Genomic DNA, 54,630 nt, shown 5'->3' with positions numbered 1-54,630 from the left:
ATTGTGATCCCGGCTTTCGCCCGGTTCCGTATCACCCCGATCATCGGCTTCATTCTGGTCGGCCTTGCGGTTGGCCCTTATGGCCTTGGCGCGCTCGTGCCGCAGTTCCCGTGGCTCTACTATTTCACGATATCCGATACCGCCGCGATCACGCCCTTTGCCGAATTCGGCATCATCCTGCTGCTGTTCGAAATCGGTCTGGAACTGTCGTTCAACCGTCTTTGGGATATGCGCAGGTTGGTCTTCGGGCTTGGCGCGATGGAGCTTGGCGTTTCGGCCTTCCTGCTTGCAATGGTGCTTATGGCCACCGGTTTGCAAGTGTCCGGAGCATTCGGCCTTGGGCTCGCTTTGGCCCTTTCATCCACCGCATTGGTCCTGCCGATTGCAGGCACGAACGGGCCGGTCGGGCGCGCGGCGCTATCGATGCTGCTGTTCGAAGATATCGCGCTGGTTCCGATCATCTTCATTCTGGGTGCCTTTGCGCCCTATGCCGCGCATTCAGCAGGGCCAAGCCTTGGCGAAACGCTGGTCTATGGCGGTATCGTGGTGGCGGTTCTGCTAATTGGCGGACGCTTGCTGCTACCCCGTCTTTTCGCACAGGCGGCACAAACCAAAAGCCCCGAACTGTTCCTCGCGGCCACGATGCTGGTGGTCATTGCCTCAGCCCTTTCCACCTCGCTCGTCGGCCTTTCCCCCATCATGGGGGCCTTGCTGGCCGGCTTGCTGATTGCCGAAACCGAATATCACACCGAGGTCGAATCGATCACCAAACCGTTCAAGGGCCTCGCGCTCGGCGTGTTCCTGATTACCATCGGCATGGGGATCGACCTGCGCGTGGTATGGTCGATGATCGGACCGCTAACGCTCGCCGTGGTCGGAGTGGTGGTGCTGAAGGCGCTGGTCACGATGTTCGCCCTGCGTGCGATGGGCAAGGAACGCGCCACCGCACTGGAAGCCGGCATCCTCATGGCCAGCCCTTCGGAAACGACCCTGATCGTGCTGACCACTGCCGCCGAAGCCTCGCTGATCGACCGCGAAACCGCGCAGTTCTGGCAGATCGTGACCGCCATCGGACTGACTATCACGCCGCTTCTTGCCATGCTGGGCCAGCGCTGGGGCAAAGTGGTGGCGCGTGGTGCCGCCGATGCCGGACAGGCAGAGGATGTGCCCGAACCGCAGGGCGAGCGTATCGTGGTGATGGGCTTTGGCCGTGTCGGGCGTCTGGTGGGTGAAATGCTGACCGTGCACGGCGCAGCGTGGATCGGCATCGATACCGATCCGGGCATCGTCAAGGCCGCGCGTAAGCAGGGCTACCCCGTGCTGTTCGGTAACGTTGACAGCGAAAACGCCATTGCCCGCCTCGGTTTGGAGAACGCGCGATCAATGGTGCTGACGATGGACGAACCGGTGCTGATCATGCGCATCGTCAGGAAATTGCGCGTATCGCACCCCGCCCTGCCGATCATCGTCCGCGCACGCGATGCCGCCCATGCCGCACAGCTCTATCGCCTGGGCGTGACCCATGCCGTGCCGGAAACGCTGGAAAGCTCGCTCCAGCTATCAGAAGCCGTGCTGGTCGATCTCGGCTTCCCGATGGGCCTCGTCATCGCCTCGATCCACGAAAAGCGCGACGAATTCCGTCAACAGATCATGGAAGACGGCGGCTTGGCCGAGATGCCCAAGCTGAAATCATCAACGCTGCGCGAACGCATGAGCTGACGATAAGCCCCCTCCTCTTCAGAGGAGGGGGTTGGGGGTGGTGTTAGCCCGCCAGAACTGCCTTAGCCGCAGCAATCGCGTCTGCCGCCTTGCTGCCATCCGGCCCGCCGCCTTGCGCCATATCCGGGCGGCCACCGCCGCCCTTGCCGCCCAGTGCTTCGACGCCCGCGCGAACCAGATCAACCGCGCTGACCTTGCCGGCGAGATCTTCGGTAACGGCAGCAGCGATGGATGCCTTGCCGTCGTTCACCGCAACGATCACCGCCACACCGGAACCAAGTCGCTGCTTCGCCTGATCCAGCAACCCGCGCAGTTCCTTGGGATCAAGCCCATCCAGCACTTGGCCAGCGAACATCACGCCATTCACGTTCTCGTCGGCGTTCTCGGCCTTGGCCGCGCCGCCACCAAGCGCCAGCGCTTTCTTCGCCTCGGCCAGTTCGCGTTCAAGCTTCTTGCGCTCGTCCATCAGTGCCGCAACGCGCGCCTCAACGTCTTCCGGCGTGGTCCGCAGGATCGACGCGGTGTTCTTCAGCGCATCTTCGCGCGCCACGAACCACTGCCGCGCGCCCTCGCCAGTCAGCGCCTCGATCCGGCGCACGCCAGAAGATACCGCGCTTTCGCTCACGATGCGGAACACGCCGATATCGCCCAACGCACGCACATGCGTACCGCCGCACAGTTCGACCGAATAATGCTTGTCGGTTGCCCGGCCCATCGAAAGCACGCGCACTTCATCGCCATACTTCTCACCGAACAGCGCCATCGCACCAGCTTCGATGGCATCATCGGGACTCATAAGGCGGGTGAAAACCACCTCGTTCGCGCGAATTTCAGCATTCACCTCAGCTTCGATCGCGGCGATGTCCTCGGCCGTCAGCGCGGTAGGCTGCGAGAAATCGAAGCGCAGGCGATCTGCCGCGACTAGCGAACCCTTCTGCGTCACATGCTCACCAAGCCGGTTGCGCAGCGCCGCGTGCAGCAAGTGCGTGGCCGAATGGTTCGCGCGGATCGCATCGCGGCGCGCCACGTCGATATCCAGCTTCACCATATCGCCAACCTTGACCGAACCGCTCGTCACGCTGGCGTTGTGCGCGTGGAGGCGGCCAAGCGGTTTGGCGGTATCGCTCACCGCCAGCACCAGTCCATCGGCACCCGTGATCGTGCCCGCATCGCCAGTCTGGCCACCGCTTTCGCCATAGAACGGCGTCTGGTTGACGATGACGGTCACAGCATCGCCCGCGCCTGCACCATCCACTTCCTTGCCGTCCTTGACCAGCGCAACGATCTGCGCCTCGCCCGTGGTGGCGGTATATCCGGTGAACTCGGTCGCGCCGACACGCTCAGCGATGTCGAACCACACTTCGCTGTCCGCAGCCTGTCCCGAACCCTTCCACGCCGCACGCGCCGCTGCCTTCTGCTGCGCCATTGCCCCATCAAAGCCTTCGCGATCTACGCTGATGCCGCGTGCGCGCAAGGCGTCTTCGGTCAGGTCATAGGGGAAGCCATAGGTATCGTAGAGGCGGAATGCCGTTTCACCGGGCAGCTTATCGCCTTCCCGCAGCGCACCGGTCGCCTCGTCGAGCAGTTTCAGCCCGTTCGACAGCGTGCGACGGAACTGCACCTCCTCGCGCTGGAGCGTTTCCTCGATCAGCGGCTGCGCCCGGCCCAGTTCTGGATAGGCCGCGCCCATTTCTGCCAGCAGCGCGGGCACCAAGCGGTGCATCAGCGGGTCTTTCGCGCCCAGCAAATGCGCATGACGCATCGCGCGGCGCATGATCCGGCGCAGCACATAGCCGCGCCCTTCGTTCGATGGCAGCACGCCATCGGCCAGCAGAAAGCTGGTCGAGCGCAAGTGATCTGCAATGACGCGATGGCTGGCGGTATGCTCGCCCGCTGCCTTGACCCCGGTCAGGCTTTCCGACGCGGCAATCAGCGCCTTGAACGTGTCGGTATCATAGTTGTCGTGCACGCCCTGCAGCACCGCCGCGATGCGCTCCAGCCCCATGCCGGTGTCAATGCTTGGTTTCGGCAAGCTGCCCGTGATCTCACCCGCAGTCTGTTCGAACTGCATGAACACGAGGTTCCATATCTCGATAAAGCGGTCACCATCCTCTTCCGGCGATCCCGGAGGCCCTCCCCAGATGTGATCGCCGTGATCGAAGAAGATTTCCGAGCACGGCCCGCACGGGCCATCATCGCCCATCGCCCAGAAGTTGTCCTTGGTCGCGATGCGGATGATGCGATCTTCGGGTAGGCCCGCGATCTTCTTCCACAGCTCGAACGCCTCGTCATCGGTGTGATAGACGGTAGCGAGGAGCTTGTCCTTGGGCAGCCCCCATTCCTTCGTCAGCAGCGTCCACGCATGGGTGATCGCCTGCTCCTTGAAATAGTCCCCGAACGAGAAATTGCCGAGCATCTCGAAGAATGTGTGGTGCCGCGCAGTGTAGCCCACATTGTCGAGATCGTTGTGCTTGCCCCCGGCGCGCACGCACTTTTGCGATGACGTAGCGCGCGGCACGGCGCGCGTTTCAAGACCCGTGAACACGTTCTTGAAAGGCACCATCCCCGCGTTGACGAACATCAGCGTCGGGTCATTATAGGGCACCAGCGGCGCGGACTGCACAACATCGTGCCCGGCCGAGCCGAAGTATTCGAGAAAGGAGCGGCGGATTTCGTTCGTCGAAGTCATGTTGCGCCGATTAGGCCAGCGTTCGGCGCGCTACAAGCACGTTTCATCCATTACGGTGATCGGATGAAGCTGTTACCAGCCAGGCCGCAGCCGGAAAGACCACCCGCCCCCCTTCCAGATGGGCCTCAACGAGGTCTTGCAACCGGCGTTCCAGCCCGGAACGCTCATTCTGCGGCAAGTCGCGCAACGCCGGTGCCGCCGGTCCGATTCGCCGGAACAGCGCCAAAGCTTCTCCCACCGGATCATCGCCCTGCCCCGCCACGTAACGGAAGTCGACTGGTGTGAACGTGTGATCGCGCCAACCCGCCATGCAACGGCGCACATGATCGGGGTCCGCGAAAGCAAAAGGCCCCGGCGGAAACGGCTGCGCCACAGGGACATCACCCGCTGGCAAAAGCTCTGCAAGGCCTACTACCCACGCATTGTCCACCGCCTTGCGGAAACACGAAAACACAATGCGCGCATGTGGAGCGGCAACCCTCGCCAGATGCGAGAAAGCCTGCGGCGGATCGGGAAAGAACATCACACCGTGGCGCGACACATAAAGGTCAGGGCGCTGCCGGGGCTGCCATTGCGTGGCATCTGCCTGTTCGAAAGTGAGATTGGGAAGATCAGTCCGGGCCGAGGCAGCATCGATCAGGTCGGCAGAAATATCGATACCCACGACAGAAGCATTTGGGCGCGCATCTGCCAACGCGATCGATAGTTCCCCGGCCCCGCAACCCACATCGACAATGCATTCCCCCGGTTGTGTGGCAATCAGGGCGAGCAAGTGCGGCGTCAGTTCGGCAAAGCTCGCATCCGTGCGCCGCCATTCCGCCGCCCAGCTGCGGCCCACCGTGCCCTGCCAGTCTCTTGCGCCCGTCATCGCTTTATCTCACCACTATTGACCAAAATACGCCCCGCCCTTTTCCCGTGCACGTTGCCATGCCGGACGCGCCCGGATCGCCGCGACAAACGCCGCCAATTTGGGAAAGTGTTCCCCCGCCCCCTGCATCACCGCGATTTCCGCCGGGAAGCTGAGCATCACATCCGCACCGGTCCAGTCATCCCCGATAAAGTGCCCGGAGGCGCGCAGAATATGCTCCATATAGCCGAAGTGCGCCGCCAGTTGTTCATTGATGCGGGGCTTCAGCGGCGCAGCAGCATCGCCAAGCCGCGACGTGTAGAGCTGAAGCAGGATCGGTGTCATGGCCGATCCTTCGGCAAAGTGCATCAGTTCGAGATGGCGCAGTGCGTCGTCCGATCCAGCGGCGGGCAGCCACGCGCCATTGCCATAACGCTCGCACAGAACCTGCACGATTGCGCCTGATTCCTCGATCACCCGTCCATCGATCTCCAGCAGTGGCGATTTGCCGAGGGGATGAATGGCCTTCAGTTCCGGTGGAGCAAGGTTTGTCACCGCGTCGCGCTGATAGTGGCGAATCTCGTAATCGACACCCAATTCCTCCAGCAGCCAGAGGATGCGCTGCGAGCGGCTGTTGTTGAGATGATGAATGATAATACTCATGGCGATTCTCCGGGAAGTTTAATCGCAAGGTTAAACTCTAACCCATCGAACGCAAACGAAAAGCCCGCGCGATCCTGCCGGGGAACGCGCGGGCCTTTTGTCTGGCTGGGTCACCGGAATGCCGGATTGCCGCCTTGAAGATCAGGTGTCGTCGTCCGCGTCCGGGCCGACCATCAGACCTTCGGCAACCTGATCGGTGCGGCCACGGATTGCGGCTTCGATGCGGTTACAGATCTCAGGATTATCACGCAGGAAACTCTTGGAGTTTTCACGCCCTTGCCCGATGCGGATCGAGTCATAGCTGAACCAGGCACCGGATTTTTCCACCACGCCGGCCTTCACGCCAAGATCGAGGATTTCGCCAATCTTGGAAATGCCTTCGCCATACATGATGTCGAATTCGACCTGCTTGAACGGCGGGGCCACCTTGTTCTTCACCACCTTCACGCGCGTGGCGTTGCCTACGATCTCGTCACGATCCTTGATCTGGCCGGTGCGGCGGATATCGAGGCGGACCGAAGCGTAGAACTTGAGCGCGTTGCCGCCCGTCGTCGTCTCAGGGTTGCCGTACATCACGCCAATCTTCATGCGCAGCTGGTTGATGAAGATCACCATGCAGCGCGAACGGCTGATCGAACCGGTGAGCTTGCGCAACGACTGGCTCATCAGGCGGGCCTGCAAACCGACGTGACTATCGCCCATCTCGCCTTCGATTTCAGCACGGGGGACCAGCGCGGCAACCGAGTCCACCACCAGCACGTCGATGGCGTTCGAACGCACCAGCGTATCGGTAATTTCCAGCGCCTGCTCACCGGTATCGGGCTGCGATACGATCAGTTCGTCGATATTGACGCCCAGCTTGCGGGCATAGACCGGATCGAGTGCGTGTTCAGCATCAATGAAAGCTGCCGTACCGCCCGTTTTCTGCGCTTCGGCAATGACGTGCAACGCCAGCGTGGTCTTGCCGGAGCTTTCCGGCCCATAGACTTCGATCACACGGCCACGCGGCAATCCGCCCACGCCCAGCGCGATATCCAGCCCCAGCGAACCAGTGGAAATGGCCTCCACCTGCATCGCTTCCTTGGAACCCAGCTTCATAGCCGAGCCTTTGCCGAACGCGCGGTCAATCTGTGCAAGGGCCGCTTCGAGCGCCTTCTGACGATCCATGTCCTTGATCTTACCTTCCTCGATGAGCTTGAGCTGAGCCGCCACGGCTTCGTTCCCCTTGCTAGAGTTGGCTCGCATGAACCGTCAACAAGGGTTGTGTACCCCTTCCGTTCCCATGGAACAAGCGGGGAACGAAAATATTTCTCCGTTATGGAAGCAACTGTGGTCAAGTCTCTATCCGCGAACGCGATTTCCGTCATGCAATTGCGCGCAAGGGCAGTGGAAAACAGCACTTTGCGGCCTACTTCTCCCGACAGAACTGCTTCGAAAATGAAAGAACCGGGCCCCGCGCACGAACGATTCGCCGCAAGGCCCGGTCCCGGATTTCAGGTTTCTTTCAGAACGCGTCAGACCACGCCGAAAGCCAGCATCGCATCGGCCACTTTCTTGAAGCCGCCGATGTTCGCACCCTTCACATAATCGATATAGCCGCCGCCCTGATCGCCATAGGTCAGGCAGGATTTGTGAATGCCCGCCATGATGTCCTTCAGCATCTGCTGCAACTCGTCTTCGCGCCATGAACGACGTTCGGAATTCTGGCTCATTTCGAGGCCCGATACGGCAACACCGCCCGCGTTCGATGCCTTGCCCGGTGCATAGAGAATCCTCGCCGCCTTGAACACGTGCACGCCATCAAGATCGGTCGGCATGTTCGCGCCTTCGGCCACGGCCTTGCAACCATTGGCGATCAGCGTGCGCGCATCATCGCCCAGCAATTCGTTCTGTGTAGCACAAGGCAGCGCCACATCACACGGCACGCCCCAAGGGGTCTTGCCCGCCACGAACGTCGCCTTGGGGAAAGCCTCGACATACTCTTCGATACGGCCTCGGCGATGAGTCTTGTGGCTCTTCACCCAGTTGATCTTTTCCTGATCGATCCCGTCAGGATCATGGATGTAACCACCCGAATCCGAAAGCGTCAGCACCTTGCCACCAAGCTGGACGATCTTTTCCGCAGCGTGCGTCGCCACGTTGCCAGAACCGGAGATGACAGCGGTCTTGCCGATCAGGTCTTCGCTCTTGGTCGCCAGCATATTGGCCAAGAAATAGACCGCGCCATACCCGGTTGCCTCGGTGCGGATCAGCGAACCGCCCCACTCCAGCCCCTTGCCGGTCAGCACGCCGGTAAAGTTGTTGGTGATGCGTTTATACTGGCCGAACATGAAGCCGATTTCGCGCCCGCCCACGCCGATGTCGCCTGCCGGAACGTCAACGTCTGCCCCGATATGGCGATAGAGTTCGGTCATGAAGCTCTGGCAGAAGCGCATGATCTCGCGCACGCTCTTGCCCTTGGGGTTGAAGTTCGATCCGCCCTTGCCGCCGCCCATTGGCAGCCCGGTCAGCGCGTTCTTGAAAGTCTGCTCGAACGCGAGGAACTTGAGCACTGATTCAGTCACGCTGGGGTGAAAGCGGATGCCGCCCTTGTATGGCCCGATTGCGTTGTTGTTCTGCACGCGCCATCCGCGCTGCACGCGGACGTTGCCGTTGTCGTCTTCCCAGCACACGCGGAAAGAAACCACGCGATCCGGCTCGGCAATGCGCCGCAGGATCTGTTGGGCGTGATACTCTTCCTTGTCCTGAATGAACTCAAAGATGTCCTCAGCCACTTCCTGCACGGCTTGGACAAATTCGGGCTGATATGGATTGCGCTTCTTCACGCCTTCCATGAACGTCGGCAAATCGACATGATCGGATACGGCCACGGTGCTTCCCCCTTCCCACGGAGCCTCATCGCTCCTGCTGCGGTATGGTGCGGCCCGCGCGTGCGGCTTCGGCAGCAGATGCCGAGTCGCAATCTTTTGTCACACGAAGACTAGCGTGTTTTGCCGTGGGTGAAAGCGGTGGAACGCCAAATCATCTGCCTGAAGGCGTATCGCCATTCTTTTTCGGAAAAAGCTTGTCCAGCGCGGATTTTACCGACTGCCCGGCGGCTTCCTCGTCCCGCTCTGGGTCGGGAGTATAACTAGCCGCCTCTTCCGCCACCGCCGGCTCAGCGCTGACCGGCTCGGCCGCAATCGCAGGCGCTGCCATTTCGGCTATGGGTTGTGCCGGCCCCAGCAGCTTCACCAACCCATCAAGTTGCCCGGCCAGCACCTTGTCCACCGCGCCCGAAATCATGTCAGGCTTGTAGCGCATGAAGCCGCCGACCACGTATTCCCACAAAATCCGCGTCGCCTTGCCGCCGCTGCCGTCCACAGGCTTGAACGTTATGGTCATGGTCCCGTTCACGGCTTCGGATTGGAGCGGGCCCAATCCGCCAACCATGCGCAAAGCGCGATAGGGTTCTGCATAGACCACGCGCATGTGCATCACCGATCCCGGCTTCTGCCCGGCAGGTGCATCCTTTGGCACGGGCAGCTTTTCGCAAAAGCAGCCGTTTGCATTGGGATCGAGCGTCATGTTCGCCGCATCGCCCGAAAAGGTGTGCTGCGCGTTCCACCACGATGACGGTGTAGTCAGCGCTTTCCACGCCTCAGCTGGCGATGCCGCCACTTCGGCGGTCACGCGCGAAACGAAACCGCTGTCGTTCTTCAGCGTGACTTCGGCAGACGCAGAAGCGGCGGAGCCAGCAAGCCCCGCCGCAAGAAGAATTGCCGTGATGCGCATTACCGGAGTCTCCGCCCGCCCAGAACGGGCGGCTACGTCCGTCTGTTAGCGCGTGCCGAGGATCGCCTCAATGGCCGCTGTAACCTCGTCCATATCGGCCATGCCATCGACCCGCGAGACGATGCCCTGCGTTTCGTAGATCGGCAGGATCGGTGCAGTCTTGGCGCGATATTCAGCCATGCGCGTGCGCACGGTTTCCTCGTTGTCGTCAGGACGGCGCTTGAACTCGTGGCCACCGCACTTGTCGCAGGTGCCCTCAACAACGGGCTTCTCGAACGTGTCGTGATACCCCTTGCCGCACGAAGCACAGGTGTAACGACCGGTAATGCGCTCAACCAGCGCATCCTCGTTCACGTCGAGTTCGATCACATGATCCAGCTTGCGGCCACGGCTTGCGAGGATCGCGTCGAGCGATTCCGCCTGCGGTGCCGTGCGCGGGTAGCCATCGAAGATCGCGCCCTGTCCGGCAGGCATCGCGTCAAGTTCATCACCGATCAGCGCTGAGACGATCTCATCCGAAACAAGCTGCCCCGCTTCCATCACGGCCTTGGCCTTCAGGCCCACCGGCGTTTCGGCCTTCACGGCGGCGCGCAACATGTCGCCGGTCGAAAGCTGCTTCATGCCGTGGCGTTCGACCAGACGCTGTGCCTGGGTGCCCTTGCCCGCGCCCGGAGGGCCCAACAGGATGATGTTCACGCTAACTCTTCCCCTCTTGCGACTGCTGCCTTCAGCGCAGCCTGCCCTTCAGTTTCGCCTTCTTGATCAGATCGCCATACTGGTGCGCCAGCAGATGCGACTGGATCTGGGTGATTGTATCGACCGTCACGTTGACCACGATCAGCAGGCTGGTGCCGCCAAAGAACACCGCGCCCATGCCGGTTTCGGCCATGATGAACTCCGGCACCACGCAAACCACGGTGATATATGCCGCACCCAGCACAGTGATGCGAGTTAGCACATAGTCTAAGTAGTTCATGGTGTTCTTGCCGGGACGGATGCCCGGAATGAACCCGCCGTTCTTCTTCAGGTTTTCGGCCGTTTCCTCCGGGTTGAACACCACGGCGGTGTAGAAGAACGAGAAGAAGATGATGCCCAGCGCATAAAGCAGCATGTACAGCGGCTTGCCGTGCCCAAGGTACTGGTTCAGCGTGACGATCGCCTGGCCCATCGTCGTGTCAGGCGAGATCGAGTTTCCGGCGAACTGCGTGATCGTCAGCGGCAGCAGCAGCAGCGAGCTGGCGAAGATCGGAGGGATCACGCCCGCAGTGTTGAGCTTCAACGGCAAGTGGCTGCTGTCGGCCTGCATCATGCCGCGCTGCGTTGCCCGCTTGGGATACTGGATCAGAAGCCGCCGCGTGGCGCGTTCGAAGAAGCAGATCCCCAGCACCAGACCGATCAGCATGATCACGATGCCAACGATCAGGAACGGCGAGATCGATCCCGTGCGCCCGCCTTCGAACAGGTTGCCGAAGAACTTCGGCAACTGCGCAACGATGCCTGCCATGATGATCAGCGAAACGCCGTTGCCGATCCCGCGCGAGGTGATCTGTTCACCAAGCCACAGCAGGAACATCGTGCCGCCGATCAGCGAGATCACCGCACCGACGCGGAACAGGATGCCGGGGTTTACCACCGCCTGCAGACCGCTCGACGCGCCGTATGCTTCCAGCCCGGAGGCGAGCACCCAGCCCTGAATGGCGGTTAGTAGCACCGCGCCATAGCGGGTGTACTGGTTGAGCTTCTTGCGCCCGCTTTCGCCTTCCTTCTTCATCGCGGCAAGCGCAGGATGAAGCGAGGCGGCAAGCTGCACCACGATCGACGCCGTGATATAGGGCATCACACCCAAGGCAATGAGGCTCATGCGTTCGAGCGAACCGCCCGAAAACGCATTGAAAATATCGAGAACGCCGCCCCGCGTCTGGTCGTACAGCGTCTCCATGATCAGCGGGTTCACACCCGGCAGCGGGACGAAGCTCAGGAAGCGGAACACGATGAGCGCGCCCACCGTAAACCAGATGCGCTTCTTCAGCTCGGTCGCTTTGGAGAAGTTGGCCAGATTCAGGTTGCTGGCGATATTGTCGGCGCGTGATGCCATTTCGGGGTTCTAAGCCTTGCTGCGAGACCGGGCCGATGCCTCAGGGTCTCCGACGTCATGAGCTAGCCCATATAGTGTGGGGTCGCGAAAGTCGAACCCCTGCAATGCCGAAATCCCCGCCCGACTGGCGGACGGGGACCGGAATTTGCTTACTTGGCCTTGTTGGCAGCGGCGCGAGCCGCCTTCTTTTCGGCTTCGCTCGGCCCCGCTTCGGGGATCGCCACCGAACCGCCAGCCTTTTCGACCGCGGCAACAGCGCCCTTCGATGCGCCGGCAACCGAGAACGCCACCTTGGCGGTCAGTTCACCCTTGCCGAGCAGACGCACGCCGTCCTTGCCACCACGAGCGAGGCCAGCAGCCTTCAGTGCGCTGTGATCGACGGTGCCCGAAATGTCGAGCTTGCCGGAATCGATCGCCTTCTGGATCATGCCCAGATTCACTTCGGCATAGTCCTTGGCGAAGATGTTGTTGAAGCCGCGCTTCGGGATGCGCATGTGGAGCGGCATCTGGCCACCTTCGAAGCCATTGATGCTGACGCCCGAACGCGCCTTGGCACCCTTCTGGCCGCGACCGGCAGTCTTGCCCTTGCCCGAGCCGATACCACGGCCCACGCGCATACGGCCCTTACGGGCGCCATAGTTGTCGTTAAGTTCGTTCAGTTTCATGTCTTGCACTCGCTTTCGCTTTGAGTCGCGCTTCGGAAGGTTGCGCGCCTAGACGATCGGCCCCGGCTTGTCACCCCTCCAGGACCTGACGAAGCACCACGCTCCCGGCCCCAAAGGAAAACCCCGGCACACGGCCGGGGCGTCCCGTTTTTCCATCAGGGAAGCAATGGTCAGTCGACCACGGCCACCATGTGGGGAAGCTTGGCGATGGCGCCGCGCACTTCGGCCGTGTCTTCCAACTCGACCACGCGGTTCATCTTGCCCAGGCCCAGACCAACCAGAATCTTCTTCTGGCTTTCCGGGCGACGGATCGGCGAACCGATCTGCTTGATCTTGATCGTTGCCATGACCGATTACTCCGCGATGGCTTCGGCAGCAGCTTCGGCTTCGACCTGCGAAGCACCACCACGACCGAGCAGATCAGCAACCTTCTTGCCACGACGCTGCGCAACCGACTTCGGCGAAGTCTGGTCGGTCAGTGCGTCGAAGGTGGCGCGGATCATGTTGTAGGGGTTGGACGTGCCGACCGACTTGGTCACCACGTCGGCAACGCCAAGGCTTTCGAACACGGCGCGCATCGGACCACCGGCGATGATGCCCGTACCGGCGGGCGCCGTGCGTACGTTCACCTTGCCAGCGCCGAAACGGCCCTTGCCGTCATGGTGCAGGGTGCGGCCTTCCTTCAGCGGCACGCGGACCATTGCGCGCTTTGCAGCGGCAGTAGCCTTGGTGATCGCTTCAGGCACTTCGCGAGCCTTGCCCTTGCCGAAGCCTGCACGGCCCTTGCCGTCGCCGACCACGACGAGTGCTGCAAAGCCGAAGCGCTTGCCGCCCTTGACGGTCTTGGAGACGCGGTTGATGTGAACGAGCTTTTCGATCAGCTCCTCGCCACCTTCCTCGTCGTTGTTGCCACGACCGCGACGGTCATCGCGACGGCCACGGCCACCGCGTTCGCCACCACGATCATTCCCGCCACGACCGCGACCGCGACCGCGACCTTCACGCTGCTCACCGCCGGTTGCTTCGGCCGGGGCGGCGACTTCCAGGTTGGTTTCGTCAGCCATTGTCAGAACTCCAGCCCGCCTTCACGGGCGGCATCGGCCAGCGCCTTGACGCGGCCATGAAACAGGAACCCGCCGCGATCGAACACGACAGTGGTGATGCCGGCGGCCTTGGCCTTTTCGGCGATCTCGGTGCCAACCTTGGCGGCAGCATCGACATTCGCGCCGATCGACTTCTCGCCCTTTACAAGCGTCGAAGCAGCGGCAAGCGTCTTGCCCTGTGCGTCGTCGATGATCTGGACGTAGATGTGACGGCCGGAGCGATGCACCGACAGACGAGGACGACCGCCCGAGCGCGCCTTGAGCGCGGTACGGACACGCCGGCGGCGGCGTTCGAAGAGAGACAGCTTTGCCATTACTTCTTCTTCCCTTCCTTGCGGAAGATAAACTCGCCGCGGTACTTAATACCCTTGCCCTTGTAGGGCTCGGGCTTGCGCCAGCGACGGATCTCGGCGGCAACCTGGCCGACCTTCTGCTTGTCGATACCCGAGATTTCCACCGTGGTGTTGTCAGGGGTCTTGATCTCGATGCCTTCCGGCACCGCGAAATCGACGTCATGGCTGTAGCCAAGCTGCAGCTTCAGGTTCTTGCCCTGCGCGTTGGCACGATAGCCGACGCCGGTGATTTCAAGAACCTTGGTGTAGCCCTGCGTGACGCCGGTCACGAGGTTGTCGACGAGGGTGCGCTGCATGCCCCAGAAAGCACGGGCCGACTTGGTGTCGTTCGCAGGCTTCACGAGGATGCTATCACCATCGACGGTGTAGCTGATTTCGTCACGGAGCGCGAGCGTCAGGGTGCCCTTCGGGCCCTTCACGGTCAGCACGCCGTCAGCGATGTTCGCGGTGACCCCACCAGGGATCGTCACCGGCTTTTTGCCGATGCGGCTCATCAGAACACCTCCGCAAGCACTTCGCCACCGACGTTGGCAGCACGTGCTTCGGCATCCGAAAGCACGCCCTTCGGCGTCGAGACGATGGTGATGCCAAGGCCGTTGCGGATAACCGGAAGTTCCTTGGAACCCGAATAGACGCGACGGCCAGGCTTGGAGACACGGGCAACATGCTTGATCGCAGGTGCACCTTCGAAATACTTCAGCTCGATGCGCAGCTGCGGGTGGGCACCAGTGGTGTCCTCCGAGAAACCGCGAATGTAGCCTTCACGCTGAAGGACTTCGAGCACGTGCGCACGCAGCTTCGAAGCGGGCGAAAGGACGGAATCCTTCTTCGCCTGCTGGCCGTTGCGGATGCGGGTGAGCATATCACCCAGGGGGTCGGTCATTGCCATCGGATGATCCTTACCAGCTCGACTTGGTCACGCCGGGGATAAGCCCCTTGTTGGCCAGGTCACGCAATTCGATGCGGCACAGGCCAAACTTGCGATAATAGCCACGCGGGCGGCCGGTGGTGTTGCAACGGTTGCGGACGCGGGTCGGGTTCGCGTTGCGCGGAAGTTGTGCCATCTTCAGACGGGCAATGAGCCGCTCGGTTTCATCGAGCGATTCATCGTCGGCCTGGGCCTTCAGCGCAGCGTACTTCGCCGCATACTTCTGAACGAGAGCCTTGCGCTTCTCGTTCTTGTTGATCGAACTCAGTTTCGCCATTGGACTTAAGCTCTTTCCTAGAACTGGCTCAGGCGGCCTGCTGCTGTTCAGCAGCATCCTGCGGGAACGGGAAACCGAACAGGCGAAGCAGCTCGCGCGCTTCCTCGTCGGTCTTGGCAGAGGTGGTGACGATGATGTCCATGCCGCGCACCTTCTCGATCTGGTCGTAGCTGATCTCCGGGAAGATGATCTGCTCTTTCAGACCCATCGCGTAGTTGCCACGACCATCGAACGACTTCGGGTTCAGGCCACGGAAGTCGCGGATGCGGGGCATTGCGATGGTGATGAGACGGTCGAGGAATTCGTACATGCGTTCACGGCGCAGGGTAACCTTGCAACCGATCGGCATGCCTTCACGCAGCTTGAACTGCGCGATGGACTTCTTCGCCTTGGTGATGACAGGCTTCTGACCGGCAATCAGCTCCATTTCGGCAGCTGCGGTCGTAACCTTCTTCTTGTCCTGGCTCGCTTCGCCCACGCCCATGTTCAGCGTGATCTTTTCGATGCGCGGGATTTCCATCGCGTTCTTGTAGCCGAACTTTGCCTGCATCGCGGCAGCGATCTCGGCGTCATACTTCGACCGCATACGCGGAACGTACTTGTCAGCCATCGATGGCCTCCCCGGACTTGACGGCCACACGGACCTTCTTGCCGTCGCGTTCTTCGAAGCGGACGCGGGTGGCCTTGCCATCCTTGTCAGCTACCGAAACCTTCGAGATGTGCATCGGCGCTTCGAAGCGATCGATGCCACCCTGCGGGTTGGTCTGGCTCGGCTTGCGGTGACGCGCGGCGATGTTCACGCCCTGCACGACAACCTTTTCATCCTTCGGAAGAACTTGCAGCACCGTTCCGGTGCGGCCCTTGTCCTTGCCCGAACGAACGACGACAGTATCGCCCTTCTTGATCTTTGCGGCGGCCATTACAGCACCTCCGGCGCGAGGCTGATGATCTTCATGAAGCCCTTGCCGCGCAGTTCGCGAACAACAGGTCCGAAGATACGGGTGCCGATGGGCTCTTCGTTCTTGCCGACGAGCACGGCAGCATTGCCATCAAAGCGGATGACCGAACCGTCGGAACGGCGGACGTCCTTCTTCGTGCGCACGATAACAGCGCGGTGCACGTCGCCCTTCTTAACGCGGGCGCGCGGCTGCGCTTCCTTCACCGACACCACGATGATGTCGCCGACGCTTGCGAACCGACGCTTTGAGCCACCCAGCACCTTGATGCACTGGACGCGCTTGGCGCCGCTGTTGTCCGCCACGTCGAGATTGGATTGCATCTGGATCATTGATCCGGTTCCTTCTCACTGGCTTGCCGGAACCAGTCCGGCAGTTCCAAAACAGGTAGCAGGGGCCGCTACACGACTTTCGCCGCGAAGCAACCCCTAACTTGGCTGACGACCTATCAGACGTCCGCTTCGAGAGCGGTGCCCTTGCCGGCCTGAACGCGGTCGATGACCTTCCACGTCTTCAGCTTCGAAATCGGCGCGGTCTCCTCGATGCGCACGGTCTCGCCGGTCTTGAAGGCATTCGCCTCGTCGTGGGCGTGATACTTCTTCGAGCGGCGGATGATCTTCCCGTAGAGCGGGTGCTTCACCTTACGCTCGACCTTCACGACCACGGTCTTGTCGGTCTTGTCGGAAACAACGGTTCCGACCAGAATACGCTTGGGCATATTGGCTTCCTTACGCCTGGGCCGACTGAGAACGCTCAGTCTGCAGCGTCTTGATGCGCGCGATGTCGCGACGGACTTCCTTGATGCGCGCGGGGCGCTCAAGCTGGTTCGTCGCGCCCTGGAAACGCAGGTTGAACTGCTCGCGCTTCAGTTCGGCGAGTTCAGCGTTAAGCTGGTCGTCGCTCTTGGCGCGAAGGTCTTCGATCTTGGCCATCATTCGACTCCCAATCACTCGCCGCCAAGGTGCGAAGTGTCACCCAGGCGGGCGACGACCTTCGTCTTGATCGGCAGCTTCATCGCGGCGCGGCTGAACGCTTCGGCCGCCAGCGGGCCGGGAACGCCGTCCAGTTCGAACAGGATGCGACCCGGCTTAACGCGGGCTGCCCAGTATTCGATCGAACCCTTGCCCTTGCCCTGACGGACTTCGGCAGGCTTCTTCGAAACCGGCACGTCCGGGAACACGCGGATCCACAGGCGGCCCTGACGGCGGATGTGGCGCGTGATCGCGCGGCGAGCCGCTTCGATCTGGCGAGCGGTGACGCGCTCCGGTTCCAGGGCCTTGAGGCCGTAGGAGCCGAAGTTCAGGTCCGTACCACCCTTGGCCAGGCCGTGGATACGGCCCTTGAAGGTCTTGCGGAACTTGGTCTTCTTCGGTTGCAGCATGGTGCTTCTCTACCCTCGAGGCTCAGCGTGCCGGACGGACGCCGGAAGTCTGCGCTTCCATCATCAGTCGGTCCTGCGCCATCGGATCGTGACCGAGGATCTCACCCTTGAAGATCCAGGTCTTGATGCCAATGATGCCATAAGCGGTCAGCGCCTCGGCTTCGGCGTAGTCGATGTTCGCGCGCAGCGTGTGCAGCGGAACCCGGCCTTCGCGATACCATTCGACGCGGGCGATTTCAGCACCGCCAAGACGGCCGCCGCAGGTGATCTTGATGCCTTCGGCACCCAGACGCAGAGCGGACTGCACGGCGCGCTTCATCGCACGACGGAAAGCAACGCGGCGGACCAGCTGGTCAGCGATGCCCTGAGCGACGAGCTTCGAATCGATTTCCGGCTTGCGGATTTCGACGATGTTCAGCTTCACGTCGCTGCCGGTCATCGTGGCCAGCTTCGAGCGCAGCTTTTCGATGTCCGCGCCCTTCTTGCCGATGATGACGCCGGGACGAGCGGCATAGATCGACACGCGGCACAGCTTGGCCGGACGCTCAATCACCACCTTCGAGATCGCTGCCTGCGGCAGGCTCGAAACGATGAACTTGCGGATCTCAAGGTCTTCCTTGAGCATCTGCGCATAGTTGCGGCCTTCCGCGTACCAGCGGCTGTCCCAGGTGCGGTTGATCTGCAGGCGCAGACCGATGGGGTTCGACTTGTGACCCATGATCAGGCCTCCTCAACTTCGCGAACCACGATCCGAAGACGCGAGAACGGCTTCAAGATGCGGGTCGACTTGCCGCGGCCACGGGTGTGGAAGCGCTTCATCGTGATCGACTTGCCGACCGAGGCTTCCGCCACGACCAGAGCATCGACGTCGAGGTTGTGGTTGTTTTCCGCGTTGGCAATCGCCGAAGCGAGCACCTTGCGGGCATCAACCGCCATCGCCTTCTTCGAGAAGGCGAGGATGTTCATCGCGTCTTCGGCCTTGTGACCGCGGATCAGCGACGCCACCAGGTTCAGCTTCTGCGCCGAACCACGGATCTGCGTGCCAACCGACAGCGCTTCCTTGTCGCCAACGCGACGGGGTGCCTTAGGCTTGCTCATCAGCGCTTGCCCTTCTTGTCAGCGGCATGGCCGGGGAACGTGCGCGTGGGCGCAAATTCGCCAAGCTTGTGGCCGACCATCTCTTCAGAGACGGAAACCGGGATGAACTTGTGCCCGTTGTAGACGTTGAACGTCAGGCCAACGAACTGCGGAATGATGGTCGAACGACGCGACCAGGTCTTGATGGCGCCAGCGCGCGATCCTGCATCGTGAGCGGCCTCGGCCTTCTTCAGCAGATGCAGGTCGACGAAGGGGCCCTTCCAGACGGAACGTGCCATGTGGTCTTACCTCTTCTTCTTCGCGTGGCGCGAACGGATGATCATCTTGTCCGTCGACTTGTTGTGACGGGTGCGGGCGCCCTTGGTCGGCTTGCCCCACGGCGTCACAGGATGACGGCCACCCGAAGTACGGCCTTCACCACCACCGTGCGGGTGATCGACCGGGTTCTTCGCGACGCCGCGAGTCAGCGGACGCTTGCCCAGCCAGCGGTTACGACCGGCCTTCGCAAGGTTGGTGTTGGCGTTGTCGGGGTTCGAAACCGCGCCAACGGTCCCCATGCAGTCGCCACGCAGGTAGCGCTGCTCACCAGAGTTCAGACGAACGATGACCATACCGCGGTCACGACCGACGAGCTGGACATAGGTGCCTGCCGAACGTGCGATCTGACCGCCCTTGCCCGGCTTCATCTCCACATTGTGGATGATGGTACCAACCGGCATCTGCGACAGCAGCATGGCATTGCCAGGCTTCACGTCGGTCTTTTCGCCAGCGACAACCGTGTCACCAACCGCAAGACGCTGCGGTGCGATGATGTAGGTCTGTTCGCCGTCTTCATACTTGATGAGAGCGATGAACGCAGTGCGATTGGGGTCATATTCCAGACGCTCGACAGTAGCCGGCATGTCCCACTTACGACGCTTGAAGTCGATGAAGCGGTACTTCTGCTTGTGGCCACCGGCGATACCGCGCGAAGTGACGTGACCCTTGTTGTTACGGCCACCGGTCTTGCTCTTGCCTTCGGTAAGAGCCTTGACGGGCTTGCCCTTCCACAGCGACGACTTGTCGACGAGGATCAGGCCGCGCCGGGCGGGGCTGGTCGGATTATAGCTCTTGAGTGCCATGTGCTGCGCCTCAGATACCGCTGGTGACGTCGATCGACTGGCCTGCGGCCAGGGTCACGACAGCCTTTTTGACGTCGGTGCGCTTGTAGGGCTTGCCCTTCCAGCGCTTGGTCTTACCCTTCTGCGTCAGGGTGTTCACCTTGGTGACCTTGACGTTGAACAGGGCTTCAACCGCTGCCTTGATCTCCGGCTTGGTCGCCTTTTCGGCAACCTTGAAGACCACGGCGTTGTTTTCGCTGAGCAGCGTTGCCTTTTCGGTGATGTGGGGAGCCACGATCACGTCATAGTGCCGCGTGTCGATTGCGTTAGCCATTGAAACGCGCCTCCAGCTTTTCGACAGCAGCGCGCGTCAGCACCAGCGTGTCATGCTTCAGGATGTCGTACACGTTGGCACCGATGGCGGGCAGCACGTTGACGCCGACGATATTGCGGGCAGCCTTGGCGAAGTTGTCGTTCACGGCTTCACCGTCGATCACGAGAACCTTCTTGCCCCAGTTCGCCTTGGCGAGCTGGCCGACCAGAGCCTTGGTCTTGGCATCCACGTCGAGCGTATCGACGATCACCAGACCAGCCTTGGCCTTGCTCGAAAGCGCCATCTTCAGGCCGAGCGCACGAACCTTCTTGTTCAGCGAGATGTTGAACTCGCGAACGCGGGGACCATGAGCCTTACCACCACCGATGAAGATCGGTGCCTTGCGGTCACCGTGACGAGCCGTACCGCCGCCCTTCTGGCGACCGAACTTCTTGCCGGTGCGCGCAACGTCCGAACGCTCACGCGCCTTGCGGGCAATGCCGCGACGGTTTTCGAGCTGCCAGGTGACGACGCGATGCAGGATGTCGGCGCGCGGCTCGAGACCGAACACGTCTTCCGACAGTTCCACTTCGCCCTTGCCGGCAGTGCCGTCGAGATTGAGGACCTGAACCTTCACGACTTAGCCCTCCTGACCTTCGGTCGCTTCGACAGCCGCGACATCTGCGGGCGTGTCGGCAGCAGCCGAGTCATTGCTGTTGGCGGCCTGCTTGAGGCCTGCGGGATAGGGCGCTTCAGCGTGACGCGAAACCTTCACGGCATCGCGCACGAGCAGCCATGCGTTCTTCGAACCGGGCACAGAACCCTTCACGAAGATCAGGCCACGCTCATCATCAGTGCGGACGACTTCGAGGTTCTGCTGGGTGCGCTGACGGTCGCCCATGTGGCCGGCCATCTTCTTGTTCTTGAAGACGCGGCCCGGATCCTGGCGGTTACCGGTCGAACCGTGGGCACGGTGCGAGATCGAAACACCGTGGGTGGCGCGCATACCGCCGAAGCCCCAGCGCTTCATAGCGCCCTGAAAGCCCTTGCCTTGGGTGTTGCCGGTGATGTCCACGTACTGGCCGGGGACAAAGTGCGAAGCGGCAATCGTGGAGCCGACATCGAGCAGCGCATCGTCAGCGACGCGGAACTCGGCGACTTCCATCTTCAGCGAAACTTCAGCCTTGGCAAAGTGTTCGCGCTGCGGCTTGGCAACGTTCTTCTGCTTGGCTTCGCCTGCACCGAGCTGAACCGCGACGTAACCGTCACGATCTTCAGTGCGAACCGAAACCACCTGGCAATTTTCAAGCGACAGGACAGTGACCGGCACGTGCCGCCCATCTTCCTGGAAAAGGCGGGTCATCCCCACCTTCTTCGCAATCACGCCGGTGCGCATGATTCATACTCCATAACAGAGGCCTGCCGGGCCCATCCCGACAGGCGTGTTCAACCCGTGTATGAAGCGCGCCCCCGACCGGGCTGAATGCCACCGCCAGAACGGTGACCATCGGGGGACGCTTGCCCGGCAATGCCCATCAGGACGAATGCCGGAGGTATCCCTTTGTCACGGCGGAGATTTCTGTCCGCCAAACCGGTTTACAGGACCGGAAGGAATTGTGGATCCGAAGATCCGAAACTTGCGTCGTTAAATCCGCTGCGATTACGCGAGCTTGATTTCGACGTTTACGCCGGCCGCAAGGTCCAGCTTCATCAGCGCATCGACAGTGGCCGCATTGGGCTGCACGATGTCGAGCAGGCGCTTGTAGGTGCGAACTTCGAACTGCTCACGCGACTTCTTGTCGATGTGCGGTCCACGGTTGACGCAGAACTTTTCGATCTTCGTCGGCAGCGGAATGGGGCCACGGATAAGAGCGCCGGTGCGACGCGCGGTGTCCGCGATTTCTCCAGTTGCCTGGTCAAGAACGCGATGATCGAACGCCTTGAGGCGAATGCGGATATTCTGGGCTTCCATGTCCGTTTACCGATGCGAAAGAGCAAAAACAAAAAAGTCAGTCGACCTGCCCTCTACCCCACCCCATTTCCTGAAGCTCGGGGAGAGCGGGCCGACTGCCTAAAAGCGATCAGTCAGTAAAAAACCGACCGGCGGGAAGAGCGAATCTCCCCGCCGGTGCGCGGCCTATATTACTTCGCGATCGTGCTGACAACCCCCGAACCGACGGTACGACCGCCTTCGCGAATTGCGAAGCGCAGACCCGGATCCATCGCGATCGGAGCGATCAGCTTGACCGACAGAGTGATGTTGTCGCCCGGCATCACCATTTCGGTGCCTTCGGGGAGAACGATTTCGCCGGTCACGTCGGTGGTGCGGAAGTAGAACTGCGGGCGGTAGTTGGCGAAGAACGGCGTGTGACGGCCACCTTCGTCCTTCGACAGCACGTAGACTTCAGCCGAGAACTCGGTGTGCGGCTTGACCGAACCGGGCTTGCAGAGAACCTGGCCACGCTCGACTTCTTCACGCTTGATGCCACGGATCAGGGCACCGACGTTGTCGCCGGCTTCACCCTGGTCGAGCAGCTTGCGGAACATTTCCACGCCGGTCACGGTGGTCTTCTGGGTGTCCTTCAGACCAACGATTTCGACTTCTTCGCCAACCTTGACGACGCCGGTTTCGATACGGCCGGTCACCACGGTGCCGCGGCCCGAGATCGAGAACACGTCTTCGACCGGCATCAGGAAGGGCTTGTCGGTCGGACGCGGCGGCTGCGGGATGTATTCGTCAACAGCAGCCATAAGCGCGTTGATCGAATCGCGACCGATGTTGTCGTCACGGCCTTCGAGAGCGGCCAGAGCCGAACCCTTGACGATAGGAATATCGTCGCCGGGGAAGTCATACGACGAAAGCAGTTCGCGAACTTCGAGTTCGACCAGTTCGAGGATTTCCTCGTCGTCGACCTGATCGACCTTGTTCATGTACACGACCAGAGCAGGCACGCCGACCTGGCGAGCGAGCAGGATGTGTTCGCGGGTCTGCGGCATCGGGCCGTCAGCAGCGTTCACGACCAGGATCGCGCCGTCCATCTGGGCAGCACCGGTGATCATGTTCTTCACGTAGTCAGCGTGACCGGGGCAGTCGACGTGCGCATAGTGACGGTTGGCGGTTTCGTACTCGACGTGTGCGGTCGAGATGGTGATGCCGCGTTCGCGCTCTTCAGGAGCCTTGTCGATGTTCGCGTAGTCCGTGAACGTCGCGCCACCGGTCTCAGCGAGAACCTTGGTGATTGCGGCGGTCAGCGTGGTCTTGCCGTGGTCGACGTGACCGATGGTGCCGATGTTGCAGTGCGGCTTGGTCCGCTCAAACTTAGCCTTGGCCATTGTTCAAACCTTCTTTTCAATGTGTGCAGATACTGCGGGAAATGGACGGCACCCGCTGAATCGAGCGCCGCCCCTAATGCTATCCGTGCTCTTATGCAAGCTTCGCCTTGAGTTCGGTCGCGACGTTAGCCGGAACCTCGTCATAGTGGTCGAAGAACATCGAGTAGTTTGCGCGGCCCTGCGTGAACGAGCGGAGCTGGTTCACATAGCCGAACATGTTTGCCAGCGGGACCATTGCCACGACGGCCTGGGCGTTGCCGCGGCTGTCGGTGCCCTGGATCTGGCCACGACGGGAGTTGATGTCGCCAATCACGTCACCGAGATATTCGTCAGGCGTGATCACTTCGACCTTCATGATCGGTTCGAGCAGCTTGATCCCCGACTTCTGGGCCGCTTCGCGCATGGCGCCGCGAGCACAGATTTCGAAAGCCAGAGCCGACGAGTCGACGTCGTGGTAGGCGCCGTCATAGAGCAGAACTTCGAAGTCGATGATCGGGAAGCCGATCAGCGATCCGGTAGCTGCCGTTTCACGGAAGCCCTTTTCAATCGCGGGGATATACTCCTTAGGAATGTTACCGCCCTTGATTTCGTCCTTGAAGACGAAGCCCGAACCGCGCTCGCCCGGCGTAACCTTGACCTTGACGCGGCCGAACTGGCCCGTGCCGCCCGACTGCTTCTTGTGGGTGTGGTCAAGATCGATCGGCTTGGCGAGGTATTCGCGATAGGCCACCTGCGGCGCACCGACGTTCGCCTCGACCTTGAACTCGCGCTTCATGCGGTCGACAAGGATTTCGAGGTGGAGTTCGCCCATGCCCTTGATGATCGTCTGGCCCGATTCGTGGTCGGTCGACACGCGGAACGAAGGGTCTTCGGCCGAGAGCCGGTTGAGCGCGATGCCCATCTTCTCCTGGTCAGCCTTGGTCTTGGGTTCCACCGACAGTTCGATGACCGGTTCGGGGAATTCCATGCGCTCAAGGATGATCGGCGCCTTTTCCGAACACAGGGTATCGCCCGTGGTCGTTTCCTTCAGACCGGCGATGGCAACGATGTCGCCAGCGTAGGCTGCGTCGATGTCCTCACGGTTGTTGGAGTGCATCAGCAGCATACGGCCGACCTTCTCCTTCTTGTCCTTCACCGAGTTCAGGTAGCTGCCCTTGACGAGCGTGCCCGAATAGATGCGAGTGAAGGTCAAGGAGCCGACGAACGGGTCGTTCATGATCTTGAACGCCAGCGCCGAGAACGGCGCATCGTCAGCCGTCGGGCGGCTGTCAGGCTCGTCCGTGTCGGGGTTGATGCCCTGCACGTCTTCGATGTCGAGCGGCGAAGGCAGATAGTCCACCACCGCGTCGAGCAGCGCCTGAACGCCCTTGTTCTTGAACGCCGAACCGCACAGCACAGGCACGAACGCTTGGCCCAGCGTGCCCTTGCGGATCAGCTTCTTGAGCGTCGCCACATCAGGCTCGTTGCCTTCCAGATAGGCTTCCATCGCCTCGTCGTCCTGCTCGACGGCGAGTTCGACCAGCTTCGAGCGATAGTCGGCAGCTTCGTCCACCATGTCGGCCGGGATTTCTTCGTAAAAGAATTCGGCACCGAGCGATTCATCCTTCCAGATGATCGCGCGCTGTTCGACCAGATCGACCAGGCCCTTGAAGTCGCTTTCCGCGCCGATGGGCAGATAGAGCACCGCAGGCGTCGCGCCGAGACGGTCGATGATCGTCTGGACGCAGTACTTGAAGTTCGCGCCCGTGCGGTCGAGCTTGTTGATGAAGCACATGCGGGGGACGTTGTATTTGTCCGCCTGGCGCCACACTGTTTCGGACTGGGGTTCGACGCCGGCGACGCCGTCGAAGGCGGCGACAGCGCCGTCCAACACGCGCAGCGAGCGTTCGACTTCGATGGTGAAGTCGACGTGGCCGGGGGTGTCGATGATGTTCAGGCGGTGGTCGTTCCAGAAGCAGGTGGTGGCGGCCGACGTGATCGTGATGCCGCGTTCCTGTTCCTGTTCCATCCAGTCCATCGTGGCGGCGCCATCGTGGACTTCACCGATCTTGTAGGACTTGCCGGTATAGTAAAGGATGCGCTCGGTCGTCGTCGTCTTACCGGCGTCGATGTGCGCCATGATGCCGAAGTTACGGTAGCGCTCGAGCGGATGGCTGCGTGCCATGATGCGTTTCCTTGGAAGTATGGGGGAGCCGGGAAGGCCCCGCCCATATGGTTACCAATGTGACCGTTTAAAGACGGACGACACTTACCAGCGGTAGTGGCTGAACGCGCGGTTCGCGTCGGCCATGCGGTGGGTGTCTTCGCGCTTCTTCACGGCATTGCCACGGTTGTTGGCGGCATCGAGCAGTTCAGCCGACAGGCGCGCAGCCATCGTGGTTTCCGAGCGGTTGCGCGCAGCCGTGATCAGCCAGCGGATGGCCAGAGCCTGCGCACGTTCGGGGCGAACTTCGACCGGAACCTGATAGGTGGCACCACCGACGCGGCGCGAGCGCACTTCGATCTGCGGGCGAACGTTGTTCAGCGCATCGTGGAAAAGCTGAACCGGGTCAGCCTTCGCACGGGTCTGCATGGTTTCGAGCGCACCATAGACGATGCTTTCGGCAACCGACTTCTTACCATCGAGCATGAGATTGTTCATGAACTTCGACAGAACCTGATCACCGAACTTCGGATCGGGCAGGATGACCCGCTTTTCCGGACGACGACGACGTGACATACTCTATACTCCTTCGGAGTGCGGTGGCCCCATCCGGGTCCACCTTGCGGCTCCGGCCCGCTCCCCCTCCCGGCCACCCAGATGCTACCTCGTAGGGTAGCCGGGAGGGGGAGCGGGCCGGAGCCGGGCCTCGCTAAACCTTACTTCGGACGCTTGGCGCCGTACTTCGAGCGGGACTGCTTGCGGTCCTTGACGCCCTGCGTATCGAGCACGCCGCGCAGGACGTGGTAGCGAACGCCGGGAAGGTCGCGGACGCGGCCGCCGCGGATGAGCACGACCGAGTGCTCCTGCAGGTTGTGGCCTTCACCCGGAATGTACGAAATGACTTCGCGGCTGTTGGTCAGGCGGATCTTGGCGACCTTGCGGAGAGCCGAGTTCGGCTTCTTCGGGGTGGTCGTGTAAACGCGGGTGCAAACGCCGCGCTTCTGCGGGTTCTGCTCCATCGCAGGGACCTTGGACTTGGCCTTCTGCGGTTCGCGGCCCTTGCGGACCAACTGGTTGATTGTGGGCATGTGAAAACTTCACCTGTAGTTCTGGCGCTTCTGGCCGAAGGTGAAGGGATGCGGGCACCGCAAATGCGCAGAGCGGGAAGGCTGGCCGAATGGCCCCTTCCCAACGCAATCACGAACCGAAACGCTCCACCCGCAACTTTCATCACCGGGTTACTTTGACGGATTACCTGAGAGACCCAGACGCACCGGCAATGTTCAGCTCTAGCCACGGACGCAGCGAGGCCGCACCTGTGGAAAGACGCGCCCTTAGGCGGGTTTGGGGGTGGGGTCAAGACTGCCCAAGGTGCCTTATTGATAAGAAATGCTGCCATAGCCTGGAACGATTCCCAACGGCTCGCACGAGTTCGTGCCTTATGGAACATGAGGCTAGCGTCAACACAAAAGGGTACTTAAAGCATAATGGGAGCACACGTTACGCACGAGACGGGGGCACACCTTTGGTTGACATTATAACCGCTGCACTCGCAGGCGCGCTGGCGGAAGTGGCAACGGCAGCCACGGTAAGTACAATGGCCACCGGGATCATCGGCAACCGAGCGGATGCACTTGTCGTGAGGTCACTTCGCTTTGTTTCTGCTGGGTTCCGCCACTTGTCTGGCGCTTCAAATGACAGCAGCGCCGACACCATCATGCAAGCAGTACACGGCGCGTTTTCACGGAGCATCCTGAGCTACGTCGAGACTTTGTCATCGCAATCAACAAATCTGCGTGACCGGCTTTTCGTTCAATCCCTCCAAATCTCTGCTGAAGCTGAGCTAACCGCACTTCGAACAGATGTCACCGTACACCTCGCAGACTCGGTTCGCCCGTTACTTGCGAGCATTACGATTAGTAAGAACACAGTTGATTGCAATCAACTTTCCAAAACTCTGGTCGAGTGGTTTGAAAAAATCGCGGGTCCTATGCCAATTCACTTTCAAACGCTACTCGTCAAAGAGGCACCCGACGGAAGTCCGTCGTGGCTAAAAAGATATCGTAATGAATTATCCAAAGAGATAATAGAAAATTCTGCTTTCGCGAAGTTACTGATTGTAAGTCAGATTAGTGAAATCGCAAAAAGCAATGATTTATTAGAACGATCTGCAAAATATCTCCAATCAAGCATTAATGCTGTTGATGAGCGCTTAATCGGCGTAGATTCGAAAGTCGATCAATTAATTGTGCTTCAAAGCAGTAATTCTCTGCAGATTCAGCAGATTGGAGGCCTACTACATCAGTTAGATACTAGAGCAAGTCCCGATATTTCGTACCGCATACTTGCAAACGCCATGCTTGGACCTGACGGACGCCTAGCGAGAGTTGCTTTGATATATGTCAATGCCTTCGATGCCCACAGGATGGTGCAAGATTTGAGCCGAGAAGACAGGCTTACTCTCTTTCGCGAGGTGCAGACCAGGCTTTGGCGATTGATAGGGAATTCTGCTTATGTCGGACGTTTCGACGGCGGAGACTTTGACGTAATAATACGTGACGTCAACGGAATATCTGATGTAAAATTGTGGTGCCAAGATATTCTCTCAGCTTTCTATTCTCCGTTTCAAATATCAGGAAATACGCTCACCCTGACACCGAAGATTGGATTCTCAATTGCACCCGATCATGGATTTTCACCAGAGGCAGTTCAGCGAAATGCGGATCTGGCGTTGCGGACCGCTCTTAACTCTGGAGGCAATGAGGTCGTCGCCTTTTCCCCGGAGCTACATTCCGATGTTGAGGACCGGCGACAGATGGAATGCGATCTCCGGGACGCATTGAAACATGATGGGTTGCAACTGGCCTTTCAGCCTGTCGTGTCGCTAAAAGACAGAAGTATAGTGGGATATGAGACATTAATTAGATGGCATCATCCCGAATATGGCCAAGTATCTCCAGCGAGATTTATCCCTATTGCTGAAGATACTGGAATGATAGGTGATATTGGTGAATGGATTCTACGAAACGCTTGTCGAATGGCGGCAAGCTGGAAATCAGATGTGTTCGTAGCAGTGAATCTTTCCCCCATCCAGTTCGTAAACCCCGATCTCCCGCTTCTTCTTTCCAATATTATTCGTGAGACCGGTCTAAGCCCTAACCGTCTCGATCTTGAAATTACTGAGAGTGTTTTTCTATACGATGGAGATAAAACTGACGAAACTTTTCAGAAATTAAAGTTTATGGGCGTTATGATGACTTTAGATGATTTCGGGACGGGCTATTCTTCACTTGGCTACCTTCGCCATGCTCCATTTGATAGGATAAAAATTGATCAGAGTTTCGTGAGAGGCGCATCGTCCGTCGGGAGTCGCAATGTCGCAATAATAGAGGCTATTGCTGCATTAGCAAAGAGTCTCAACATGGATATTACCGCTGAAGGAATCGAGACAGAAGAAGAGTTAAGACTAGTCGAAAATATTGGGTGCACTCATGGGCAGGGATATTACTTCGGAAGACCTTTAACAATCAATAAGACAAATACTGCCTCTTTATAGCGGATTTCTATAATTAGGGATGTTAATATATGTCTTTTTTGGCGCATTGAGACGTTATAGGCTCGGTCGGATGCAGTCTTGTTGAGGCATTCCGGCCACTTAGGACCGTCCGCATATACACCGCATCGCCGGTACACCTTCAGGCGCCTCATCCCTCCGCTGCCGCCTCTGCCAAGGCCAGCAGCCTTCGATTTCGGTCTCCAGCGCGAAGCTGAGGAAGGTGCGGATCGGGGCGGTTGTGGCGAGGGGTTCGGGGGCGCTGGGGCGTCGGCTTAAGACGACTGAGGCCCCCGCCTTCGCGGGGGAGCGGGACTTGGGCGTCGGAGTGAAGATGATGAGGCTATCGGCTTTGCGGGGGAGCGGTTTGGGTCTGGGGCGAGGTGATGGTGCCGATGATGTCGGTGCCGACCAGCAGTTCGAGGCCCACGAGTGCGCACGATTAGCTCGTCATTGCGAGCGGAGCGAAGCAATCCAGTGCAGTCTTGCGCGACTCTGGATTGCTTCGTCGCCTTGCGGCTCCTCGCAATGACGAGGGTTGGGTGATTGCGGCCGGTGTGGCTTACTCCGACTCCCGGGAGCGCGAGGGTTGTGACCCTCGCATTTTGGGCTTCTTTCTTTGGTGTTGGGGTTGGGTGTGGGGTTGGGTTTTACATGCCCTCCCCCAGCCCCTCCCGCGAGCGGGAGGGGAGTTCAGGGAGTGCCGCTCCCGCTTGCGGGAGCGGCGTTCAAGGGGTGTCCCTCTCACTTGCCGATGGGCGTTTTTGTGGCGGGCTTGGGTGGGCGGCTTCTGGGCCTTGGGTCTTATCTCACCAGTACGACTTCGCCGCCCTTGATTCCGACGACGGCCCACATGTCGTAGTCCGGCCCTTGAGAGCGGCGGACGCGGACGGCGGCGCCGCGGGGGCTTAGGCAGTCTGCGAAGGGGGTGCCGGGGAGCGGGTCGATCAGGGTGCTGGTGCGGTCAAATTCTGGCACATCGCGGGCGAAGGCTTCGGCCATGCGGCGCACGCGGCTTTCCATCGCCTCTGCGCTTTCCAGCGGGTAGCTGCGCACGTAATCATTCAGGTAGGGGCGCATCCATTCGAGAATGGCGGCGACGTTGCCGGTTCGCCAGAAACCGGCGACCTGTTCCAGCCGATCAAGAATGCGTTCCCGCTCTGCGGGGCCGATGGGATCGAAACCGAAAGTGGGTGGCGGGGCCGGTGCTTCTGCGGCAGTGAACTGGGCGGTGACGAGGGTTGCGCGCGGCGGACTGGCATCGAAGGGCATGGCGGTTTCAAAAAGGGTCCGCTCATCGAGTTTGGTGGCATTGGCGTAGCGGATTTCGGTCAGCTTCAGGCTGCCCTCACCGCCTTCGGCATCGTCCTTTGACGAGGGCCAGAGGCCGCGGCGCAGTTCTACCCGGTTGTGGCCCGGCTGAAGAAATTCGTTGATCGGCAGGCGACCGCCGTGGCTGCGCAACAGGCGCTCTGCCGGGATGCCGTTGATGAAGACATCCAGGCCGGTGCGATCACAATCAACGTCAAGCCAGTACATGGTATGGGGCATGTGAAAAGCGCGCCTCTATTTTTGCGGCAGGGGCCGGTGGTTCTCATGGTGGTTGTGCATTGTAAAGCCGCATGGAAATCGAATCGTGATTGACGGCACCATTCAATCGGTTTTTATTTCAGCGGTTTTTATTCGGGCGTGCTGGAGGGAAGCCGCGATGATCACGATTTCAGCGCCTGCTTTCGACGCCTATTCCCTTGAGGCAGACCAGCATTATTCGCGCAGACTGGCGGCATGGCTTTCGGGCCAGCCGGAACTGCGCCAGCCTTTTGACCATACTCCGCCCGAATGGTGCGGTCAGTCACTCACGATTGCGCGGCGCTTTGGCATAGAGAGCGAAGACGATGTGGCCCGGTTTGCGCGCGTGCGGTTGCTGCGCGGCGACGACTGGCTGATGGGCGAGGAAGCGCAGGCGATACTGGCATCTTCGCGCGAGGGGCAATTGAAGGTGTTTCAGCTTGAATGCCTGCACCTGGGAGTACGTGATGGCTAGTGTGCCGCCTTCGACGATGAGCACGAGCGCCAAGGCCGGTGGCACGGTTCAGGCGTGTCCGCTGCGGGCAAAGGCGCCGGGTGCGACGATCAGCGGTGGCACTCCGCCCCTGTCGCCCGAAATGCGGGCCAAGCTGGTGCCGTGCGACGTTAAATCCGTGACGCTTTCGCTATCGGATACCAAAGGCAGCGTGACGGTGACCGGCGCTCAGCAGCAAGCCGCTGCAGGGCCTGTTGCCGGGATCGACGATGAGATGAACGATCTGCTGCGCAGCCACGCGGTGGTGATCGTGCAGATCGTGCCGGCCACGACGATGAGCGACAAGGTGGGATCAGGCAACGGCCAGGCCCGAACGTCGGAGCTTACAACCACAAAGGGTAGCGCCAAGTCCAGCGCGGTGTTCTCTGCACAGATGAAGGCGCAGTGCGGCGCGCATCCCGTTTTCAAACGCACTCCTGAATGCAAGGCGGGCGACCAGAAGGACGCCGATCCCAAGGCGAAGGAACTGGCGGTCGGCACGCAGGAATGGACGGCGGTCAATTTCGTGAAGGCGATTTTCGGCGGCACGAAGTTCTCGGACTTCATCTTTGGCCAGCAGGAAGAGGTCGTCTTCTCCGCCGATAGTTGCGGGTTTCCGGCAGCGGGAGAGCGGACCAAATCGCTGTCCGGGGTGGCGCGGCTGGTGATCGCTGACGAATGGGTCGGTGAATTCAACTGGGGCCAGGGCTTCAAGCTGGAATTCGGCGCATCGGTGATGCACGGCAAGGTCTATCGCGATGGCACGCGATTGAGCAGCGATTCCAGAAGCGTCACGAGCAGCGTGAAGAAGCTGGAATCATCGAGCTCGGTATCCACCGTTCGCAAGAACGACGAGCTTCTGTACGGCAAGATCGAAAGCAAGGTAGGCGGATCGTCGTCCGAGATCACGTATGATGGCGGCCCCTTCAGCGGCTCTATCGACGCCGACATGAAGCGATACGATTCGACGGCCTTGCCGAAAAGTGTGGCGGATTCGTTCAAGGCCAAAGGCGACAAGCTGAAAAGCCTGACGAACGACGGCACGCTATCGATCAAGTTGAGCCGGAACGGCAAGAGCCTCGTCGATTCCGCCAATCTGAGCAAGATGCTCAAGGACGTGCAGGAGACTTTGGAAACCGGGCTGGATCTGATCAATCGGATTGTCTGGCTTCTGGAGAACGGGGCCAAGGTTGGCATACCCGTAACCCTGACGTTTGGCCTGAAGGCTTCGGTCGTCCTGTTGGTGGGCCGCAACTATGCGCGGTTCTGGGCGGAGCAAACCGCCCCAAAGAAGTCCGGCACGTATTATCTCGCAGGGTATCGGCGTAGGTGGCAACTTGGTGTGGATCTTACGGTCGCGACCGTCTCGCTCACCCCGTCCATCACGCTTCAGGCCAAAGTGCTGCATGAATGGGTGGCATCGCTGACATTGACGATCGAAGGCAAGATCGCGGGCAGTGCAAAGATCGGATACAACATTACCGATGGCACGGGTGCAGCGGACTTCAATGCTGTCGGCAAGTTTTCGATGAGCGTAAAGGGTTCGGGCGAAGCCGCCGCCGTTTCCTGCTACATCATCGTTGAAGGCGAAGCGAGCAGCGGCATCACCTACGTCTGGGCGGCAGGCTTCGACGGCGATTCGATGAAGGCGCAGAAGAATACCGTGACGAGCGATAAACTGAGTTTTCAGGCTTCGGCGCGATACGGCAACAAGATTTGGGACTTCATCGGGCTGGGTTCGGACGAGCCAGACTGGCAATGGCCATCGGATGGCCCTTTCGTATGGCTTGAGGAAAAGGCGATCAACAAGAGTTGGTGAGGCTATTTGAGAGCTTCAGGTTTAGCAACGCGCCGACCGGGAGCGCGACCCAAGCTCCGAAAGAACTTTCCTACAGATAACCAAATAGGTTATTTGAGTGGAATGCGTGATTGTCATTCCGCTCCAGACGTCGCCATTGCGACCCACGGTTGCAAGCGGACGTCACGCGTTCGGCGGGTAGATGCCGTTCCGGCCGATGACCCGCTGCTGGCCTTTGCCCCCTATATGCACGCCGCGCCCCGGCGCAATTCGATCACGCCTGACAAACAGCGGCGGTTTATCGAAACGCTGGCCGCAACGGGGATCGTCTCTCAGGCTGCGCTGAGCATCGGGGCTTCGGTGGAGGCGCTGTACAAGTTGCGCCATCGGACAGGGGCTGAAGACTTTGCCGCCGCGTGGGATGCGGCGGTGGAGCGGGGGTATTCGCGGCTGGAGGATTGCGCGCTGGAGCGGGCGATTGCGGGGGAAGTGCGGCCCGTGGTCTCTCGCGGGAAAGTCGTGGCTACGTGGACGCATCACAATACCGGGCTGCTGATGTTCCTGCTGCGCGGGCGGCGACCGGAGAAGTATGGCGCGGTTAAGCTGGCCGATTTGCGCGATGGGCATCCGGCTTATGAGGCCTTGAAAGCGAAGTGGGCGGCTGAGCGTGAGGCTGAGGACATGGTGCGGGTGGAAGAGGTACGCGCTTCGCTGCACGCGCGGTTGCTCGCGATGAGGGACGAAGTGCTGGCGAGCCGGGTTCGGCGTTCAGACCAGTTCGGGGATATGGATGGGCGTGGGAGTCGCGAGGCGCAGGGCGTCGGCGATCTCGATCACGTCGGCCACGGTGCGGGCCTCTTGCGGGGTGAGGCCTTCGAAGCCGGGGAGGAAAGCGCGACAGGCCTGGATGAGGTTGGCGGGGGAGCGTTCCAGCTCTGACCGATACTGGTCCAGCGTCTGGCAGCCATCGATGTTGCGCCATTGGACGCCGCCGGGGCCGGGGCGTTCGTGATAGTCCCACAGGGCGAGGACAGCGCGCTCAACGGTGATGCGGACCTGCTCCACCACATTGGCGCCAGCGGCCTTGGCCCTGAGGCGCTGGCGATAGCGGCGCTGACGTTCGGCGTTGGAAAGCGGCATGGGCTTGGGGTACGGCATCGGCGGGATTGGGGAAATTCCGTTACGTTACTTATGCGTGTCGAAACCTTTCGGTTTCGAATGCGGCACCGGGCCGGTGCCGCAAGCGCCTGACGGATGTCAGGTGCGCACCAGACCAAACGCTTTTTGATGTGGGTCAATGCCTGATCGTATGTGTTGCATACAAGTTATCGCCACCAAGCCTTTTGGGAGGGCGATTCGATGTCATTTGATCCTGTGAGCGACGATAACGAGCGGCGGCGGGCGATTCCGCTGTTCGATGGTGGGCTGGCGACGCGCGGCTTTGCGCTCAACGCCATGTGCTTTTCGTTCAACGAGAAGGCGAACCGCGAGGCTTTTCTGGCCGACGAGGAGGCCTATTGCGCGAAGTTCGATCTGACGGCGGAACAGCGCGATGCGGTGGCGCGGCGCGATGTTCTGGCGATGCTCGATGCGGGCGGGAACGTCTATTACCTCGCTAAGCTGGCGGGGATTTTCGGGCTGGGCGTGCAGGATTTGGGCGCGCTGCAGACGGGCATGTCGGTCGACGAATTCAAGGCGATGCTGGTGCGCTGGGCGGATGAAATTCCCGCAGGTGCCCGCGTGAAGGAGGCCGTGTGATGGCGAAGATCATCGGAGGGTATTTCACCAGCCATGTGCCCGGCATCGGCGGCGCGATCATGCGGGGGGATCAGGAGACTCCTTACTGGAAGCCGTTCTTCGAAGGCTATCCGCCGATCCAGCAATGGCTGGCCGAAGCCAAGCCCGATGTGGCGGTGGTGTTTTCCAACGACCACGGGCTGAACTTCTTCCTCGACAAGATGCCGACCTTTGCAGTTGGGGCCGCGCCGCAGTATGACAATGCGGACGAAGGCTGGGGACTGCCGGTCTACAAGAGCTTCGAAGGGCATCCGGCGCTTTCGTGGCATGTGATCGATGCGTTGGTGCGCGACGAGTTCGATATCACGACATGCCAGAAGATGCTGGTCGACCATGCGGTGTCGATCCCGTTCGAGCTGGTCTATCCGGGCGTGGAAAGCTGGCCGATCAAGCTGGTGCCGATCTCTATCAACACAGTGCAGTATCCCCTCCCCAGCCCGAAGCGGTGCCTGGCACTTGGACGGGCGGTGCATCGGGCGCTGATGAGCTGGGGCGGCGACGAGCGCGTGCTGATCTGCGGAACGGGCGGGCTTTCGCACCAGTTGGACGGGCCGCGGGCGGGCTTCATGAACCCGGATTACGATATGTTCTGTCTGGATAACCTTGCCGCCAACCCTGATGCACTGACCGGACATTCAGCAGAACAGGTGGCCGAGCTTGCTGGGACGCAAGGGGTGGAAATCCTCAACTGGATCGCAGCGCGCGGGGCAATGGGCGATGTGGCGATGACCGAGGTCAGCCGCAATTACCACATCCCGATCAGCAACACGGCAGCGGCGAGCGTGCTGCTAGAGCCGGCGTGAGCTAACGGCGCTTCTTGCGGGGTTTGGGCTGGGGCTTTGGCTTGGCAGGCTGGAGTTTTGGCCATTCCGCGACGATGGCGGCGCGGATGACTTCGCGGCCCTGCAGAGTGCGCTGTTCGGGGTGTTCGTCGAGGTAGCGGACGACGACATCGCGCACCTGCCCGGCGCTGGTATCAAGCGGGGTTTTTGGCGGGCGGTCGAGATCGCGGAAACCGTCGAGCACGCCGATCACATAGGACAGGCACATCGCGCGATCGACGGGGGCGGCGGTGGTGCAGGTTTCGTGGAGTTGCTGCGCGCTCATCCATTCGGCATGGGCGGGCGTGGCGGCGAGGAGCAGCATGGCGAGCGGCAAGCGGCGGGCGATCATGCGCAAGCTAACGTCCGAACCTGCCTGCTTGATCCCTCACCCGTCCTGCTCATTCACCGCCATGAGCGCGAGTTCGGTACGGTTGTCGATGCCGAGCTTCTGGTAAATGGTGTGGAGGTAGACCTTCACCGTGCCTTCGCCAATGCCGAGGTCGGCACCGATATCGCGATTGCGCATCCCGCGCGCGACGAGTGAGGTAATTTTGCGTTCACGCGGGTTGAGCTTCGACAGCGGCCCCTGCACGCTGGGCTTCAGCGAAAGATCGAGCGCGCGCTGGAGAAAATCGGGGCCGATGGCCTTTTCACCGGCGTGAACTTTTTCGAGAACGTCGACGAGGCCATCTTCGGCGCCGTCCTTGGAAACGATACCTTCGACGCCAGCGCGCATGACCGAGATGAGCTGGCGGTCGTTGATACCGGCAGTGAGCAGAACCACCGGGCGCGTATCACCGCGTTCACGCAAGGCTTCCAACGCCTGCACACCATTCATGCCAGGCATATTGATATCAAGCAGCACGATTGCCGGATCGTGCGTCTTGATCGCATCGAGCGTTTCCTCGCCACTTGCGGTGGCGGCCACGATGGAGAAGCGCGTACCCCGCAAGACTGCCTCGACACCGGCGCGGATGAAGCCGTGATCATCGGCCACGAGAACGGGGATCATGCGATTTCTCCTGATTTCAGGGTGATTTCGAGGTGCGTACCCCGCTCAGCCTCGCGTAGGTGGAACTGTCCGCCCAGAGCGTCAACCCGTTCGCTGATCGAACGCGGCCTTTGCGCGACGGCAAAATCGGGAAAGCCGATGCCGTCGTCCTTGATATCGAGCCGCAATTGCCCGTCTTCATGCGCGATGCCGACGACAACCTTGCGGCATTTTCCGTGACGGGCGGCGTTGGCGATAGCCTCGCGCACAAGCTGGCGGATTTCGTGGCTGAGTTGCACCGACACGGGCAACGCATATGGCGGCTGCACAAGTTGGGTCGCAATGTTCCAGTGCGTTCCCGCCTCGCGCAGCAAGGACCGCAACTCTTCGGCAATCTCGACCCGCCGGTCACCTTCTTCACCGCGCCGCAGCCGTTCGATCAGCAGGCGGAGCTGGGTCTGTTCGCGGCGCAGGGCGTTCTTGATCGAATCGATCTCGCCATCGGCGTCGTTGCCTTCGTGGACCCAGCGTCGCAGCGCCTCCAGCCGGAACAGCGTGCCAGCGAGGAACTGGGCGACGCTATCGTGCAAATCGCGCGCAACGGCCTGCCGAACACCAGTTTCAACCTCGACCCTTGCCAAGCGGGACATTTCTTCGCGATCCAGGACATGGCCGAGCTCCTCGCCGAAGGCCGAGAGCAAACGAATATCATCGAAACACGGGCTATCGAAATTCCACACGATGATCTGGCCCGAACCGGCAGCGCAACTGACCGGCACCGCTATCCCTTCATCAATATTAAACTGCCGCGTCAGCGAGGGGCAGATATCACCCGCAAGCGGTCCAGATCTTGCAATGAGCACGCCTTCTTCATCGGTTTCGGCCAGTTCGCGCTGCTTGCTGCAACTGAACAAAGCTGTGCGATGAAGCTCGAGCAGTTCGTCTGCAATGATTGCCGGATCGAGCCTGCGCGAGGTCAGACCCTCAGGACCGATCTGGCGGAGGTCGATCCACGGCTCCTCGCTGCCGGCAAAGACAAAGATGGCGTTGCGTGCGGTCAGCAACGACAAGACGAAAGTCAACGTGCTGTCGAAAACGATCTCGCGCCGCTCCCCCGGAATGCCCGGTGGTTCGGGCATGGAAACGGCACGCCCTGAACCACGCGACATGCTGAGCCACACCAGCATGGCCGACAGCACTATCACGTAGATTATACGGCGGGAGAATCGGAACAAGTCGATGTCCACCCCGATGCGGTAGAGCACCAGGCCAAACATCAGATTGGTAACCAGCAACAGACCTGCCGTAATCGCGGTGGCCCGCCAGTTCCACCGTACCATCGCCGCAATGAGCAAGAATGCGGCCAATCCAAGGAACGGGCTTTGAAATTCGGTAAAATGGCTTTCCGTCAGATAGACGGCACCAAGAAACACGAAGATATCGACGCCCTGCGCAACCGGAGCGAGGCGATAATCAAACCACCAACTGCGCCACGCAATCACCATCAGGGCCGCCGCCCACGACAGGTACATGCTCAAAAACAGCAGACTGACACCTTGCGTGCGCGACGGCTCATGGCTTTCGAGCCAGACGGCAAGCAGAAACGAAAGCGCCAGCAGGGCACGGCCGGTCGCCACCACACGCCCAGCATTGTGTCTTCGTGTTTTCCCGTCCAACCGCTTTCCCCGATTCGGCTTGTATATGCCGATCTCGCAAGCGCTTTCTGCCTCAATACGAGACTTATGAACAGCATCACGGGGGTCTTGTCACCCTTTGACGTCAGGGAAACCGCGCGGTTCGAACAGAATGGCCCAAGATGACACCGGTTAACGAAAGTCCCATTGGAAAATCAGGGTGTATCAGGCATCATGCAAGCGTTGTTCATTTACCCTTCAGACGGGTGAAGACTGCCTAGGGTGCACTAATATTATGACAGTGGTCGGTGAGCTGTTTGATAACCCACTGGTGGAGCTGACTGCCAAGCAGCGGGAAGTGCTCGACCTGTTGATTCAGCACAAGACATCCAAAGAGATTTCGCGAATTCTGGGAATCTCGCCGCATACCGTGGATCAGCGCATCATGTTTGCGCGATCAAAGCTGGGCGTTGGCACGCGCGGCGAAGTGGCGCAGGCCTATCGGCGCCTGGTAGAGACATACGAACAACCCGTATATGAACATTCCCATGTAGGATTCCCGCCCCTTCCTAGTGCATCAGCACTGCAGGAAGACACGGAGAGCGATCAATCTCCGGCACGGGTTCCGCTTCGCACGCTGCCATCACTGGAAGCGTTCGGGATCGAAAGCGGAAACCGGGCCGAACCCCGACCAGAGCGTATTGCGACGGACGGGGGAGACGAAATCGCCTACCACCGCGTTCTTCCCGAGATGTTTGACGGGCCGAACGGCACCCTCATGCGGCTGGGTTATATTGGCGGCTTGACGGTGTTCATGATCCTGATCGTGCTGGGAGGGTTGAGCATGTTTGCGCAGCTTTCCACCATGCTCGATCACTGACCGACCAACGACAGGTCGATTCAGGAACAGGATCTCTCAAGCTCAGGTCTGGGGATTGACCGCCAAAGGTCAGCCGAAGGATTTGATGAAGGGCAGCCCCGGAGAACATCTCCGTCCGTAAACGGGATGACCGGCGCGGGGGCGCCGCCATCCTTTATCAAAAAGGGGCCTGTCGCATCGCAAGATCGGCAGGTGGGAGCTACCATGAAGAACATCAACGCAAACTTCGCCAAGACCGCTGCTGCAACGGGCAGCATTTCCAATGCCGTGACCGTGCACGGCCTGCGCATCACCCGCGATCTGCACGAGGCCGAAGCCGCGCTGGATGAAGCGCTGATCCGCCAGGCCAACCTGCTGGCCACGATGGTGCGCGCACGTCGCGAAGCCGCTGTCGGCCCCTTTACCGGGCAGGAAGCCCTGCTGCGGCTGGCCGCGAGCCAGAAAGCGATGCTCGACGCCAGCGGCGAACTCGCCCGCGTTCATGGCAAGTTGGTGGACGTGGGCCGCGAAGTCGGCTCCGGTTACGCCGACGATTGCCCGCCCGCTGGTTCTGCTGGTGATTCTGGCCAGTCTTTCGCACTGGTTCGCGCCGCCTGATCTGCGAACGAGCGATGCGATACACTGCAACCGGTGCGCCATGATGGAATTGATCTGGTCATACCGGATTTTGAGCGCCGCCGTTCTGTTTCTAGCCTTTCGCAAAGGAGAAGAACCGGAACGGCTGGTGGCTGGCATCCTGCTCACCGCGACGACTGCCGATTTCATCAATCATGCCCTGTTCGGTGATCCGGCGTTCTTTGCGCTGAATCCCGGACATCTGGTGATCGATAGCTGGACGATGATTGCCCTTCTTTGGGTTGCGCTGCGGGCAAACCGTGGCTGGCCAATGTGGGCATGTGCGGCACAGCTTATTCTGATGGTTGCCCATGCGGCCAAGCTGACCGAACTTTCGCTGGTGCGGTTTGGCTACTTCGCGATGACGCAACTGCCGGTGATCATACAGACCGTGGCCCTTTTGACGGGAACCATCGCACACATCCGCCGGACAGAGCGGCTTGGCCGCTATCATGCCTGGCGTCTGACCTGAATTTTTCGATTACATGATTTGCTGATTTCAGGCTTTTGACCTGAGCCATTGCCGCCCGGCTTCATGCACGACCTTGGGGAAGGTCAATGAAGCCAATCCTTCAACGCCGAATGTTCGGCAGGCACACGCGTGTCTGCCAACCTGCAAACGCACGTCCTTTTCTTGTGGGGAGCACTCCAATGACCGTCCGTTCCATGCGTGCTACGATCACCAGCATCGATCCATCGGCCAACGGCCGCCGCAGCCATGCGCGGCTTGTCGAACCGACGATCGTGCCCGAACTGCTCGATGCCGAAACGATCCGCCGCCATACCGCCATCGCGCGCGAGACCTATGCGATGCGCCGCCGCCGCCACAAAGCGCTGCCGGCAGACCTGTTTGGCGAACCGACATGGGACATCCTGCTCGATCTCTACATCGCGGCACGTGAGGATCGACGCGTGCCGACGACAAGCGCCTGCATCGGCGCGCATGTGCCCCCCACCACGGCGCTGCGCTGGTTACGCATTCTTGAAGCGCGCGGGCTGGTGGAGCGTGAGGATGATGGCCGCGACGGACGCCGCACGTTCGTTCGGCTTAGCGACCGCGGCCTTGGCGCGATGGACAGGACGCTGGAGGCAATCGGCCGTTCGATCAGCGCACTGAGTGAGAGTTTTGCAGCTTCGCAAAACAAAATTTAAACGACATGTTTTGAACTATGCCCAGGTAGGGAACGCGATTTTCCCCGAAGCACTGTGGCCAAATAGTTCACGAGTTCCCCGGAAGGCCGGGCGGAATTGCACCCCCCGCCCGGCCGACTGTGGTTGACAGTGACTCCATACCTTAAGATATGATCCCGGGCTCGGTCATATTCTGTTTATTCAGAATACTTTATCGCTTACACAGTCGCAAGCGGACATGATAAAACGTAGTACAGATCCGCATATTTGGGGGTGCAGTGACAGGTCGAGACGGGCAATGGAGCGCAAGGTTCCTGAAACTTCTGGTCGAGCGTGATCGCTCGGCTCTAGAATCGTTTGCCTGGATATTGGGACTGCTGATCATTCCTGTTGCGCTGCGCGCCGTCTTCGACCGGGGCGAACTGGGCCTGCCGTTTCTGACATTCTGGCCCAGTCTGGTCTTCGCATCGTTGGCTCTGCGCCTGCGCTACGCGGCTGTTTTCGCCTTGCTGGCAGCGATAGTGTCGCAGCGACTGTTCGGCGGGGGGGCATGGTTCCGCGACATGAACACGGCGCGGATCGTGTTCTTCGGCCTTTTTGCCATGTCAGCCGCGATGATCGTGACCACCGGTACCTTGCTGCGCCGGTCGGTGCGGGCGTTGGCGGCGCTGAACCAGCAGCAGGAGATGTACAATCGCGAATTGCGCCATCGGGTGCGCAATATGCTGACGCTGATTCAGGCGCTCGCCTCACGTGGGCCGAAGGCCGCCTCACCGATGGATTTCTTCAAGGAATTTAGCCAGCGGATCGAAGGTCTGGCCGCGGCGAGCGACCTGTTGCAGATCGGCGCGGAAGCCGAAGGGCGCTTACCGCAGCTTGCCCAGCAGACGCTGGCACCGTTCGACCGGAGTGGGCGCATCCAGCTTTCGGGCGAGCCTTGCATGTTGCCGGGCACTAGCTGCATCCCACTGATCATGGCTCTGCATGAACTGTGCACCAATGCGGTGAAGCACGGCGCCTTGTCGAACGAGCGCGGGCGCGTGAGCCTGACGTGGTTCATCGGGCCGGACGGCGCCACGCTTTACGTGCTGTGGGCGGAAAAGGATGGGCCGCCCGTTTCGGCGCCCTCGCGCGAGGGGCTTGGCACGCGGCTGCTGATGCCCCAGCCGGGATTGGAAGGGGTAGACCTGAACTTCGATGCGACCGGCGTATGGTGCGAATTCAGGATTGAGGGCGCAAAGCCCCTGCCGGCTTAGAACCCTGCTTCGATAGCGACGCGGATGGCATCTGCGCTGGTCTTTACGTCCAGCCCCTTGAGTACCGCGGAGCGGTGCATCTTGACCGTGCGCTCGCTGAGGGACAGTTCATATGCGATCTGCTTGTTAAGCTTTCCGGCGGCCATCAGCACAAGAATTTCCTTCTGGCGGCGGCTGAGCCGTTCGACGCGAGCAGCGGCATCGTGACGGCGGGCATCGTTGGCCTGCCCCTGATCCTCGGCAATTTCGACCTGTGAGCCGAGGAAGTATTCGAGTTCGCCCGTTGCATCGAAGATCGGCGCGACCATGACAGCGTTGCGGAAACGGGTGCCGTCCTTCTTGTAATTGACGATCTCCACCATCACCGGCTGCTTGCGGAAGATACCATCGCGCAGGATGCGGGCCTTGTCATCCTCGGTGCCGGACCCGCGCAGGAAGCGGCAGTTGCGGCCAATGATTTCTTCGCGCGAGTAGCCTGTCAGATCAACGAAGGCATCGTTGCACGCGATGATCGGGTTATCCGGCAGGCGCGGATTGCTGATGACGGCGGCCGTCGGGCTGGAGGCGATCATCTCGGATATCGACATAGGGCACATATACGCACCTCTTCAGCAGTTTCCAATCCGTGCCCTTTGGTCCGTGTTGTTCTGGGCGAGGCTGGGGCGCAACGGGTTAGGCATTCCGACAGGGATCACAGCGTCGGAACGCACTTCAGGCCCGGACACGATGATGAAATTGCATGTTGCCATTGTTGGCGCGGGGATGGCCGGTCTTTCGTGCGCGGCCCAGCTTGTTCGGGCGGGGCACAGGGTTTCGCTGTTCGACAAGGGGCGCGGCCCAGGCGGGCGCATGTCTACGCGGCGCATGGACACGCCTCTGGGCGAAGCACATTTCGATCACGGCGCGCAGTATTTTACCGTGCGCGATCCGGCGTTCATGGCGCAAGTCGCGCGCTGGTCCGCCGGCGGTGTGGCGGCGCCCTGGCCGGCGGCAGGCACGGGTGCATGGGTCGGCGTGCCGACGATGAACGCGGTGATCAAGGACATGGCCGACCAACATGACGTGGCGTTCGGCTGGCACGTGCGCGGACTGGTGCGGCGCGGTGGCGCGTGGCACCTTGCGGGCGAAACCGCCGGAGGAACGCTGACCGAAACCGGGCCGTTCGACGCCGTGGTCGTGGCGATTCCGCCTGAACAGGCAGCAGCGATCGTTGCGCTGCACGATCTTTCGCTGGCATCGACCGCGCTGGCGGCCCGTTCGCAACCGTGCTGGACGGGCATGTTCGCCTTTGCGGAGCGACTGCAGTGCCCCACGGATACCGTCCGCGAGGCAGGGTTGATCGGCTGGGCGGCGCGCAATAGCGCCAAGCCGGGGCGGCGCGGCCCTGAAACGTGGGTGGTTCAGGCCGGCCCGCTTTGGTCCGACCAGCACATTGAAGACGATGCGGCAGCGGTGGCCGACGTGCTGCTGGCAGCACTGGGAGAGGCGCTGGATATCGCCGTACCGGTGCCTGCCGTGGCTGCGGCGCATCGCTGGCGCTATGCCATGTCCACAGGCAGCGACCTTGGCGCGCTGTGGAGCGACACATCGAAGATCGGCATTTGTGGCGACTGGTTGCTTGGCCCGCGCGTGGAGAATGCATGGATTTCCGGCCGCACACTGGCAACGCAGATCATGGCTCACGCCCCGCGCGAAGTTGCCTGAACCTCTCGACAGTGGTTCAACTGTGCGGTTAAAGCGGGTGCATGAACGCTTCAGACGAGGCCCCGATCAGGGGCGGCTTCGAAATTGTGGCCGAGGGGCCTTGGGCCGGCTGGTGGAAATGGTCGGGCAAAGACCCGTTCGAGGACGGCACCGGCCCCTTTTTCGTGAAGCGCGACGAACGCGGCATCGTGACCGGCTTTCGCCCTGAAACGAAGAACCTGAACGGGCACGGCATCGTCCACGGCGGTTCATTGATGACCTTTGCCGACTTTTCGCTGTTCATGGTTGCCGCATCGGGCGGCGAAGAAGTGTCTGGCGTGACCGTGACGATGAACTGCGAATTCGTGAGCGGGGCGCAGGCCGGTGACCTGCTGACGGCGCGGGGCGAATGCGTGCGTGCGGGCGGCAGCCTCGTCTTCGCACGCGGCACGATCCTGCGCGTGGGGGCCGATGGGACGGAAGAGGCCGTGCTGAGCTTTTCCGGCACAATCAAGCGGGCGAAGCGGACTTCGCATTGAGCGAATATATAGCCACGTCACGAGCCTTGCGTCAGACCGGGCAATGGCTGTTTTGAGGAACGGATCTCCCGCTTATCGCCGAAGCCCATTCAAACCGACTTTCTGCTCAAGCCGCCTCTGCCGCAATCTCGCGCATTTGCTGGCGGAGCCATGTCAGTCCTGCGTCGTCGGCGCGGGATTGGTGGAACTGGATCATTTCGAGCATCGTCGGAAACTCGAACGGCATCGGTGCCTTTGCCAGATTGAAGCGGCGGGCGATCTGGCGAACGAGGCGTTCGTGCAGAACCGCAAGGCGCGCGGTGCCTTCTATGAACCACGGGGCCGAAGCGAAGCTGGACACGGTGACTTCGACCAGCCGTTCACGCCCCATGCGCGCAAGGGTGGAATCGGCAAAGCCCGGTGTCCGGTTTGCCCCGAAAGCAACGGTAACGTGCCCGGCGGCGTAGAAATCGTCCTCTGTCAGCCCTTGGGCGAAAATCGGGTTTTCGGCCCAGCCGACGACGACCTGTTCTTCTTCGAACAGGATTTCGTGCGGATGCCCTGCCGCCAAAAAGGGTTCGGGCGTTACCAGCAGGTCCGCCTTGCCGGATTCGAGGTCGGCGGCGGAATGTTCGTTGGGCTGGACAATCTCCACGCGGACGCCGGGCGCAGTGCGGGCGAAGCGTTCGATCAGGGGGACCAGCACAGCGACCATGATGTAATCCGAACCGATGATGCGGAAGCGGCGGGTGGATGTGGTCGGATCGAACGTTGTAGGCGTAGTGATCGCCCGTTCGACCCCGCGCAGGGCCTGCTGGATTTGCGGATAGAGGCCTTCGGCAAAAGGCGTGGGGTGCATCCGTTTGCCCACGGCGACGACGATATCGTCGTGGAAATAATCGCGCAGTCGGCGCAGCGCGGCGCTAGTGGCAGGCTGGGTCAACCCGATGCGCTCTGCCGCGCGGGTGACGCTGCGGGTTTCCATCAGTGCTTCGAAGACCACCAGCAGGTTGAGGTCTAGACCTTTGAAACGCACGGGTGTTTGCTCCAGCCAATCATGGGGTGATTGATTGGCCCGCTAGAGCAGAATTGCGGTGAATTGTGAAGGGTGGCTTACGGCCCCTCTTTCCACTTGCCCTGTTCCTGCCGCCAGTAGCGGCGTTCCACGCCTTCGCGCGTGCCCAGCATGCGCCAGCAGCCGCGCGCGTCGTCAATCCTTGCGGGCGGGAAGAGCAGGAAGACGCGCTCGAACGCGCCTTCGCGCCATATGCCATCAGCCAGCGCGAGGAACTTTGCGCCGTTGGCAGGTTCTGGTTCGGCGGAGAGCAGGACGGGCTGGCGCGCGGCGTGAGGTTCGCTGGCATGGCCATTGGCAAGGAAGGTTTCGGACAGGCGCGTCCATAGGGCTTCACTGACGCGCTGCAACTGGGCCGCGTCTTCCGAAACGACTAGCAGGCGTTCGCCCGCCGCGAGCGTGTTGCGCGCGATCAGGGGGAGAACCTGTTCGGCGGGATCGTTGGTGAGCTGGTAGAAATCGACACGCATCAACCCGCTTTCCCCTTCCCGCTGCGGCAACGGTCAGAACAGAACTTCACGTTCTCCCAATCCCGCTCCCACTTCTTGCGCCATGTGAACGGCAGGCCGCAGGCAGCGCAAGTCTTGGCCGGCAGATCAGACTTGCGCCGCATTTTGGGCATTCTTGTTGATCCCTTCGGCATGCGCAATCCGCATCCGCAGATTGCTCGCGGCACCAGCCCGCTCCCCCGGCCCGACCACCCAGAGCATATCGCGAGGATAGTCGGACCGGAGTAACGGACCAGTGCCGCATTCTATCAGGCTTCAAGCACAGTGCGCACGTATTGGTCGAGGAGGCGCACGCCGTAGCCGGTCGCGCCCTTGTCCCACGTCTGGCCGGGCTTGTCGGCCCAGACCATGCCCGCGATGTCGAGGTGTGCCCAGGCCACGCCCTTGTCGATGTAGCGCTGCAGGAACTGCGCGGCGGTGATCGAGCCGCCGTAGCGGGGGCCGACGTTCTTCATGTCGGCAATCGGGCTGTCGATCAGCTTGTCGTAAGCGGGGCCAAGCGGGAAGCGCCACAGCTTGTCACCGCTGGTCTTGCCCGCCGTGTCGAGTTTTGCCGCCAGCGCATCGTCGTTGGTGAACATGCCGCCGTATTCGTTGCCCAGCGAAATGATGATCGCGCCGGTCAGCGTGGCGAGATCAATGACGGTGGCAGGCGCATAGGTCTTTTGCACCCATGTGAGCGCATCGCACAGCACGAGGCGGCCTTCGGCGTCGGTGTTGATGACTTCGACCGTCTGGCCCGACATCGAGGTGACGACATCGCCTGGGCGCTGGGCGTTGCCATCAGGCATGTTTTCGACAAGGCCGCAGACGCCGATAATGTCGGCCTTGGCCTTGCGCCTGGCCAGCGCGAGCATGGTGCCCGCAACCGCGCCTGCGCCGCCCATGTCCCACTTCATGTCTTCCATGCCGGCAGCAGGCTTGATCGAGATGCCGCCGGTGTCGAAAGTCACGCCCTTGCCGACGAAAGCGGTTGGCTTTGCAACGTCAGCGCCCTTCCAGCGCATGGCGAGCAGTTTGGGTTCGCGCACCGAGCCTTGCGCCACGCCGAGCAGCGCACCCATGCCAAGGTCGGTCATTTCCTTGAGACCAAGCACGAGAACTTCGACTCCGGTGCCTTCGAGGCGGGCCTTGGCGCGTTCCACGAAGCTTTCAGGGTAGATCACGTTGGCGGGTTCGGCGACGAGTTCGCGGGTAAATTCGATGCCTTCGGCCAGTGCCGATTCGATTTCCCAAGCAGCGGCTGTGCCTTCGGGCGCGTTCACGGCGACGATTTCGGCCAGCGAGGGCTTCTGTTCATCGGTCAGCTTGGTGCGATAGACATCGTGCCGCCAGCCACGCAGGCGTGCGCCGAACAGGACCGCAGCGGCTTGTGCGCCCGAAAGGTCCGAACCGGTGAAATCGATGGCGAGCGCGGATTCGCCCGACGTGAGGTATTTGGCGGTGAGTGCTGCGCCTGCCTTTTCGAGATTGGCGGCGCGGTCATCGGCGTCGGCCTTCCCCATTCCGGCGAGTGCGAGGCGCTTTACGCCGCTGTCAGCCGCGACGAAGGCTTCGAAGGTCTGGCCAGCCTTGCCGGAAAAGCGCGCTGCGCTCGCGCCTTCGCGCACCACCGAATCTAGATCGGACGGCAGCGCATCTTGCGCGACGAGGCGCGCAACGAGGCGTGGCATGGGAGCATCAGCTGTGCGGAAAACGACCTTCATCGGGAACTCCTGAACGGATTGCACGTCACGCTTCGGCGCAAGTAGGGCGGGAAGCGGAAATTGTGGAATTGCAGTTAGGGTGCACTGGTGCGATAGGCAAGCTCATGCAACCCGCCCGGCGGCCGCAGCCGCAAGCCCCTTATCGTCGCTTGCGCCTCGCGCGTTTGGCTGCCCCTTCCCTCATCGCGCTGGCCGCGTGCCCTGCCCTTGCGCAGGAAGCGCCGATGGCTTCGCCACCCGGAGAGGAATCGTCGGTTGACGATGTGGTGCGGTTCGAAGCGGACAAGGTTCGCTACGACACCAACGCAGAAAAGGTCTTTGCCGACGGAAACGTGGTGCTGCGCCACGATACGCAGACGGTGCGCGCCGACAATGTGACCTGGGACCGGACCACCGGCAAGATCCTTGCCAATGGGAATATCCGCTTTGTCGATGATGACGGGAACGTCGTCTACACCGATCAGGTCGAACTGACCGACGAGTTCAAGGCTGGCGCGATTGAGGATCTGCTGGTGGTGCTGCGCACCGGCGGCAGGCTGGCGGCAGAACGTGGCACGCGCGACGAATTCGGCAACATGACGCTGGAAAACGCGGCCTATTCTGGCTGCGCGGTGGAAGACGACAAGGGCTGCCCCAAGAAGCCGAGCTGGGAAGTGACGGCAGCCCGCGTCTATTTTGACGCGAAGGAAAAGCGCGTCAAATACAAGGGCGCGACACTGCGCATGTTCGGCATTCCAGTGCTGCCGCTGCCGGGGCTTGGCCATACGTCGGACTTTCGCGCGGAAACCGGGCTGCTGATCCCCGACTTCCGTCTGGGCGCTGCCAACGGCGCTGAAATCAGCGAGACGTGGTACTGGCGCATTGCCGACAACCGCGATCTGGCGCTGACCGGCACGTTCTACACCGGATCGCTGCCGATGCTGACGGGCAAGTACCGGCACCTGACCAATCTCGGCGCGTTCCAGATCACCGGCTATGCCACACGGTCGGGGCGCATCCCGCTGGGCACCTCGCTGACCGAGACGACCGTCGGCCAGCAGCGCTGGCGCGGCTATATCGAGGCGAACGGCAAGCTGCAGTTCTCGCCACACTGGAGCCTTACCGGGCACGGGCGGCTGGCATCCGACCGCACCTTCCTGCGCCGTTACGATATCAGCCGCGATGACCGGTTGCGCTCGTCGCTCAATCTCGAACGGATCGACGATGACAGCTACTTCTCGCTGGCGGGATGGGTAACGCAGACCGTGCGGGTCAACGATCCGCAGGGCATGGTGCCACTGGCGCTGCCGGTGGTCGACTATCGCCGCCGCATGACGTTCGACGGCGTGCCGGGGCGGTTCGAACTGCAGGCCAACAGCCTCGCCATAGTTCGCACCGCCGGACAGGACAGCCAGCGCGCCTTTGCCAAGGCACAGTGGGACTTGCGCACGATCACCGGCATGGGTCAGGAAGTGACGCTGACCGGCCTTGCCCGCGCCGATGTTTATCACAGCGCCGAAAACGAACTGACGACAACAGCGGTCTATCGCGGGGTGGCCGGCTGGCAGACACGCGGCATCGCCACGGCAGCGGTGGACGTGAAGTGGCCGTTCGTGGGCGAAGTGTTCGGCGGCACGCAAGTGCTGACGCCACGCGTGCAGGTCGTCGCCAGCCCCAACGTGCGCAATTTCGAGATCCCGAACGAGGATTCGCGTTCGGTCGATCTGGAAGACACCAACCTGTTCTCGCTCAACCGTTTTCCCGGCTACGACCGGATCGAGGACGGGGTGCGGTTTACGTATGGCTTCGACTGGACGTTCCAGCGTCCGGGGCTGAAGATCATGACCACGGTGGGGCAGAGCTATCGCCTGTCGAACCAGAATTCGCTTCTGCCCGATGGCACGGGCCTTTCAAACCGCGCATCGGACTATGTGGGCCGCACGGTGGTGCGTTTTGACGATATCGTGAAGTTCACCCACCGCTTCCGGCTGGACAAGAACACTCTTGCGCTGCGCCGCAACGAATTCGACGCGACGGTGGGCGATCACCGGCGCTATGTGGAAGTGGGTTATCTGCGGCTCAACCGTGATATCGCCAGCACGTTCGAGGATCTGCAGGATCGCGAGGAACTGCGCTTTGCGGTGCGCACGCCGATCACCAGCGCATTCTCGGTCTTCGGCTCTGCCATCGTCAATCTGACCAACCGGGACGAAGACCCTACGTTGAGTTCGGATGGTTACCAGATGCTGCGGCACCGGCTGGGCGTGGCCTATACCGACGATTGCCTTGACCTGTCGTTCACATGGCGGCGGGATTATGTGAACATCGGTGACGCGGTGCGCGGCAACTCGTTCCAGATTTCCCTTTCGCTCAAGAACCTCGGGGTGAAGTAGAGTCTGCTCTCTTGCCCTTTTGTGTCCGATGCGCCACTCAGCTTTGGTTAAGCCGCGCAAGGCAAGAAGCAGCAAATGCCTGAGGCTGCCTCAGACGCGCCCGTTCGACAGGACCTGTATCCAAGCATGATGCCCAAGCTGACCATTACCCGCCAGGCGCTCAAGCGCGCAGTCGGTGCTTCGTCGATGTCTCTGGCTGCGCTGGCGCTGACCGCTGCGCCGGTTCTGGCACAGGGCGCGAATGCGCAGCTCAATATCCCGCAAAACCCGACGATGTTCGGCACGAACGATCCGAACGTTCGTCGCGCCACTGCGATCATCAACGGCGAAATCGTCACCGGCACCGATGTCGAACAGCGTCTGGCGTTGATCGTTTCGGCCAATGGCGGCAAAATCGACGCCGAGGAAAAGGAGCGCCTGCGGATGCAGGTGTTGCGCAACCTGATCGACGAAACGCTGCAAATTCAGGAAGCCAAGGCGGCTGACGTGCCTGCCAGTGATGAGCAGGTCGAAGCGACTTACGAACGCGTGGCCACGCAGAATTTCGGCCAGTCGCCGCAAGCGATGGAAGCCTATCTGGCGCGCATCGGCTCGTCCTCTGCTTCGCTCAAGCGCCAGATTCGGGGCGAACTGGCTTGGCAGAACCTGCTGCGCCGCAATGTGCAGCCTTTCGTCAACGTCTCGGAAGGCGAAGTGCAGGAAATGCTGCAACGCCTGCAGGCATCAAAGGGCACCGACGAATATCGTATCGGTGAAATCTTCCTTGCTGCGACCGACGTGAACAAGGCGCAGGTCTTTGCCAATGCCGAAAAGATCGTCGAGCAATTGAAGCAGGGCGGAAGCTTCGTGGCCTATGCCCGCCAGTATTCCGAAGCGTCTACCGCTGCAGTGGGCGGCGATCTGGGCTGGATCAGGTTGGCGCAGCTTCCTTCGGAACTGGCAACTGCCGCAGGCACGATGGCACCGGGCCAGTTGGCCGGGCCAGTGGAAATCCGGGGCGGCTTTTCGATCCTCTATCTGATCGACAAGCGTCAGGTGCTTACCGCCGATCCGCGCGATGCGCTGCTCAGCCTCAAGCAAATCTCCATCGAATTCCCCAAGGGCACGACCAACGATCAGGCAACCAAGCGCGCCGCCGAATTTGCCGCGACGGTAAAGGCGATCAAGGGCTGCGGCGATGCCGAGGCGCAGGCCGGAAAGATCGGGGCAACCGTTGTTGCCAACGATCAGATCAAGGCACGCGATCTGCCCGGCGCTTTGCAGGAAACTTTGCTGAACCTGCCTGTGGGCCAGACCACGCCACCCTTCGGATCGATCGAGGAAGGCGTGCGCGTGCTGATGCTGTGCGGGCGCGACGATCCGCAAGTGGCCAGCGGTCCCAGCTTTGACGAGATGATGGCCCAGATCGAAGATGACCGCGTGAACAAGCGCGCCCAGACCTATCTGCGCGACCTTCGCCGCGATGCGGTTATCGAATACAACTGATGCTTTATCCGGCGGCGAGCAGGTCTGCCGCCGCCGGACCATCTTCCAGCAGTGCGATCAACGCGCGTTCATGGCGCGAAAGCCAGCGCGTGGCGCGTGGCAGAATCAGCGCCTCGCGCCATTGCTCCTGCTGCGGCACCAGATTGAGCACGGCGGGATGGACATAGCTTTTGCGCGCAATCGCTGGGGTATTGCCAAGCTGATCTGAAACGTGGGTAAGCAACCCCTTCAAAGGCACCGCGCCCTGGCCTCCCGCCAGCAGCTCATACGCCATAACGCTGGCGTGCCATGTGCGGAAATGCTTGGCGGTGAAATGCTCGCCCATCACTTCGCACAGCCAATCGTTCACATCGGCTGAGCCGACGGGCACCGCGCAGCCATCATCGGCCATATACTGGAACAGATTCTGCCCCGGTAGATCCTGCATCTTGCGAACGAAGCGAACCAATCCGCGGTCGGTCACGCGCATCTCGCGCTCCTTGCCCGATTTGGCGCGGAAGCGCAGGCGCAGCACATGGCCTTTCACGTTCGCGTGACGCATCCGCAGTGTGGTTGCACCGAAGCTGCAATTGCTGCGGGCATAGGCTTCGTTACCCACGCGAATGCCGCCGGTATCGAGCAAGCGCACCACGCTGGCGATGCAGCGTTCGCGCGATAGCGTGCGGCGCGCCAGTTCTTCGTCCACGCGCGCGCGCACCAAGGGCAGGAGCCGACCGAACACCGCGCAGGAATCGAACTTCTCGCCTTCGCGCGCGGTGCGGAAATCCGGGTGATAGCGATATTGCTTGCGCCCTTTGGCATCGACTCCAGTGGCAAGGATGTGCCCGTTGGGTGCTGGGCAGAACCACGCATCGACATAGGCCGGTGGCAGGGCAATGGCATTGAGCCGCGCAATTTCTGCCCGATCTGCAATGCGGACGCCTTTCGCATCAAAGTAGGCCCAGCCGTTGCCACATCGCCGCCGCGTGACGCCGGGCAGACTGTCATCGACATGCACGAGTTTTGCGGCTTTGCTATCCATGCAGCAATGAACGGATCGAGAGGCCTTGCGGTTCCTCGTAGGGCGTCGCAATATAGTATGCAACACTAACAATTGTTCGAAGGAGCCATGCGATGTCGGAAGAATACATCCCCCCCAAGGTCTGGACCTGGGACAAGGCCAATGGCGGTGCCTTTGCCAGCGTCAACCGCCCCATCGCCGGACCGACGAGCGAGCGCGAACTGCCGGTGGGCAAGCACCCGTTCCAGATATATTCGCTGGGCACACCCAATGGCCAGAAGGCTACGATCATGCTGGAAGAACTGCTCCAGCTTGGCATTGCCGAAGCGGAATATGACGCCTGGCTGATCAAGATTTTCGAAGGCGACCAGTTCACCAGCGGCTTTGTGGACATTAATCCCAATTCGAAGATTCCGGCAATGGTCGACCGGTCTGGCGCAGAGCCGTTCCGCGTGTTCGAATCGGGCGCGATCCTGATGCATCTTGCCGAAAAGTTCGGTGTGTTTCTGCCTTCGTCCGGCGCAGCGCGGGCCGAGTGCCTTTCGTGGCTGTTCTGGCAGGTGGGCAGCGCACCGTTCGTCGGCGGCGGGTTCGGCCACTTCTACAACTATGCGCCGTTCAAGATCGAATACGCGATCGATCGCTATGCGATGGAAACCAAGCGCCTGTTCGACGTAGCCAACCGCCGCCTTGCGGACAGCCGATTCCTTGCGGGCGATGACTATACCATCGCGGATATCGCCACCTACACTTGGTTCGGCAACATCTATCGCGGCGAGGCCTATGGCGATGCCGCCACGTTCCTTTCGATGCACGAATATGAACATGTCGGCCGCTGGGTGGGCGAGATCGACGCGCGCCCCGGCGTGCTGCGTGGGCGTCTGGTGAACTCCAGCAAAGGCCTTGCCGAGCGGCACGATGCAAGCGATTTCGACGCGCTGCCGCCCGAAACGCTGCAGGGCATCGTCAAGGGATTCTGATCAATGCACAGGGGTGGCGCAAAAGCCCCACGTCACCCCTTTTCATCCTCGCAAGCCACGCTATAAGCGCCCGCTCTGCTGGGGCGTCGCCAAGTGGTAAGGCACCGGTTTTTGGTACCGGCATTCGCAGGTTCGAATCCTGCCGCCCCAGCCAGTTTTCCCATAAACCACTGCCAATGAAAGCTTTTTTATCGGCGCCCGAAGCGCGGTGGGGTTTTGCTACAAAACTCTGCTACAAAGCCGGGGCTATGTGGGCATGGGATCGATCCCGAATACGATACGGCGCGGGGGTGTTTTCTACTTCCGGCGCGGGGTGCCAGCCGCCCTGCAACGACTTTTCAACCGGGCTGAGCTTACATGCAGTCTGCGAACCTCCGACGTGGTCCTCGCTCGCCGCTTGTCGCGGTACCTCTATGTGTGCTCCGAGGAGTTGTTCGATGCCGTCAAAACCGCGCCCATGTTGAGCGAACAGGATATCGCCGCCCTCGTGAAAGACTTCTACAGCTCGATCCTTTCCCAGGATGAAAATGCGCGCTTGATGCGTGACGATCCAATCCCCGAGAATCGACGTAGCCACTACATCGAACATTACCGGCAACTGGCGGAAAGGTCCCGGATTGATCTGGCCAACAGCGCCTTCGGTTCGGTGCGGACGATCACCAACACCATGCTTGCCCGGCGCTTTGGTCAGAACGTCCAGCTCGAAAAGATCGATGCCCGCCGCGTATCGACCGCCATGCTTCGTGCGGGAATCGAAGTGGCGGAAACTCTGAAGGCGCGCGCCGAGGGCGATTTCAGCTACGAACCCAAGGACAAGCTGCTCGTCGCAGCACTGCAAGCCCCGGTCGATCCGCCCAAGGCATCCCAACAGCCGGAACAACCACCGGTTACACCCCCTGCTCCGGCAGGCCCCCCGTTCAGCGAGGAAGCGGACAAATTCCGGGAGGCACAGCTGCGCCGCAAGGTCTGGGAGCAGCAGACCGGTTTACAGGCACGGAAAACCTACGCCCTTTTCGCCGAGTATTTTGGCGACCGGCCTCTCGCAGACTTCACCAAGCGCGATGCCGCGCGTTTCAAGGAACTCCTTGAGGATCTTCCGGCCAACTACGGCAAAGCTGCCCAATACCGCGGGATGAAGGCCGAACAGGTGGTAGAGCGATCCAAGACCCTCAATGTCCAGCGATTGTCTCCGCGCACCGTCCAGCGACATTTTAATGCTCTTGCCTCGTGACCTGCCCCCCGAAAGTTCCCTCATTCTGATGTAGAGTCTGCCACTGTAAGGAGCAGACGCATGAGGAAGAGCCGTTTCACCGAGGCGCAGATT

At 60.9% G+C, this 54,630-nt stretch carries 62 protein-coding genes and 1 tRNA gene (1 of these 63 only partly in view); 20 read left to right on the top strand and 43 right to left on the bottom strand.

From position 1 onward, the window contains the following. Window positions 1-1,719: the 3' portion of a cation:proton antiporter gene (locus tag HGI47_RS13290; protein WP_168853252.1), read on the top strand. 66 nt of this gene lie to the left of the window's left edge; the window shows 1,719 of its 1,785 coding nt (coding positions 67-1,785); the start codon falls outside the window, past its left edge; it ends in the stop codon at window positions 1,717-1,719. Window positions 1,720-1,762: 43 nt separating this feature from the next. Here HGI47_RS13290 and alaS read toward each other — a convergent pair whose 3' ends face one another. The 33 genes from alaS to rpsL all read right to left on the bottom strand — a co-directional run bounded on the left by alaS (window position 1,763) and on the right by rpsL (window position 26,525). Then, window positions 1,763-4,408, bottom strand: a complete 2,646-nt coding sequence (alaS, locus tag HGI47_RS13285; protein ID WP_168853251.1) for an alanine--tRNA ligase — start codon at window positions 4,406-4,408, stop codon at window positions 1,763-1,765. Window positions 4,409-4,451: 43 nt separating this feature from the next. Continuing rightward, complete coding sequence (locus HGI47_RS13280; RefSeq protein WP_168853250.1) at window positions 4,452-5,276, bottom strand: trans-aconitate 2-methyltransferase; 825 nt, start codon at window positions 5,274-5,276, stop codon at window positions 4,452-4,454. Between the two features lie 15 nt (window positions 5,277-5,291). Then, window positions 5,292-5,918, bottom strand: a complete 627-nt coding sequence (locus tag HGI47_RS13275) for a glutathione S-transferase family protein (RefSeq protein WP_168853249.1) — start codon at window positions 5,916-5,918, stop codon at window positions 5,292-5,294. A gap of 141 nt (window positions 5,919-6,059) precedes the next feature. Next, window positions 6,060-7,130 carry a recombinase RecA gene (recA, locus tag HGI47_RS13270; RefSeq protein ID WP_168853248.1) on the bottom strand — a complete coding sequence of 357 codons (1,071 nt, stop codon included), beginning with the start codon at window positions 7,128-7,130 and terminating at the stop codon, window positions 6,060-6,062. A gap of 302 nt (window positions 7,131-7,432) precedes the next feature. Then, a complete protein-coding gene (gene gdhA / locus HGI47_RS13265) occupies window positions 7,433-8,788 on the bottom strand; it encodes an NADP-specific glutamate dehydrogenase (RefSeq protein WP_168853247.1) in 1,356 nt (451 codons plus the stop codon). Window positions 8,789-8,939: 151 nt separating this feature from the next. After that, a complete protein-coding gene (locus HGI47_RS13260; protein WP_168853246.1) occupies window positions 8,940-9,692 on the bottom strand; it encodes an SRPBCC family protein in 753 nt (250 codons plus the stop codon). A 45-nt stretch (window positions 9,693-9,737) separates the two neighbouring features. Beyond that, window positions 9,738-10,388 carry an adenylate kinase gene (locus HGI47_RS13255; protein ID WP_168853245.1) on the bottom strand — a complete coding sequence of 217 codons (651 nt, stop codon included), beginning with the start codon at window positions 10,386-10,388 and terminating at the stop codon, window positions 9,738-9,740. 31 nt (window positions 10,389-10,419) lie between these two features. Beyond that, window positions 10,420-11,787 (bottom strand): preprotein translocase subunit SecY, encoded by a 1,368-nt coding sequence (gene secY / locus HGI47_RS13250; RefSeq protein WP_168853244.1) that lies wholly within the window; start codon window positions 11,785-11,787, stop codon window positions 10,420-10,422. Window positions 11,788-11,936: 149 nt separating this feature from the next. Continuing rightward, window positions 11,937-12,452, bottom strand: coding sequence for a 50S ribosomal protein L15 (gene rplO, locus HGI47_RS13245; RefSeq protein WP_168853243.1), 516 nt, complete (start codon window positions 12,450-12,452; stop codon window positions 11,937-11,939). A 170-nt stretch (window positions 12,453-12,622) separates the two neighbouring features. After that, window positions 12,623-12,799 (bottom strand): 50S ribosomal protein L30, encoded by a 177-nt coding sequence (gene rpmD, locus HGI47_RS13240; protein ID WP_168853242.1) that lies wholly within the window; start codon window positions 12,797-12,799, stop codon window positions 12,623-12,625. Between the two features lie 6 nt (window positions 12,800-12,805). Further along, a complete protein-coding gene (gene rpsE / locus HGI47_RS13235; RefSeq protein WP_168853241.1) occupies window positions 12,806-13,516 on the bottom strand; it encodes a 30S ribosomal protein S5 in 711 nt (236 codons plus the stop codon). 2 nt (window positions 13,517-13,518) lie between these two features. Next, window positions 13,519-13,869 (bottom strand): 50S ribosomal protein L18, encoded by a 351-nt coding sequence (gene rplR / locus HGI47_RS13230; protein ID WP_168853240.1) that lies wholly within the window; start codon window positions 13,867-13,869, stop codon window positions 13,519-13,521. Then, on the bottom strand, window positions 13,869-14,402 hold the full coding sequence (gene rplF, locus HGI47_RS13225) for a 50S ribosomal protein L6 (RefSeq protein WP_168853239.1): 534 nt from the start codon (window positions 14,400-14,402) through the stop codon (window positions 13,869-13,871). Before rplF ends, rplR begins: the two co-directional genes overlap by 1 nt. After that, complete coding sequence (gene rpsH, locus HGI47_RS13220) at window positions 14,402-14,797, bottom strand: 30S ribosomal protein S8 (protein ID WP_168853238.1); 396 nt, start codon at window positions 14,795-14,797, stop codon at window positions 14,402-14,404. The genes rplF and rpsH overlap by 1 nt, the downstream gene beginning before the upstream one ends. A 10-nt stretch (window positions 14,798-14,807) precedes the next feature. Next, window positions 14,808-15,113, bottom strand: coding sequence for a 30S ribosomal protein S14 (gene rpsN / locus HGI47_RS13215; RefSeq protein ID WP_168853237.1), 306 nt, complete (start codon window positions 15,111-15,113; stop codon window positions 14,808-14,810). A gap of 28 nt (window positions 15,114-15,141) precedes the next feature. After that, window positions 15,142-15,723, bottom strand: coding sequence for a 50S ribosomal protein L5 (gene rplE, locus HGI47_RS13210; RefSeq protein WP_168853236.1), 582 nt, complete (start codon window positions 15,721-15,723; stop codon window positions 15,142-15,144). Then, the gene (gene rplX / locus HGI47_RS13205) at window positions 15,716-16,033 is read right to left on the bottom strand and encodes a 50S ribosomal protein L24 (protein WP_168853235.1); all 318 of its coding nucleotides are present in this window, start codon (window positions 16,031-16,033) and stop codon (window positions 15,716-15,718) included. The genes rplE and rplX overlap by 8 nt, the downstream gene beginning before the upstream one ends. After that, window positions 16,033-16,401: a 50S ribosomal protein L14 gene (rplN, locus tag HGI47_RS13200; protein ID WP_168853234.1), complete on the bottom strand. Its 369-nt coding sequence runs from the start codon at window positions 16,399-16,401 to the stop codon at window positions 16,033-16,035. The genes rplX and rplN overlap by 1 nt, the downstream gene beginning before the upstream one ends. Before the next feature lie 116 nt (window positions 16,402-16,517). Next, complete coding sequence (gene rpsQ, locus HGI47_RS13195) at window positions 16,518-16,787, bottom strand: 30S ribosomal protein S17 (RefSeq protein ID WP_168853233.1); 270 nt, start codon at window positions 16,785-16,787, stop codon at window positions 16,518-16,520. A 10-nt stretch (window positions 16,788-16,797) separates the two neighbouring features. After that, complete coding sequence (gene rpmC, locus HGI47_RS13190; protein ID WP_039334358.1) at window positions 16,798-17,004, bottom strand: 50S ribosomal protein L29; 207 nt, start codon at window positions 17,002-17,004, stop codon at window positions 16,798-16,800. An 11-nt stretch (window positions 17,005-17,015) separates the two neighbouring features. After that, window positions 17,016-17,450, bottom strand: a complete 435-nt coding sequence (rplP, locus tag HGI47_RS13185) for a 50S ribosomal protein L16 (RefSeq protein ID WP_144902025.1) — start codon at window positions 17,448-17,450, stop codon at window positions 17,016-17,018. A gap of 22 nt (window positions 17,451-17,472) precedes the next feature. Beyond that, complete coding sequence (gene rpsC, locus HGI47_RS13180; protein ID WP_168853232.1) at window positions 17,473-18,168, bottom strand: 30S ribosomal protein S3; 696 nt, start codon at window positions 18,166-18,168, stop codon at window positions 17,473-17,475. 2 nt (window positions 18,169-18,170) lie between these two features. Continuing rightward, window positions 18,171-18,548, bottom strand: coding sequence for a 50S ribosomal protein L22 (gene rplV, locus HGI47_RS13175; protein WP_168853231.1), 378 nt, complete (start codon window positions 18,546-18,548; stop codon window positions 18,171-18,173). Next, window positions 18,548-18,826, bottom strand: coding sequence for a 30S ribosomal protein S19 (rpsS, locus tag HGI47_RS13170; RefSeq protein ID WP_039334365.1), 279 nt, complete (start codon window positions 18,824-18,826; stop codon window positions 18,548-18,550). The genes rplV and rpsS overlap by 1 nt, the downstream gene beginning before the upstream one ends. 6 nt (window positions 18,827-18,832) lie before the next feature. Further along, entirely contained in the window at window positions 18,833-19,669 is an 837-nt protein-coding gene (gene rplB / locus HGI47_RS13165; protein WP_168853230.1) for a 50S ribosomal protein L2, read from the bottom strand. Between the two features lie 10 nt (window positions 19,670-19,679). Beyond that, the gene (locus HGI47_RS13160; RefSeq protein ID WP_168853229.1) at window positions 19,680-19,982 is read right to left on the bottom strand and encodes a 50S ribosomal protein L23; all 303 of its coding nucleotides are present in this window, start codon (window positions 19,980-19,982) and stop codon (window positions 19,680-19,682) included. Next, the gene (gene rplD, locus HGI47_RS13155) at window positions 19,975-20,598 is read right to left on the bottom strand and encodes a 50S ribosomal protein L4 (RefSeq protein WP_168853228.1); all 624 of its coding nucleotides are present in this window, start codon (window positions 20,596-20,598) and stop codon (window positions 19,975-19,977) included. The genes HGI47_RS13160 and rplD overlap by 8 nt, the downstream gene beginning before the upstream one ends. 3 nt (window positions 20,599-20,601) lie before the next feature. Further along, window positions 20,602-21,357: a 50S ribosomal protein L3 gene (gene rplC / locus HGI47_RS13150; protein ID WP_168853227.1), complete on the bottom strand. Its 756-nt coding sequence runs from the start codon at window positions 21,355-21,357 to the stop codon at window positions 20,602-20,604. 264 nt (window positions 21,358-21,621) lie between these two features. Continuing rightward, complete coding sequence (rpsJ, locus tag HGI47_RS13145) at window positions 21,622-21,933, bottom strand: 30S ribosomal protein S10 (protein ID WP_091146544.1); 312 nt, start codon at window positions 21,931-21,933, stop codon at window positions 21,622-21,624. 170 nt (window positions 21,934-22,103) lie between these two features. Beyond that, the gene (gene tuf, locus HGI47_RS13140; RefSeq protein ID WP_168853226.1) at window positions 22,104-23,294 is read right to left on the bottom strand and encodes an elongation factor Tu; all 1,191 of its coding nucleotides are present in this window, start codon (window positions 23,292-23,294) and stop codon (window positions 22,104-22,106) included. A gap of 91 nt (window positions 23,295-23,385) precedes the next feature. Further along, a complete protein-coding gene (gene fusA, locus HGI47_RS13135; RefSeq protein WP_168853225.1) occupies window positions 23,386-25,458 on the bottom strand; it encodes an elongation factor G in 2,073 nt (690 codons plus the stop codon). Between the two features lie 84 nt (window positions 25,459-25,542). Continuing rightward, the gene (gene rpsG, locus HGI47_RS13130) at window positions 25,543-26,013 is read right to left on the bottom strand and encodes a 30S ribosomal protein S7 (RefSeq protein ID WP_039334380.1); all 471 of its coding nucleotides are present in this window, start codon (window positions 26,011-26,013) and stop codon (window positions 25,543-25,545) included. Between the two features lie 140 nt (window positions 26,014-26,153). Then, window positions 26,154-26,525, bottom strand: coding sequence for a 30S ribosomal protein S12 (gene rpsL / locus HGI47_RS13125; RefSeq protein WP_011444902.1), 372 nt, complete (start codon window positions 26,523-26,525; stop codon window positions 26,154-26,156). A gap of 509 nt (window positions 26,526-27,034) precedes the next feature. On the opposite strand from rpsL, the gene HGI47_RS13120 reads away from it, so the two are divergent. Then, complete coding sequence (locus HGI47_RS13120; RefSeq protein ID WP_206066188.1) at window positions 27,035-28,993, top strand: bifunctional diguanylate cyclase/phosphodiesterase; 1,959 nt, start codon at window positions 27,035-27,037, stop codon at window positions 28,991-28,993. Between the two features lie 801 nt (window positions 28,994-29,794). Here the strand turns inward: HGI47_RS13120 and HGI47_RS13110 are convergent. Further along, window positions 29,795-30,541 carry a hypothetical protein gene (locus HGI47_RS13110; protein ID WP_168853223.1) on the bottom strand — a complete coding sequence of 249 codons (747 nt, stop codon included), beginning with the start codon at window positions 30,539-30,541 and terminating at the stop codon, window positions 29,795-29,797. A gap of 157 nt (window positions 30,542-30,698) precedes the next feature. Here HGI47_RS13110 and HGI47_RS13105 point away from each other — a divergent pair, with 157 nt between their 5' ends. The 6 genes from HGI47_RS13105 to HGI47_RS13080 all read left to right on the top strand — a co-directional run bounded on the left by HGI47_RS13105 (window position 30,699) and on the right by HGI47_RS13080 (window position 35,450). After that, window positions 30,699-31,034: a hypothetical protein gene (locus tag HGI47_RS13105; RefSeq protein ID WP_168853222.1), complete on the top strand. Its 336-nt coding sequence runs from the start codon at window positions 30,699-30,701 to the stop codon at window positions 31,032-31,034. Then, a complete protein-coding gene (locus tag HGI47_RS13100) occupies window positions 31,027-32,871 on the top strand; it encodes a hypothetical protein (protein WP_168853221.1) in 1,845 nt (614 codons plus the stop codon). Before HGI47_RS13105 ends, HGI47_RS13100 begins: the two co-directional genes overlap by 8 nt. A gap of 102 nt (window positions 32,872-32,973) precedes the next feature. Further along, window positions 32,974-33,789 carry a hypothetical protein gene (locus tag HGI47_RS13095; RefSeq protein WP_206066187.1) on the top strand — a complete coding sequence of 272 codons (816 nt, stop codon included), beginning with the start codon at window positions 32,974-32,976 and terminating at the stop codon, window positions 33,787-33,789. 69 nt (window positions 33,790-33,858) lie between these two features. Continuing rightward, window positions 33,859-34,101 (top strand): hypothetical protein, encoded by a 243-nt coding sequence (locus tag HGI47_RS13090; RefSeq protein WP_168853220.1) that lies wholly within the window; start codon window positions 33,859-33,861, stop codon window positions 34,099-34,101. Window positions 34,102-34,209: 108 nt separating this feature from the next. Then, on the top strand, window positions 34,210-34,608 hold the full coding sequence (locus HGI47_RS13085; protein WP_168853219.1) for a protocatechuate 4,5-dioxygenase subunit alpha: 399 nt from the start codon (window positions 34,210-34,212) through the stop codon (window positions 34,606-34,608). Next, entirely contained in the window at window positions 34,608-35,450 is an 843-nt protein-coding gene (locus HGI47_RS13080) for a class III extradiol dioxygenase family protein (protein WP_168853218.1), read from the top strand. The genes HGI47_RS13085 and HGI47_RS13080 overlap by 1 nt, the downstream gene beginning before the upstream one ends. Window position 35,451: 1 nt before the next feature. On the opposite strand, the gene HGI47_RS13075 is transcribed toward HGI47_RS13080, so the two are convergent. From HGI47_RS13075 to HGI47_RS23100, 3 genes are read right to left on the bottom strand one after another with little or no spacing between them, the layout of a single operon-like run. Beyond that, the gene (locus HGI47_RS13075; protein WP_206066186.1) at window positions 35,452-35,820 is read right to left on the bottom strand and encodes a Rap1a/Tai family immunity protein; all 369 of its coding nucleotides are present in this window, start codon (window positions 35,818-35,820) and stop codon (window positions 35,452-35,454) included. 36 nt (window positions 35,821-35,856) lie between these two features. Next, window positions 35,857-36,483 carry a response regulator transcription factor gene (locus tag HGI47_RS13070; protein WP_168853216.1) on the bottom strand — a complete coding sequence of 209 codons (627 nt, stop codon included), beginning with the start codon at window positions 36,481-36,483 and terminating at the stop codon, window positions 35,857-35,859. Beyond that, window positions 36,480-38,099 carry a histidine kinase gene (locus HGI47_RS23100; protein ID WP_168853215.1) on the bottom strand — a complete coding sequence of 540 codons (1,620 nt, stop codon included), beginning with the start codon at window positions 38,097-38,099 and terminating at the stop codon, window positions 36,480-36,482. Before HGI47_RS23100 ends, HGI47_RS13070 begins: the two co-directional genes overlap by 4 nt. A 292-nt stretch (window positions 38,100-38,391) precedes the next feature. Here HGI47_RS23100 and HGI47_RS13060 point away from each other — a divergent pair, with 292 nt between their 5' ends. The 5 genes from HGI47_RS13060 (at window position 38,392) to HGI47_RS13040 (ending at window position 41,978) form a co-directional block, all read left to right on the top strand. Continuing rightward, on the top strand, window positions 38,392-38,976 hold the full coding sequence (locus tag HGI47_RS13060) for a helix-turn-helix transcriptional regulator (RefSeq protein WP_168853214.1): 585 nt from the start codon (window positions 38,392-38,394) through the stop codon (window positions 38,974-38,976). Window positions 38,977-39,180: 204 nt separating this feature from the next. Then, window positions 39,181-39,573: a hypothetical protein gene (locus tag HGI47_RS22680; protein WP_240950179.1), complete on the top strand. Its 393-nt coding sequence runs from the start codon at window positions 39,181-39,183 to the stop codon at window positions 39,571-39,573. A gap of 40 nt (window positions 39,574-39,613) precedes the next feature. Beyond that, window positions 39,614-40,063 carry a hypothetical protein gene (locus HGI47_RS13050; RefSeq protein ID WP_240950178.1) on the top strand — a complete coding sequence of 150 codons (450 nt, stop codon included), beginning with the start codon at window positions 39,614-39,616 and terminating at the stop codon, window positions 40,061-40,063. Between the two features lie 179 nt (window positions 40,064-40,242). Beyond that, the gene (locus HGI47_RS13045) at window positions 40,243-40,743 is read left to right on the top strand and encodes a winged helix DNA-binding protein (RefSeq protein ID WP_168853213.1); all 501 of its coding nucleotides are present in this window, start codon (window positions 40,243-40,245) and stop codon (window positions 40,741-40,743) included. Between the two features lie 347 nt (window positions 40,744-41,090). Next, window positions 41,091-41,978: a sensor histidine kinase gene (locus HGI47_RS13040; RefSeq protein WP_206066185.1), complete on the top strand. Its 888-nt coding sequence runs from the start codon at window positions 41,091-41,093 to the stop codon at window positions 41,976-41,978. Here the strand turns inward: HGI47_RS13040 and HGI47_RS13035 are convergent. Continuing rightward, window positions 41,975-42,565, bottom strand: coding sequence for a PAS domain-containing protein (locus HGI47_RS13035; RefSeq protein ID WP_206066184.1), 591 nt, complete (start codon window positions 42,563-42,565; stop codon window positions 41,975-41,977). The two genes, HGI47_RS13040 and HGI47_RS13035, sit on opposite strands and share 4 nt — an antisense overlap. A 139-nt stretch (window positions 42,566-42,704) precedes the next feature. Here HGI47_RS13035 and HGI47_RS13030 point away from each other — a divergent pair, with 139 nt between their 5' ends. Both HGI47_RS13030 and HGI47_RS13025 read left to right on the top strand, forming a co-directional pair. Continuing rightward, complete coding sequence (locus tag HGI47_RS13030; RefSeq protein ID WP_370521715.1) at window positions 42,705-43,682, top strand: NAD(P)/FAD-dependent oxidoreductase; 978 nt, start codon at window positions 42,705-42,707, stop codon at window positions 43,680-43,682. Window positions 43,683-43,723: 41 nt separating this feature from the next. Next, the gene (locus tag HGI47_RS13025) at window positions 43,724-44,200 is read left to right on the top strand and encodes a PaaI family thioesterase (protein WP_168853211.1); all 477 of its coding nucleotides are present in this window, start codon (window positions 43,724-43,726) and stop codon (window positions 44,198-44,200) included. Window positions 44,201-44,306: 106 nt separating this feature from the next. Here the strand turns inward: HGI47_RS13025 and HGI47_RS13020 are convergent, their stop codons facing one another. The 4 genes from HGI47_RS13020 to HGI47_RS13005 all read right to left on the bottom strand — a co-directional run bounded on the left by HGI47_RS13020 (window position 44,307) and on the right by HGI47_RS13005 (window position 47,469). After that, on the bottom strand, window positions 44,307-45,215 hold the full coding sequence (locus HGI47_RS13020) for a LysR family transcriptional regulator (protein ID WP_168853210.1): 909 nt from the start codon (window positions 45,213-45,215) through the stop codon (window positions 44,307-44,309). 77 nt (window positions 45,216-45,292) lie between these two features. After that, on the bottom strand, window positions 45,293-45,724 hold the full coding sequence (locus tag HGI47_RS13015; protein ID WP_168853209.1) for a DNA polymerase III subunit chi: 432 nt from the start codon (window positions 45,722-45,724) through the stop codon (window positions 45,293-45,295). Beyond that, window positions 45,724-45,876: a DUF2256 domain-containing protein gene (locus tag HGI47_RS13010; protein ID WP_168853208.1), complete on the bottom strand. Its 153-nt coding sequence runs from the start codon at window positions 45,874-45,876 to the stop codon at window positions 45,724-45,726. The genes HGI47_RS13015 and HGI47_RS13010 overlap by 1 nt, the downstream gene beginning before the upstream one ends. Before the next feature lie 135 nt (window positions 45,877-46,011). Then, window positions 46,012-47,469, bottom strand: coding sequence for a leucyl aminopeptidase (locus tag HGI47_RS13005; protein WP_168853207.1), 1,458 nt, complete (start codon window positions 47,467-47,469; stop codon window positions 46,012-46,014). Between the two features lie 104 nt (window positions 47,470-47,573). On the opposite strand from HGI47_RS13005, the gene HGI47_RS13000 reads away from it, so the two are divergent. Further along, entirely contained in the window at window positions 47,574-49,841 is a 2,268-nt protein-coding gene (locus tag HGI47_RS13000) for an LPS-assembly protein LptD (protein WP_168853206.1), read from the top strand. 126 nt (window positions 49,842-49,967) lie between these two features. Next, entirely contained in the window at window positions 49,968-51,326 is a 1,359-nt protein-coding gene (locus HGI47_RS12995; RefSeq protein WP_168853205.1) for a peptidylprolyl isomerase, read from the top strand. 4 nt (window positions 51,327-51,330) lie between these two features. Here HGI47_RS12995 and HGI47_RS12990 read toward each other — a convergent pair whose 3' ends face one another. Continuing rightward, a complete protein-coding gene (locus tag HGI47_RS12990) occupies window positions 51,331-52,347 on the bottom strand; it encodes a DNA topoisomerase IB (RefSeq protein WP_168853204.1) in 1,017 nt (338 codons plus the stop codon). A 92-nt stretch (window positions 52,348-52,439) separates the two neighbouring features. Here HGI47_RS12990 and yghU point away from each other — a divergent pair, with 92 nt between their 5' ends. The 3 genes from yghU (at window position 52,440) to HGI47_RS12975 (ending at window position 54,537) form a co-directional block, all read left to right on the top strand. Then, window positions 52,440-53,306 carry a glutathione-dependent disulfide-bond oxidoreductase gene (gene yghU, locus HGI47_RS12985; protein WP_168853203.1) on the top strand — a complete coding sequence of 289 codons (867 nt, stop codon included), beginning with the start codon at window positions 52,440-52,442 and terminating at the stop codon, window positions 53,304-53,306. 79 nt (window positions 53,307-53,385) lie between these two features. Next, window positions 53,386-53,460: transfer RNA gene (locus tag HGI47_RS12980), tRNA-Gln, on the top strand. A 102-nt stretch (window positions 53,461-53,562) separates the two neighbouring features. Continuing rightward, window positions 53,563-54,537: a DUF6538 domain-containing protein gene (locus HGI47_RS12975; RefSeq protein ID WP_370521714.1), complete on the top strand. Its 975-nt coding sequence runs from the start codon at window positions 53,563-53,565 to the stop codon at window positions 54,535-54,537. Window positions 54,538-54,630: the final 93 nt, after the last annotated feature.

It is taken from the genome of Novosphingobium sp. ERN07 (assembly GCF_012641335.1).
Lineage (GTDB): Bacteria > Pseudomonadota > Alphaproteobacteria > Sphingomonadales > Sphingomonadaceae > Novosphingobium.
The sequence above is the reverse complement of the archived record's forward strand: the minus strand, read 5'-3'. Positions and strand labels throughout refer to the sequence as shown.

Excerpts from the sequence above, each read along its gene's own strand:
- secY (WP_168853244.1), bottom strand. The coding sequence starts at position 11,787 with ATGGCATCACGCGCCGACAATATCGCCAGCAACCTGAATCTGGCCAAC.
- HGI47_RS13015 (WP_168853209.1), bottom strand. The coding sequence starts at position 45,724 with ATGCGTGTCGATTTCTACCAGCTCACCAACGATCCCGCCGAACAGGTT.
- rpsC (WP_168853232.1), bottom strand. The coding sequence starts at position 18,168 with ATGGGTCACAAGTCGAACCCCATCGGTCTGCGCCTGCAGATCAACCGC.
- HGI47_RS12975 (WP_370521714.1), top strand. The coding sequence starts at position 53,563 with ATGGGATCGATCCCGAATACGATACGGCGCGGGGGTGTTTTCTACTTC.
- HGI47_RS13105 (WP_168853222.1), top strand. The coding sequence starts at position 30,699 with ATGATCACGATTTCAGCGCCTGCTTTCGACGCCTATTCCCTTGAGGCA.
- rpmC (WP_039334358.1), bottom strand. The coding sequence starts at position 17,004 with ATGATGGCCAAGATCGAAGACCTTCGCGCCAAGAGCGACGACCAGCTT.
- rplR (WP_168853240.1), bottom strand. The coding sequence starts at position 13,869 with ATGGCAAAGCTGTCTCTCTTCGAACGCCGCCGCCGGCGTGTCCGTACC.
- rplO (WP_168853243.1), bottom strand. The coding sequence starts at position 12,452 with ATGAAACTGAACGAACTTAACGACAACTATGGCGCCCGTAAGGGCCGT.
- HGI47_RS13050 (WP_240950178.1), top strand. The coding sequence starts at position 39,614 with ATGATGGAATTGATCTGGTCATACCGGATTTTGAGCGCCGCCGTTCTG.
- rpsQ (WP_168853233.1), bottom strand. The coding sequence starts at position 16,787 with ATGCCCAAGCGTATTCTGGTCGGAACCGTTGTTTCCGACAAGACCGAC.
- HGI47_RS12990 (WP_168853204.1), bottom strand. The coding sequence starts at position 52,347 with ATGGATAGCAAAGCCGCAAAACTCGTGCATGTCGATGACAGTCTGCCC.
- HGI47_RS13120 (WP_206066188.1), top strand. The coding sequence starts at position 27,035 with ATGGCCACCGGGATCATCGGCAACCGAGCGGATGCACTTGTCGTGAGG.
- HGI47_RS13060 (WP_168853214.1), top strand. The coding sequence starts at position 38,392 with ATGACAGTGGTCGGTGAGCTGTTTGATAACCCACTGGTGGAGCTGACT.
- HGI47_RS13000 (WP_168853206.1), top strand. The coding sequence starts at position 47,574 with ATGCAACCCGCCCGGCGGCCGCAGCCGCAAGCCCCTTATCGTCGCTTG.
- HGI47_RS13160 (WP_168853229.1), bottom strand. The coding sequence starts at position 19,982 with ATGGCTAACGCAATCGACACGCGGCACTATGACGTGATCGTGGCTCCC.
- rpsE (WP_168853241.1), bottom strand. The coding sequence starts at position 13,516 with ATGGCTGACGAAACCAACCTGGAAGTCGCCGCCCCGGCCGAAGCAACC.
- HGI47_RS13045 (WP_168853213.1), top strand. The coding sequence starts at position 40,243 with ATGACCGTCCGTTCCATGCGTGCTACGATCACCAGCATCGATCCATCG.
- rplV (WP_168853231.1), bottom strand. The coding sequence starts at position 18,548 with ATGAGCAAGCCTAAGGCACCCCGTCGCGTTGGCGACAAGGAAGCGCTG.
- HGI47_RS13075 (WP_206066186.1), bottom strand. The coding sequence starts at position 35,820 with ATGATCGCCCGCCGCTTGCCGCTCGCCATGCTGCTCCTCGCCGCCACG.
- fusA (WP_168853225.1), bottom strand. The coding sequence starts at position 25,458 with ATGGCACGCAGCCATCCGCTCGAGCGCTACCGTAACTTCGGCATCATG.
- rpsJ (WP_091146544.1), bottom strand. The coding sequence starts at position 21,933 with ATGGAAGCCCAGAATATCCGCATTCGCCTCAAGGCGTTCGATCATCGC.
- HGI47_RS13010 (WP_168853208.1), bottom strand. The coding sequence starts at position 45,876 with ATGCCCAAAATGCGGCGCAAGTCTGATCTGCCGGCCAAGACTTGCGCT.
- rpmD (WP_168853242.1), bottom strand. The coding sequence starts at position 12,799 with ATGGCAACGATCAAGATCAAGCAGATCGGTTCGCCGATCCGTCGCCCG.
- tuf (WP_168853226.1), bottom strand. The coding sequence starts at position 23,294 with ATGGCCAAGGCTAAGTTTGAGCGGACCAAGCCGCACTGCAACATCGGC.
- rpsS (WP_039334365.1), bottom strand. The coding sequence starts at position 18,826 with ATGGCACGTTCCGTCTGGAAGGGCCCCTTCGTCGACCTGCATCTGCTG.
- HGI47_RS13005 (WP_168853207.1), bottom strand. The coding sequence starts at position 47,469 with ATGAAGGTCGTTTTCCGCACAGCTGATGCTCCCATGCCACGCCTCGTT.
- HGI47_RS13035 (WP_206066184.1), bottom strand. The coding sequence starts at position 42,565 with ATGTCGATATCCGAGATGATCGCCTCCAGCCCGACGGCCGCCGTCATC.
- HGI47_RS13085 (WP_168853219.1), top strand. The coding sequence starts at position 34,210 with ATGTCATTTGATCCTGTGAGCGACGATAACGAGCGGCGGCGGGCGATT.
- HGI47_RS13095 (WP_206066187.1), top strand. The coding sequence starts at position 32,974 with ATGCGTGATTGTCATTCCGCTCCAGACGTCGCCATTGCGACCCACGGT.
- yghU (WP_168853203.1), top strand. The coding sequence starts at position 52,440 with ATGTCGGAAGAATACATCCCCCCCAAGGTCTGGACCTGGGACAAGGCC.
- rplF (WP_168853239.1), bottom strand. The coding sequence starts at position 14,402 with ATGAGCCGCATCGGCAAAAAGCCGGTGACGATCCCTGGTGGGGTCACC.
- HGI47_RS12995 (WP_168853205.1), top strand. The coding sequence starts at position 49,968 with ATGATGCCCAAGCTGACCATTACCCGCCAGGCGCTCAAGCGCGCAGTC.
- alaS (WP_168853251.1), bottom strand. The coding sequence starts at position 4,408 with ATGACTTCGACGAACGAAATCCGCCGCTCCTTTCTCGAATACTTCGGC.
- HGI47_RS13080 (WP_168853218.1), top strand. The coding sequence starts at position 34,608 with ATGGCGAAGATCATCGGAGGGTATTTCACCAGCCATGTGCCCGGCATC.
- rpsL (WP_011444902.1), bottom strand. The coding sequence starts at position 26,525 with ATGCCCACAATCAACCAGTTGGTCCGCAAGGGCCGCGAACCGCAGAAG.
- HGI47_RS13025 (WP_168853211.1), top strand. The coding sequence starts at position 43,724 with ATGAACGCTTCAGACGAGGCCCCGATCAGGGGCGGCTTCGAAATTGTG.
- rplB (WP_168853230.1), bottom strand. The coding sequence starts at position 19,669 with ATGGCACTCAAGAGCTATAATCCGACCAGCCCCGCCCGGCGCGGCCTG.
- HGI47_RS13070 (WP_168853216.1), bottom strand. The coding sequence starts at position 36,483 with ATGATCCCCGTTCTCGTGGCCGATGATCACGGCTTCATCCGCGCCGGT.
- rplC (WP_168853227.1), bottom strand. The coding sequence starts at position 21,357 with ATGCGCACCGGCGTGATTGCGAAGAAGGTGGGGATGACCCGCCTTTTC.
- rplN (WP_168853234.1), bottom strand. The coding sequence starts at position 16,401 with ATGATCCAGATGCAATCCAATCTCGACGTGGCGGACAACAGCGGCGCC.
- rpsN (WP_168853237.1), bottom strand. The coding sequence starts at position 15,113 with ATGGCGAAACTGAGTTCGATCAACAAGAACGAGAAGCGCAAGGCTCTC.
- rplX (WP_168853235.1), bottom strand. The coding sequence starts at position 16,033 with ATGGCCGCCGCAAAGATCAAGAAGGGCGATACTGTCGTCGTTCGTTCG.
- HGI47_RS13280 (WP_168853250.1), bottom strand. The coding sequence starts at position 5,276 with ATGACGGGCGCAAGAGACTGGCAGGGCACGGTGGGCCGCAGCTGGGCG.
- HGI47_RS13260 (WP_168853246.1), bottom strand. The coding sequence starts at position 9,692 with ATGCGCATCACGGCAATTCTTCTTGCGGCGGGGCTTGCTGGCTCCGCC.
- HGI47_RS22680 (WP_240950179.1), top strand. The coding sequence starts at position 39,181 with ATGAAGAACATCAACGCAAACTTCGCCAAGACCGCTGCTGCAACGGGC.
- rplP (WP_144902025.1), bottom strand. The coding sequence starts at position 17,450 with ATGCTGCAACCGAAGAAGACCAAGTTCCGCAAGACCTTCAAGGGCCGT.
- HGI47_RS13100 (WP_168853221.1), top strand. The coding sequence starts at position 31,027 with ATGGCTAGTGTGCCGCCTTCGACGATGAGCACGAGCGCCAAGGCCGGT.
- HGI47_RS13030 (WP_370521715.1), top strand. The coding sequence starts at position 42,705 with ATGATGAAATTGCATGTTGCCATTGTTGGCGCGGGGATGGCCGGTCTT.
- HGI47_RS13275 (WP_168853249.1), bottom strand. The coding sequence starts at position 5,918 with ATGAGTATTATCATTCATCATCTCAACAACAGCCGCTCGCAGCGCATC.
- rpsH (WP_168853238.1), bottom strand. The coding sequence starts at position 14,797 with ATGGCAATGACCGACCCCCTGGGTGATATGCTCACCCGCATCCGCAAC.
- rplE (WP_168853236.1), bottom strand. The coding sequence starts at position 15,723 with ATGGCTGACAAGTACGTTCCGCGTATGCGGTCGAAGTATGACGCCGAG.
- rpsG (WP_039334380.1), bottom strand. The coding sequence starts at position 26,013 with ATGTCACGTCGTCGTCGTCCGGAAAAGCGGGTCATCCTGCCCGATCCG.
- HGI47_RS13110 (WP_168853223.1), bottom strand. The coding sequence starts at position 30,541 with ATGCCCCATACCATGTACTGGCTTGACGTTGATTGTGATCGCACCGGC.